Below are 57,671 nucleotides of genomic sequence, written 5' to 3'. Positions count from 1 at the left end.
GACGGGTGTTCGGTCGGTCCAGCAGGGCCACCGGCGCGGGCGACCAGCTTCTCGAAGAACTGGCCGATCAGCAGGCGCGACGCGCTGTCGAGCATACGGCCGCCGACCGCGGCGACCTTGCCGCCAACCGACGCGCTGTAGCGGTAGGTGACGCGCGTGCCCTCGGCGGTGCGCTCCAACGTGACATGCCCGGTGCCGCTGCCCGATCCCAGCGCGCTGGTGCCGCTGCCGGTCAGGGTCAGCGTGTTGGGCGGGTCGAGGTCGGACAACGCCACCTCCGCCGTGTAGCGGCCACGCACCGGGCCGATGCCGACCACCACCTCAGCCCGGTAGGCGTTGGGACCGACGAGGTCCAGCGCCTCGCAGCCGGGCAGCAGCGCCGCCAGCTCCTTCGGATCGAGCAGAATGGCCCAGACCCGTTCCGGCGTCGCCGGCACCTCGCGGCTGCCCTCCCCGGTCAAACCGCGCCCGCCCGGTGCGGCAGTCGGCGGCGGACTTTCCCTGGAACCGGGTGCAGATGCCGGGCGCGGCGGTTCGGGCGGATGGATCAGCGCCGCCAGCTTGGCCGGGGTGATCGGCAGGGACGGCGGCTCGTCCACGGAAACGGCCGACAGCGCATCGGCCACCGCGTTGGCGAGGCAGACCGGCGTGCTCATGCAATTCCCCTCCCCCACCCCCTTAGCGCCGAGCGGCGTTACCGGCGACGGGCTTTCGCGGTGGAGGATGACGGGGACCGGCACCTCGCAGGCGGTCGGCACCAGATAGTCGGCGAAGGTCCCCGACAGGAACCGGCCGTCGTCGCCATAGGCATATTCCTCGTACAGCGCGGTGCCGACGGCGTGGGCGAAGCCACCGAGAATCTGGCCTTCCACCAGCAGCGGGTTCAGCAGCCGGCCGGCATCGTGCATGGTGACGTAGCGGTCGATCCGCACCGCACCCGTCGGCCGGTCGATTTCCACGCCGCAGAAATCGAAGATAAAGCCGTAGCAGGCCGAACTGTTGATGTGGTCGGCGTCGGTCGGCGCCTTCAGCGGCTCCGGCGTCCAGAAGGCGGTCTCGCGCAGAGCCGCTTCCTGCCCGTCGGGCAGCGTGCCGGGTGCCCAATGGCCGGCGGCGGCGACGCGGGAGAAGGACAGGCTGTTGTCCGGGTTGGCGTCGGAGAAGACCTTGCCGCCGGCGAAGCGCACATCGTCGGCCCGGCAATTCAGCTGGCCGGCGACCAGCGCCGCCATACGGCCGCGCAGCCGGGTCGCCGCCACCTGCGCCGCCCCCGCCACCGCCCCGGCGAAGCGGCTGGAATAGTTGCCCGACGCGATCGACCAGGCGTCCTTGCCGGTGTCGAGGTCGGTGTTGACGCGGATCTCCTCGAAGCGCAGGCCGAAGACGTCGGCCACTACCTGGGCCAGCACGGTGCGGTGCCCCTGCCCCTGGGGGGCGGACGCCACCGTCACCGACACCCCGCCGGTTGGATCGACCGCAATGCTGGCAGTCGCCTGCGCGCCGTTCTTCGGCCCGGCCTTGCGCCGTTCATCGGCGGTCAGGACGGTGGTGATGTAGCCCATGTTGGAGATCGACGGCTCCACCACGGCGGCATAGCCGATGCCGTAGATCCGACCCTCCGCCCGCAGCGCGTCGCGCCGCGCCTTAAGCGCGTCGAGCGCCCCCTCGCGCACCGCCTGTTCCAGCGTCGCGCGGTAATCGCCGCTGTCGAGCGTCCCGCCCGATGCGGTGCGGTAGGGCATGGCGTCGGCCGCCACCAGATTGCGGCGGATGACGTCGAGCGGGTCCAGCCCAAGTTCCGCCGCCACCCGGTTCATCAGCCGCTCCAGCCCATAATAGAGCTGCCCACCGCCGAAACCGCGGTTGAGGCCGGTCGGCGTCTTGTTGGTGACAACGATGCGGTTGGTCACCGACAGATGGGGGATGTCGTAGGCACCGGTCAGGTTGCCGTGGTTGCGGTAGAGCGAGGCCGGTTCCGGCGCCCGCAGATAGGCGCCGCAATCCTCGGTCTGCTCCATGCGCAGCGCCAGCACCCGGCCGTCCGGCTCCACCGCCGCGTCGATGCGCATGCGGCGCGCGGTGGCCGAGGTGGCGGCCATCAGATGCTCCAGTCGGTCCTCCACCCACTTCACCGGCCGGCCGGCGACGCGGGCGCACAGCCCCATCAACACGACATAAGGGAACACCGCCTGCTTGTTGCCGAAGCTGCCGCCGGAATGCGGCGGCGTCTTCAGCCGCAACCGCGATCCCGGCACGTTCAGGGCGCGCGCCATCACCGGATGGACGGCGAAGGGGCCGGAGAAGTTCGACAGCACCTCGTAGGCATCCTCGGCCGCGTCGTAATCGGCGAGGACGACGAAGCACTCCATCGGGGTGCAGGAGTTGCGGGGATACTCGACCTCGACCGACACGGTGCGGATGGCACGAGCGAAGGCGGCCTCCGGATCGCCGTAACGAAAGCTGCGGCTGTTGACGAGGTTGGAACCCACCGCCGGATGCAGCGGCTCCGACCCTTCCTCCAACGCCTGGGCGATGGAGGTCACCGGCGGCAGCGGGCGATAGCGCACCTCGATGCGGTCGAGCGCGTCCTCCGCAACATAGCGGCTGTCGGCCAGCACCACCGCCACCGGTTCGCCGACATGGCGCACGCGGTCGATGGCGAGGCACCAATGTTCCATCGGCGCGCGGATGCCGACCAGGAACGCGCTGGCATGGCGTTTGGCGTCGGCCCCGGTCACCACCGCGGCGACGCCGGAAACCGCCAGCGCGGCGGCGGTGTCGATGTTCAGCAGGTCCGCATGGGCGTGCGGCGAACGCAGGATCGCAGCGTGCAGGGTGCCGGGCTTCACCGGCAGATCGTCGCCATAGCGGGCGACGCCGGTCAGCAGCGCCGCATCCTCGACCCGCGGCATCGCGCGGCCGACGAATGGCGCCGCACTTCCTTTAATTTCAATGGTCTGCGTGGCGGTCGCAGGGGCCGTCTGGGTGGCCGTCATCGTCGTCCTCCGATTACCGGAGAAGACTAGACCGTTCGCCCCGCAAAGCTTTTACCGTGGAGTGTCGCGATTTACCCTAGCGTCTCATTTTCATGCATGTCCGGCCTCAGGCGGCCCCCCGCCTACGCGGTCCACCAGATTGACGACGCGGCGGTATTCGGTGGGCGTCACACCCTGGTGGTTGCGGAAGAAGCGGCTGAAATGGCTGGGCGCCGAAAAGCCGAGCCGCCCGGACACCTCGGTGGCGCTCTCCAGCCCGGCGGCCATGGCGTCGATGGCCGCTTCCATCCGAAGCACGTTGAAATAGAGCGCCGGGGTGATCGCCATCGTCTGCTGGAACAGCCGGAACATGTGGGCGCGCGACAGACCGGCTGCGGCGGCGACGCGGCCGGCGTCAAATTCCTCGCCCAGGGTTCCCCGCATGAAACGAATGGCCTGACGGATGCGGAAGTCGCCGGCCGCCGGGGCGGCATAGCGCGTGCCGCCCAGTGTCCGCCATTCGGAGAAACGGTCGATGATGGCGATCATCAGGTCGAACAGCGCCTCCTCCATCCGCTCGCCCGACGGGTCGTCATACAGCAGCTCCGCCGCCATGCGGTCGGCCAGCCGGCGGATGTACGGCGTCAGCTCGCCGCAGGACTGCGCGAAGAAACCGGGATTGCCGCTGGCGTTGAGTTCCCGCTGCATGGCGCCGAGCCAGCGCGGCTCGATGTACAGCGCCAGGATCACGGTGCGCGGAGCGCCCGGTTGATGGGCGTAGGAATGGGCCTCCCAGCTGTTGACCAGCACCGCGGTGTCGTCGCGCAGCGGATAGAGCTGCTCCCCCACCGCGAAGCGGGTGTCGGCGCCGGACGCCTTGATCAGCACATGGCAATGGGGATGCGCGTGATGGATCAGCGCATTGTCCATGTCCAGCAGGGCGACGCGGCCAAAGCTTCCCTGATGGATGCGCATCGCTTTCGACATAGCGTCCGATCCCTTTCTACCCGCCCGCAACCAGCGGTCGCCGGGCTAATCTTCGATAGTTTGCTTTACAAGCTAATCGTCAGCGGCCGCCTTTACCAGATCCATCGACGGGATTCCTTGGACGCATGGCTGTCGGTAAGAGGAGAAGGAGCGGCAAAAAGAAGGGCCGGCCTGCTGCCAGGAGACAGCGGATCAACCCTAGGTCCTGTCTGACGGCCTGCTGACTCGCAGGCATCGCTGGATCATGGCGAGCTTGATGAAGGTCATGTAGTTGACAGCGAGCTTGTCATGTCGTGTGGCAACGGATCGGCATCCTTTGAGCCATCCGATGCCACGCTCGACGGCATTTCGTCTCCGGTATGCCTCGCGATCGAACCGAGGCGGCCTGCCTTGGTGGGTTCGCCTGCGTTCGTCTTTGCGCATGGCAATGACTGGTTCAATGTGGCGCCGTCGCAGGTACTGACGAAAGCGATTGGCGCTGTACCCCTTATCGCCGGCCAACTTTCGAGGCTTGGTGCGTCGGCGCCCTCGCCGAGTGGGCAAGCTGACCGCCTCCAAGGCGGCGACGGCGAAGGAGATTTCCTGAAGCTGGCCTGCGCTCAGCACGGCCGCCAGCGGCAGGCCGTTGCCATCGGTCACCAAGTGGATTTTGGTCCCGAAGCCCCCGCGTGAGCGGCCAAGGGCGTGGTCGGCCGGCTCGTCCGCGCCCCCCTTTTTCCGCCGCCAACCGCCGAGCGACTGGCCCGGATACTGGTGCCGTCGATGCACCAGAGGTCCACATCGATCCGACCATCCGCATCAAGCTGCAAGCGCAGACGGTCGAGGATCCGCTCGAACACTCCGTCGTAACGCCATCGCACAAACCGTTCGTAGATCGTCTGCCATGGGCCGTAGCGTTCGGGAATGTCCCGCCATTGGGCCCCAGTGTTCAGCTTCCACATCAGCCCATCAACCACCTGACGGTGGTCCCGCCACACCCCGCCACCTCGGGGATTGGAGCGCGGCATCAAATCCGCGATCCGATCCCACTGCGCATCGCTCAGTTCGTAGCGTCGCAGCCCTGTCGCCTCGTAAGCCATCAAACTGACCTTGGACTCTAAACCACAACGTCAATAGGCTCGTCAGACAGGACCTAATGCGGGAAATGCAAGGACTGGCGGCGCTCCGGAGCCGTGCGGATCGGCCGCCCGCCCCCTATTCGATCGGCGTGCGCCAGACAGCAGATTGATCGTCACCACCTCGTCCATCGACGGCGCCTATGAGCTGGTTTCCTCGACGGCATCAGCTTGCCAACCGAGGTAACGCGTCCATGGGCGTGGTGGAAAAAGCGCCCATGAAGGATCGGGCTGGGGCCGGGCGAAGCTCGCACACAGCGTAGCCCGGCCCCAGCCCGATCCTCCGCCTCGCAGGCGGTGTGTCCGGCGGCAGGAGATGGTCATCGCGCATCTTCGGTAAGGTCAAGTTGCAACACGCGACCACGACCAAGGACACGACGATGACCGACGACAGAATGGCACTGATCGAGCAAATCCAGAAGAGCACGGACGGCGACTTCCTGCGCTCTGTCGCCGAGCACACGTTGCATCGGCTGATGGACTTCGAGGTTGAGGGGCTGATCGGCGCCGCTCGCCATGAACGCACCGACACGCGCACCACCTACCGCAACGGCTCGCGCCCGCGCCAGCTCGACACCCGGCTCGGCACGCTGGACCTGAAGATTCCCAAGCTGCGCCAGGGCTCCTACTTCCCGGCTTTCCTGGAGCCGCGCAAGACCGCCGAGAAGGCGCTCACCGCCGTTGAACCGCTCCGGGTTTGTCGGAGGCCATTCGGCTTGAGTCACGCCGCCATGTCGACGTCCTCAGCTTGGGCATAGTAGCGTGCTTCGGCCTCGGCGGGAGGAATATTGCCGATAGGTTCGAGCAGGCGCCGGTGATTGAACCAGTCCACCCATTCCAGGGTGGCGAATTCGACGGCTTTGAGGGTGCGCCATGGTCCACGGCGGCGGATCACCTCGGTTTTGTAGAGGCCGTTGATCGTCTCTGCCAAGGCGTTGTCGTATGAATCGCCAACGCTGCCCACGGAGGGCTCGACACCGGCGTCGGTCAGGTGCTCGGTATACTTGATGGCAACGTATTGCGAGCCGCGGTCGGAGTGATGAATGAGGCCGCTGCCCTTTGCCGGTCGGCGATCGTGGAGCGCCTGCTCCAAGGCGTCCAGAACGAAGCTGGCGTGGGCGGTGCGCGACACCCGCCAACCGACGATGCGGCGGGCGAAGGCGTCGATGACGAAGGCCACGTAAACGAAGCCCTGCCATGTGGCCACATACGTGAAATCTGCCAGCCACAAGGCATTCGGGCGGGACGCCTGGAACTGCCGGTTCACCCTGTCCAGCGGACAGGGGGCCGCCTGGTCGCTGATCGTGGTGCGCACTGCCTTGCCCCGCGTGACACCCCGCAGCCTCATACGCCGCATCAGGCGAGCCACCGTGCAGCGCGCCACGTCGAGGCCTTCCCGCCGCAACTGCCGCCAGACCTTCCGTACCCCATAGACCTGGAAGTTTTCATCCCAGACCCGCCGGATAGCCAAATTCAGCTCCGCGTCACTTCGCGAGCGGGCCGGCGCCTTGGACGGATCGGCCGTCCGGGCGGCATGGGCATGGTAGGTGGACCGGGCGATCGGCAGCACTCGGCAGATCGGCTCGACCCCGTAGACGGCGCGGTGCGCGTCGATGAAGGCGATCATTTCCGAAACGGGCGGTCGAGCTCCGCCTGGGCGAAATACGCCGACGCCTTGCGGAGGATCTCGTTGGCTTGGCGCAGTTCCCGGACCTCGCGTTCCAGCGCCTTGATCCGCTCCTGCTCGTCTGTCGTTTGCCCCGGCCGCTTGCCCTGGTCACGTTCGGCCTGCCGGACCCAACCCCGCAACGTCTCCGCCGTGCAGCCGATCTTCGCCGCGATCGAGCTGATCGCCGCCCACTGCGACGCGTGCTCGCCGGCGTGATCGAACACCATCCGCACAGCGCGCTCGCGGACTTCAGGGGCGTATTTGGGTGATGCCTGTTTCGTCATGATGACCCCATCCTCTCAAGAAACGGGGCCTCCGACAAACCCGGAGCGGTTCACAATCCCACCGCCCGCATCGTTGAAGCGGTGGCGACCGGCGAGTTGGACGTCGCCGTGGTTTGGGGTCCGCAAGCCGGCTATTTCGCCGCGCACCAGCCGGTACCGCTGACCATCGCACCGGTCACCCCCGGTGTCGACGGCCCGACCCTGCCGATGATGTTCGACATCTCCATGGGTCTGCGCAAGGAGGACACCGCCCTGCGTGGCCAACTGGGGGACGCTATGGAGCGCAACCGCTCCGCCATCGACCGCATTCTTGCCGACTACGGTGTCCCCCGCACAGATCCGCCATGAGGCAAAGCATAGGTTATAGCGCCGGTCGGGACGAAAAGCCGCAGGTAGGGCAGCTCTTCCGGCAGTTCTGATAAATGCTCTGGCTGAACAGGTGGTGCAAGAAGAACCGAACACTGCCATAGCCGATATACAGGCCGACCACGCGCTTGTGCCGGCACCTCCTATAACAACATTGCTTGGGAAAGCCGGCGAGCCGCTGGTCGACTTCCTCCAGCTTTGCTTGGAGGCGCTGGGCTACAGGCCGACCAAGAACGCCTTGCGCAACCGGGACGACTACCAGCTGCCGTTGCACCTCCTTCAGCCATCCTTTGCCACCGATCTGGAGGCATGGATGCGGCGGCTGTCCGGCGCCGATCCGCTGGACGAGCGGGGTCCGGCCTGCCCGTTGCGCCCCAGTTCGCTGAAGACCGCCCGCGGTCCTGTGCTGCGTTTCGCCGCCGTCGTCGTCCGTGCCGGCGAGGAGCCCCAAGGCGATCGAGGACGGGCTGCATCACGAGTCGATGAAGGAGCGCCTGACCAGCCTGGAAGCGGGCAAAGCCCAGTTGCTCGCCGCAGGGGAGGAGTCCGACGCCAATCTGCCGGCGGTCCTGCTGCCCCCCTACCGCGGCAAGGTCGAAGCGCTGAAGGCGGCCGTCGCTGGCTGCGAGAACAGCGCCGTGGCGATGGAGATGGTGCGAATCATGATCGAGCGCGTTGTCCTGACGCCCTCCCCTGCCGGGGCGGGGTTGGACGCCGACCTGCATAGCGAACTGGCCGGCATCCTGGAGGTCTGCTAGGACGCTGCTCAGTTGCGCAAGGCTCAGACGCGCGAACGCCCCGGCTCTTTCGAACCGGGCCATCAAGTGTCGGTGGTTGCGGGAGCCTGCACCCACCAAGAATTCAGTTTTCCAATTCTCAGAATCCGATATTCTGGAAATATGATTCCAAGGAATATTGCAACGTAGTCGCTTTTCGTGCGTCGGATTTACTCCTGGTCTTCCCCCAGGTCTTGAATATCTATTTTCTATGAACTAAAAAACCTATTCAGGTTATGGATTTATCGCGGAAGTGCTGAAGGACCCACGCAAATGTTTAACGGCGTTCAGATTTTCTTCAGCAAATCACGGCCTTATTGCTAGTTGCTACTAGCAACCTCCGCGCCGGCGAAAGGGCCGTGATGACAGACCCTCAGAAGGCCGACGCAACGTCCGCCCCGCTCATGACTATCCCTGAGGCGCTCGCTTCAGAAGCGGCAGAGGTGCTTCTGAGCGGAAATCGGCAAGCGCTGTTGACGGTGCAGGAGAAGATGGCGGAAGCCTTGAGCGGCCAAGGCTTGCCTGGAAACGCCGCAGGCACGCTCGCGGATGGCTGGATGCATGACTTCGCCGATGGACTCGGCGCCCATGCCACGCCGGATGCCGCCATCCTCCAGGCGAACCGAATCGCCGCAGGTGCCGCCGAGCGCATGGCTCAGGCGATGCAGGACGCCGCATCTCTGACCGGCGAGCAGAGGATGGCAATGGCATTGGCCCAAGGACAGGGAGTAGACGCGCAATCACTGTCCGTCCCGGGCTCGGCAGCCGACCTGTCCACCGCCCTGTTCAATGGCGTGATGGACCCGCTCGCCCGGCAGGCGGGGGCGGCGGACCCAGTTGCCGCGCTGGCACAGTCCCTGAGCGCGCCGACGGCCCAAACACCTCCTTCAGCGCCTCCGCTTTCTCCGGTGGACCAACTGACCGCCGCGTTGGCCTCGGGCGCGGGCGTGCAGGAGGCCGTCAAGGCATTGGGAAGCAATCAGAACAGCCACTACGCCGATACGCTCGAACGGGCGCTGTCCAGCGGTGCCGAGTCCGACGCAGCGGTCACCACAGCCCAGGAAGTGAGCGCCAGCAGCGAGGTTTTGGCCCACTCCGCCTCGGTTGCCCAGTCCGACGGAAGCCATTTGCTCGCCACGCTGGCGTCCGGAGGCGCGGAGGCGCGCAATGCCTTGGGCGGCTCGGCCTTTGCCAGCGTCCTGAATGATGCACTGGCCCGAGGTGGGGCGCCTGATGCGGCGCTCGGTGCATCGGTCAGAGCGCAATCGGACATAGCGGCCAGCCAAAATGCCGCCGTCGTACCGCCGAAGCCGACCGACGCGCTGGTGGCGTCGCTTTCGTCCGGCCGCGATGTGGCCGAGACCGTAAAAACCTTCGCCATGGCCGCCGGTATCGATGCGAAGGCATCCGGCGGGTTCGGTCAGGCTCTGGAAGGCGCACTATCTACGGGCCATGAACCGGCCGGGGCACTGGGCGCGGCACGGCAGGACGTCGTCGCCCTGTCCGCCCTGTCCGCCGAGACGATGAAAGGCGTCAAGGCCGACCCGCTCGTCACGGCGCTCGCCAGCGGGAACAATGTCCAGCAAGCAGTCCAGGCCCTAGGCGGAAGCGGAGCCGCATTCAGCGCGGCACTGGGACAGGCCTTGGCGGAAGGGCGGACCGCCGGGCAGGCCCTGGCGGCGGCCCGTCTGGCTGCCGAAACCGTCCAGCAGAACGCCCACGCCAGCGAAGTCCCGGTGTCGCAGCAGGACAAGGCCATGTCCGACCTCGCCAACCCGGACAAGGCCGCCGCTGCCAAAGAGTCCGACCATGGCAAGAAGACAGCCGAGGACACCGCACAGCACAGCAAAAGCGCAGACGGCAAGGCCGCCGAGCAGGTGGCGGACGCCTCGGCGAAAGACGGCAAGCAGGACGGGGAAGTGGAAAAGGAAGGCAAGGCTGACGCCAAGGATGACGGCAAGGGCGAAGCCAAGGAGAACGCAGGCGACAAACACGCGGCCGATGCCTCCAACGATGGAACGCCCGCCGCGCCGGACACCTCCTCTGCTCCGGCGGCAAAGCAGGCGGCGATGAGCGAGGCCGCGCTCAAGACAATCAGCTTCGATCAGGCCGGCCTAACGGACAAGGCAACCGCAAGCGACGCGTCCACCCACGCCACCACATCCGCGGATGCGCGGCCGGCGGCCTCATCTCCGTCGGTGACCAAGGCGCTGACCACCACCGACGCCTTCGCCATCGCCGCGCAAAGCCAGCAGCGGGCGGTCCAGGCGGCGGTCCAGACCCTCGAGAACGCGTCATCCGACACAACCGGCACCAGTTCGCCCAGAAATACGCCGACGCTTCCCTCCACTCCCAGCCTTCCGGCCGAACAGCGTATCGCCGCGCCTACCCTGTCATCGTCCTTCGACGCAACGGCCTTGGCGAAGGCGCTGGCGGTGGCCGAGGGAACGACCGCTCCCGCCGGGTTCACCGTCTTCCACCTGATCGAATCGATGTTCCGTCCTGGCGAAACGGGCGGCAGCGTGGTCGGCGTCGCCATCGTGGGCAACAGCGGTTCGGCGCTCGGCATTTGGCAGTACAGCGTCGACGGTGGCAATTGGCTGACAGTGGGCTCGGTTGCCGAAACGGCGGCCCTCGTGCTGCCGGGCAATGCCCTTCTCCGCTTCCTGCCCGCGGCAGGCGCCTCCGGACAAGCTCCCGCCCTGGAGCTTCGGGCGGTGGGAGATGAATGGACCAGCGGCTTCAGCGGCGCCGAACACCGCTTGTTTGCGATTGCCGGTACCGGTGGAACGACGCCGCTGTCGTCGGAGGTCGCGCAGCTTTCCCTTGAGATCACCCCCGTCAATGGCGCCCCGGTGGCGACCGGTGTTCAAGCGGTCCTGGATGCCGTGGCGGAGGACGGCACCAACCCGGCCGGCGCCAGCGTCTCCTCGCTGTTCGGCAAGCTGTTTTCCGATCCGAGCGATGCTGTCTTCGGAGCGGCCGGCGACGGCTTCGCCGGTGTGGCCGTGGTCGCCAATCCGGGCAACGCCGCCCAGGGCGAGTGGCAGTATTGGAACGGTGGCAGCTGGGTCGCGGTCGGTGCGGCGTCGGACGGCAATGCACTGCTTCTGTCCGCCGACACGATGCTGCGCTTCCTCCCCGTCGCCAACTGGAACGGCCAGCCACCCAGCCTGATGGTGCGTTTGGTCGATGATTCCCAGGGTGCCATCGTCAGCGGCGGCCGTGTCGACCTGAAAAGCCTCGGCGTCGGCGGAACGACGCCCTACAGCGTGTCCGCCATCCTGCTCGACAGCCATGTGACCGCCGTCAACGACGCCCCGATCGCCACCGGCACGACAGCGACGTTGGCGCATATTGCGGAAGATACAGCCAACCCCGCCGGCACGACCGTCTCCGCCCTGTTCGCCAGCCTGTTCTCCGACCCGACGGACGCGGTGGCCGGCGGATCGACGGCGAACGCCTTCGCCGGGGTGCTGGTGATCGGCAACGCCGCCACAGCTGCCCAGGGCACTTGGCAGTACTGGACCGGAACCGCCTGGACCGATATCGGCGCGGCGAGCGACAGCAACGGGCTGCTGCTGGCCGCCGGCACCACTCTGCGCTTCCTGCCCGCCGCCGACTGGAACGGCACGACGCCGGCTCTGACCGTAATGATGGTGGATGATTCTCAGGGCGCCTTCGCCAGCGGCGAGCGTGTCACCGAGACCACCGGCGGTGGGACCAGCCGCTTCAGTGCCGGCACCATCGCGCTGGCCGGCACCGTCGATGCCGCCAACGACGCCCCGGTCGCCACCGACACCGCCGCGACCCTGCCGGACATCGCGGAGGACACCGCCGATCCAGCCGGGGCTACCGTCACCAGCCTGTTCGGCGGCCTCTTCTCCGACGCGGCCGACGCCGTGACCGGGGGATCGTCAGCCAACGGCTTTGCCGGGATCGCCATCGTCGGCAATGCGGCGACCGCTACGCAAGGCGTCTGGCAATATTGGACCGGCACCGCCTGGGCGGCCGTGGGGGGGGTGACGGAAAGATCGGCACTGGTGATTGCCGCCAGCGATCGCCTGCGTTTCGTGCCGGCTGCCGACTGGAACGGCACCACCCCGGCGCTGACGGTCCGGCTGATCGAGGAGGGCGGCGGCGCCTCCCTGACCGGAAGCCATGCCGACCTGACGCAGGGCGTCGGCGGCAGCACGGTCTACAGTACCGAAACCATCGCGCTGACCGGAAGCGTCACGCCGGTCAACGACGCGCCGCAGGTCACCGCCGGCACGACCTCGCTGTCGACGGTGAAGGGCGTGGCCGTCGCGGTCACCGGGCTGTCGGTGTCGGACATCGACGCCGGTTCGACGCCGATGCTGGTCACCCTGTCCGCCGGACACGGAACCCTGACCCTGGCGAATGATGGGCTGGATGCCGTCATCACCGGCAACGGGACGGACACCGTCACCGTCCGGGCGACGGTTGCCACCATCAACAGTCTGCTGGGCGCCACCAATGGGCTTCTCTATACCGCAAGCTCCTACACCGGCGCCGACAGCATCCATATACAGGTGGATGACCAGGGCGGCGGTGGGGCGGGCGGGCCTCTGACCGCCGACGCATCCGTTGCCGTCACGGTGGTGCCGCCCAATGCCTCCCCGGTTCTGATCGACACCAATCTCTCCCTTTCCGTCGCGGCGGAGGCGCTGGCGCCGCCCACCTCCGGCACCGCGGTGATCGCCGTATCGACGCTGGTCGGCCTGAACGGCGCCGGACCGGCCAACGTCACCGACGGCGATGCGGGTTCCGTGACCGGCATCGCCCTGGTCGGCACCAACGAGAGCTATGGGCACTGGTGGTTCTCGACCGACGGCGGCACGACCTGGACCCTGGTCGGCACGGTCAACGACAGCGACTCCGCTTTGCTCCTGCGTTCGACCGACCGGCTCTATTTCCAGCCCAACGCGTCGGTGCCCGCCACCGTCAGCGGAGCCCTGACCATCCATGCCTGGGACCAGACCAGCGGAACCGCAGGCACCAAGGTGGCGATGGACACCAGCGCCGGCAGCGCCTTCTCCACCGCCACCGACAGCGTGACACTGCACCCCGGCGTGCTGATCCCGAACGGCTCCTTCGACAATGGGCTGAGCGGCTGGACCTACACCGGCGGCACCAGCGTCGGAGCGACCGGGGACGGTCATGAGGGCACCATCACCTCGGCGAGCGGCCAGACGCCGACCCAGTTGGAGGACTTCCTCGGCCTGACCCACGGCTCCATCGCCACCGCGACCGGGACTGTGCCGTCCGCCGGACATGCGATGAAGCTCGGCACGACCGTGACGGTGACGCAGGACACGACGCTGACCTTCGACTGGTCCTTCACCTTCACCGACAACGCGTCCTATCACGACTTCGCCTTCGTCAGCGTCAACGGCGTGGTGACGCTGCTGGCGAAAGAGGCGAGTGCCAGCGGCACTTTCAGCGTGGTGGTGTCGGCAAACAGCACCCTGTCATTGGGCTTCGGCACCTCCGACACCGGCGACAACAGCGTCAATCCGATCCTGCGCGTCGACAACATCAAGCTCACCACCGTCGCCAGCGATCCCATCGTGCTGGACATGACCGGTCAGGGGCTGGCTCTGCGTCCGCTGTCCGACGGCATCCATTTCGACGTGACCGGCGACGGCGTCGCCGACAGCACCGGCTGGATCGGGTCCGGCAACGCCCTGCTGGTGCAGGACAGCAACGGCGACGGCCGCATCAACGACGCGCACGAACTGGTATCGGAGCAATTCGGCACCGGCTTCAACAGCAGCCTGGAGGCGATGGCATCCCTCGACCGCAACCATGACGGACGCCTGGATTCGACAGACGACGCCTTCCCCACACTGAAGGTCTGGCAGGATGTCAACGGCGACGGAATAAGCCAGCCCAGTGAACTGCGGAGCCTCTCCGAAGCAGGCATCCGCTCCATCGCCACCACATCGACACCAAGCGACGCGAGCCTCGCCGGTAGCCGGATCCTGGGCACCACCAGCATGACGATGGCCGACGGCAGCACCCAAATGGTGGCCGGCGTCGCGTTCGACGTAAAGGCCGCCTCCGCGACACAGGTCCAGATCCAGCCGCCGGCTTTCGCCCCGGCCAGTGCCGCTCACAATGCGGTGCCAGGGACCAACTTCACCAGTCTTCTGGCGTCCGGCCTTGGCCTGCCCACCGACGCGGGAGTTGTGCCGCAGCCGGATTCCTCTCATTTGCTCTCATGGAGCCCGGAGTCGCACGCTCCCGATCAACATCATTCGCAAAACAGCGATATCTCAAACGTGCATCACATAAACGGTTCCTAATAGAAATGTCAGATTTAGAGGATTTATTAAGCAATTGAACACTGTTTTGTCTTAATTTCCGACGAGATCAGTCGGCTATATTCGCCAGCGCAACAAACCGCAAAGCTTCAGCCGACAGCGTTTCCCAGGACCTTCATGCGCAAATTTTTCTTTTATGCCACGGTCTGGCTTACGCTTCTTGGCGGAGAGACGCAACCTGTAATTGCGTCTCCGCGCGAAGACGTGATCTCGCTGATTGCCAAGGCGACGGAAACGCATGACCGACTGAGAGGGGCGGAGGCGGCAGCCGACTCCGCCCGCAATGGCCTGCGGATCAGCCATGGCGGCTGGTATCCGACCCTCAGCCTGTCGGCCAACGGCGGACGCGAAACCACCGAAAAGCCGGCCGGCCTTCCCAACACCGACCTGAACGCCGGCCAGCTTTCGATACGCGCGACCCAGCTGATCTGGGATTTCGACGCGACCAATGCCGACATCCGACGGGCGCAAGTCTCGGTCGTCCGCGCCGACATCGCGGTGGAGCGCACCCGCCAGGAGTTGCTGGTGGAAGGCCTCTCCGCCTACGCCAATCTCGTCCGCGCCCACCGTCTGCTCACCTTCGCCCGCCAGTCGGAAGACAACATCCGCCGCCAGACCGGCCTTGAGGAGGTCCGCCTCCAAGAGGGCTACGGCTTCTCCACCGACGTCCTGCAGGCCAAGAGCCAGCTTGCCGGCGCCCAGGCCCGCCGCGTCGCCGCCGAAGAGGCGATGCAGACCGCGCTGAGCCGCTTCCAGGCCTATTTCGGCCATGTGTCCTTCCGGCTGGACGGCGCCGAGGTTCTGGCGATGACCAAAGCCACCCTGCCCCCGTCGATGGACGCGGCCGTGGAGGAGGCGCGCCGCCACAATCCGCGTCTACAGGAGCTGGCCCTGACCACCGCCGCGGCAGAGGAGGCCGTGACCTCGGTGCGCGGCCGCAGCCTCTATCCCCGGGTCGAAGGCTATGTCGAGCGCAACATCAAGCGCGACGTCGCCGGCCAGCCCGGACGGCAGAACGAGCTGCTGTTCAAGCTGCAGGTCACCTTTTCGCTGAACACCGGCCTGACCGCGATCAACAGCGTCCGCCTCGCCGAGGCCGACCTGCGCGCCGCCGACGCCACCTGGGCCGATCAGGAACGCACGGTGCTGGAAACCGTCCGCAACAGCTGGAACCGGCTGGCAAGCGCCCGCTCGCAGGTGAAACTGCTGAACGATCAGGCGAGCCTCGCTGCCGGTTTCCTCGACGTGGCGCGGGCGGAGCGTGAACTGGGGTCCCGTTCGCTCATCGACATCCTGTCGGGCGAGACGACGCTGATCAACGCCCGCAGCGACGCCGCCGCCGCTGAGACGGAACTGGTTCTCGCCGGCTACCGCCTGCTGGCCGCCATGGGCCGGCTCAGCGCCGCCGACATCCAGACCAAGCCGATGCCGAAATCGGCAGCGATGGGACGCGGCCTGTTCGACGACCCCGGCAGGCAGGAACCGGCGCCTCCCGCCAACCGGGATTCGAAGCGCAAGCGTGGGAAGGGAGACCAGCAATGACCGGCGGCGCCATCGGCTTGCTGCTTCTGCGGCTTCGCGCAAATCTGCGGCTGACGACCCGCGTCTTCGCGGCCTCGTTCGCCGCGAACCTGCTCGGCCTCGCCTCCTCCTTCTACACCATGCTGGTGCTGAACCGGTATGTGACGCACGGCGTCGATTCCACGCTCGTGGCGCTGACCGTCGGCGTCGTGCTGTCCATCGCTTTCGAACATTTGTTCCGCCATGTCCGGCTGGGCATCGCTGGACGCATCGGCCGTGCCGAGCACGAGCGGCTGGCGACCGGCGCCTTCGGCATCCTGCTGACCGCACGCAGCGGCGCCGGTTCGGCGGAAGGCGACGCCGCCCGCCGCGAGGCGATGCGGGCGCCCGAACAGATCGACGCGGCACTGGGGTCCGCCAATCTGGCGACCCTGTTCGACTTGCCCTTCGCATTGGGCTTCATCATCGTGGTCGCGCTGGTCTCCTGGCCGCTGGCGGCGATCTGCGTCCTCTTCACTCTGTTGTCGATCGGTGCCGGCCTGCTGGCCCAGGCGGACATGCGGGCGGTCGGACGCGATCTGGCCCAGGCGGGCGCCGAAGCGCAGGGTCTCGTCACCTCCGCCATCGTCGGCCGCGACGCGGTCGCCCTGTTCGGCGGCGCGAAGCCGCTGCTGAGCGAGTGGCAGCGGGCGGCGAAGGCACTGCGGACGATGCGCGAGCGGATGTCAATGCGCCAGGGCCGCGCCCAGTCGATGGCACAGAGCCTCCAGGCACTGCAGGGCGTGGCGGTCATCGCCACCGGTGCCGTGCTGGTGGTGCGCGGCGAACTGGATGTCGGCTCATTGATCGGCGTCAACCTGCTGGTCGGCCGGGCGCTGGCTCCCTTCACCCGGCTGGCGCAGATCGGCGAATCGCTGGCGATGGCGCGGCAGGCGCAACTCCGCCTGGAGCAGTTCGCGCGCACGGCGGTGGAGCCGCCGACCGGCACCAGCCTGCCCCGCTATGACGGGACACTGGAACTGCGCGACCTGACCTACACCCCGGCCGGCGCCGTCACCCCGTTGCTGCGCCGCCTGTCGCTGTCGATCCCCGCCGGCAACATCCTGGTGCTGAAGGGCCGGAACGGATCGGGCAAATCGACGCTGATCCGCCTGGTCGGCGGACTGGCCGATCCGCAGGAAGGCGCGGTGCTGGCCGACGGCGTCGACATCCGCAAATTTGCCCCGCTCTGGTGGCGTCAGCAGATCGGTTATCTGCCGCAGGAGCCGGTCTTTCTCAACCGGACCATTCGAGAGAACCTGCTGCTGGCCAACCCGCGTTTGTCCGAAACGGAATTGCAGGCCGTTCTTCACCGTGCCGGCGCCGACCGCGCGGTCGCCGACTGCGCCCAGGGGTTGGACACGCCGCTGCGCAATTTCGGCCAGGAACTGCCGGTCGGCCATCGGCGCCGGCTGGCGCTCGCCCGCGCACTGGCGGTCGGCGGACGGCTGATCCTGCTGGACGAGCCGACCGACGGGCTGGATGCCGAAGGTACCGCCGTCGTCTACCGCACGCTGATCGAGCTGGCGCGCGCCGGGCACACCGTGGTCATCGCCTCGCACGATCCGCGCATCCTCCAGGGCGCCTCACTGGTGCTCGACCTCGACCGCCCGCAGGACATGGCGATGCCCCCCGACACGGCCGCAATGGTGGCGTCATGAAGCCGCTTCCCCTGCTGACCCGCAAGCCGGTCGCCGGCCCTACCCTTCCTCTGGGGGGCGCGACGGCACCGGCACTGCCCTTCACCACTGCCACGACGCCGGAGACCGAAGGCCGCTTCGGCGACGGGTTGTTCGCCGTCAGCATCGCCGCCTTCCTGGCCGCAGTGGGCTGGGCGTCGGTCGCCGAGCTGAACGTCTCAAGCAGCGCGCCCGGCGACGTGGTGCCGCTGGCCTACAACCAGTCGGTCCAACATTTCGAAGGCGGCATCGTCCGCGACATCCTGGTGCAGGAAGGGGATTCGGTGAAGGCCGGGCAGATTTTGGTCGAGCTGGATCAGACCAAGACGCGCGCAGACCTTGAGGAATTGCGCCTGCGCCTCGGCTCGCTCTCCGCCGACATCGCCCGGCTGGAGGCCGAGGTCGCGCGCCGCGACAGCATCGACTTTCCCGACAAGCTGAGCCGCGAGCGGCCGGATCTGGTGGCGCAGACCCGCGACCTGTTCCGCGCCCGGCGCGACCGGCTGGCCTCCGACCTCGACATCCAGCGCCAGGACATCGTCCAGCGCGAACAGCAGATGGCCGCCGTCCGCGCCCGCATCGCCGGCTCCCAGGTGGCGCAGGGGCTGATCCGCGAACAGCTTTCCATCAGCGAAAGCCTGCTGAAACGCGAGATCACCAACCGGATGAAGCATCTGGAGTTGCTGCGCGACGACGCCCGCATCGCCGGCTCCATCGCCGAGGACCGCGCCACGCTGGCCCAGGCCGAAGCGGCTCTGGCCGAGGCCCGCAGCAAGCTGGTGTGGATCGGCCGCAAGTACGAGGAAGAGGGCCGCAACGCGCTCGACGAGGCGCGGCGCAACCACAGCGAACTGTCGCAGCGGCTGACCCGTTACCAGGACAGCCTGGATCGCTCCAGCATGCGCGCGCCGATGGACGGCATCGTCAAGACACTGGCGGTCTCCACCAAGGGCGCCGTCGTCAAGGCCGGCGAAACCGTGGTGGAGCTGGTGCCGCGCGACGGCAATCTGGTGGTGGATGCCCGCCTGCCGGTGCAGGACATCGGCTATGTCCGCGCCGACCAGCCGGTGGTGGTGACGCTCGCCGGCAGCGACGCCTCACGCTTCGGCCATATCGAGGGTCGGGTGCGGACGATCAGCCCCGATACGCTGCTCGATGCCAACAAGCAGTCCTACTACAAGGTGCGCGTCGAGCTGCCGGTGACCCGCTTCGACTATGGCGGCAAGACCTACGAGCTGTTCCCCGGCGTGCGGGTGACCTGCAGCATCCTGACCGGGCGCCGCACCATCCTCGACTATGTCTTCTCGCCGGTCCTAAACGGCCTCCAGCACGCGATGCAGGAGCGCTGAGGGTGTTCCGCGCGGCACGATTTTCCCCTCCCCCGAGGTTCACCCGATGCTGAGTTCGCTCCAGCCCCGTTCCCGGCCGCCGCTGCGCTGGTCGCACATGACCAAGAAGGCGCGCTTCGCCCTGATCCTGGCGGCGGCGATGCTGGTCACCGTGCTGGTGTCCCTGGTGGTGCGCGCCGGCTTCCTCGGCGAACGCGGCGGCAAGCCACTGACGCTTGCCGTGGTCGGACCGCTGAGCGGACCGGACGCCGCACTGGGGCTTGCGCTACGCAAGGGTGCGGCGTTGCGTGCCGACACCATCAACGCGGCGGGCGGCATCGGCGGCCGGCCGGTGGAGATCAGGCCCTTCGACGACGAGGGCGACAAGGGAAAGTCGCTGGAGATCGCCCGGCGCATCGCCAACGATCCCGCCATCGTCGCGGTAATCGGCCACACGCCGGAGGCAACGGACAGCGCCACCGCCATCTATGCCCAGAAGAAGATCCCGCTGATCGCCCCGCGCCCGCTGGTCCGCCCGGTGGATGCAGCACCCAGCCCATGGCTGTTCAGCATCGCCTTCGACCGCACACATGAGACCCGCTTCCTCGCCAACTATCTCCGTAATGTGGTGGGCGAGCCGATGGTCGCCGTCATCCGCGAGGACAGCGAGCAGGCGGCCACCCTGGCCGGCCAGTTCGACACCATCCTCCAGCGTTTCGGTACCAAGCTGGTCAACCAGTGGACCTACGCCCCCGGACGCGGCGGAGCCGGCGCCCTGCCGGCGCTCGCCCAGGCGGTGAAGGAGAAGATGCCGACCGGCGCCGTCGTCGTCATCGGGTCGGCGATGGACAGCGCCCGCGTGGTGGTCGCGCTGCGCGATGCCGGCGTGCGCAACCTGATCGCCGGCGGCTCCGAAATGGCGACGGCAGCCTTCCGCACCGAGATCGTCGCCCAGGCGCAGGCCAATCCAAAGGCGCTGACGCCGGAGGCCTACGGCCACGGCCTGCTGGTCGCCTCGCCCTTGCTGTTCGACACGGCGAACGAGCGGGCGCAGCGCTTCTACGGCCAGTATGTCAAGCGCTTCAACGCGGTGCCCGATTGGGCGGCGGCGCTGGGGGCCGACGGCGTCGACCTGATCGCCGGCGCCATCGCCGCCTCCCCCGCCGGCGCCGGCAAGCCGGACGGCGACGCGCTGCGGCTTGCCATCGCCGGCCATGACAGGACCGAAAACGCCTTCCAGGCCAATGCCGGCGCCTGGACCTTCGACGCCCGCGGGCAGGCGACGCTGCCGGTGATGATGGCGACCTACAACGGCCTGAACCCGGTGGCGGCGCTGACCCAGCTGCAGCCGATCCGCGAGGCCGGCGTCTCCAACTTCCTGGAGGAGGTGCAGCGGGGACGGGCGCTCTACGTCAACGACCGCTTCATGTACAAGACGGACGTCATCTACACCGGCGTCCAGCTGCACGAGATCCGCGACCTCAATCCCGATGCCAACGAAGCGACGCTGAACCTGACCATCTGGTTCCGCTACCGCGGCGCCTTCAATCCGGCCGACGTCGTCTTCACCAACGCGGTCAAGCCGGTGGAACTCGGCAAGCCCTACCGCGAGGAACGCGGCGAGGTGACCACCTACGTCGCCTACCGGATCGAGGGGCGCTTCGCACTCGACTTCTCCGACCAGCGTCCGCCCTACGGCAGCCATTCGGTCGGCGTCAGCTTCCGCCACCGGACACAGAACCGCAATACCGTGATGTTCGTCACCGACGTGCTCGGCATGTCGCTGGTGAACACCAACGATTTCGTGGAGAAGCTGAAGGCGATGGCGGCGGCGGAAACCGCCTCGGCCGCCGACCTCAGCCTCGCCGACCGCTTCCGCCGGGCGATGGAGGGCGAAAGCGAAGGCTCCACCCTGCTCGACCAGTTGCGCGCCCGACGGGTGCTGGCCCCGTCGCCCGGCTGGCGGCTGGCGCGTGCCTGGATTTCCCAGGACGTCACCAGCGTGAGCAGCGAGGGCGACCCCAACTATGTCGGCTTCGGCCGGCCGCAGCCGGACTTCTCCCGCGTCGATTTCGGCGTGGTGGCGACACCGGACGCACCGGCGGCGCGCGACTTCATCCATCGCGACTTCTTCGTCTACATCGCCATCTTCAGCGCGGTAGTGGCGGTGTTCGCCGCCTTCATGGACCGGCGCGACCGCGGCCAGTTCTGGAAGATCCAGACGCTGTTCATGCGCATCCTGTCCTGGCCGCTTCTGCTGATGTCGGCCGGCAACATCGCGCTGGATCAGGCGGTGGCGACGCTGCCGGCCAGCGGCATCGCCATGGTGGTGAACGGCATCAACGTGCTGTGGTGGATCGTGCCGGCCATCCTGGTCGACCGCACACTGGAACGCTTCGTCTGGACCCCGCTGGAGATCCGCACCCAGCGCCGCATCCCGGCAATCGTCCGCCGCTTCTCCACTCTGATCGTCTTCGGCTTCGCCGGCTGCGGCATCATCGCCTTCGTTCTGAAGCAGCCGATCACCAGCCTGCTGGCCGCCTCCGGCCTCGTTGGCATGGTCGTCGGCCTCGCCATCCAGGCGAACATCGCCAACGTCTTCTCCGGCATCGTCCTCAACATCGAACGGCCCTTCCAGATCGGCGACGCCATCCAGATCACCGACATCGTCCGCGGCGTCGTGGTGGACATGACATGGCGGACGGTGCGGGTGCGCAACGTCGCCGGCTTCATCGTCGCCATGCCCAACGCCAAGGTGTCGGAGGCCACCGTCGTCAATTTCAGCGCGGTCGAGCGCGTCTCGATGAAGCTGGAATATTTCGCCGATGCGCGCCACGACCCCGGACGGATGGGCGGCCTGCTGACCGGTGCGCTGCGCGCCACCGATCGGGTGATGCCCAGCGCGACCGGCGGTCTGCCTTTCGTCCGGTATGACGGCTTCCGCGCCGTCAACGGCCAGTGGCTGTGCAAGTACAACCTGTTCTTCTGGGTCAAGGACCACGACGCCAGCTTCGCCGTGCCGGAACTGGTCTGGCGGTCCGTCTACCGCACGCTGGCCGATGCCGGCATCGACCCGACACCACCCGACCTGATGGAAGCCGGTGCCGCGATCGGCGCCGCCACCGGCACCGTCACGGCCATTCCGGCATGAGCAGGACCATTCTGATGACACGCCCCTTCTCCTGCCGCCGGCTCGCCGCGGCGATGCTGCTGCCGGTCCTGCTCGCCGGGGCGGGCTGTGCCCCGCTCGGCGGCGAAAAATCCGCCGCGATCCTGGAGCGGGTGGCCGACGGCGACTATGACGTCGGTATCCATTATCCGTCCAAGCGCACCCGCTATGTGATGATCGTCGAGGACGACGAGGAGTCCTTCGCCATCACCAACCGCCCGACGACCGGCAAGGATACAGCCGGCCCGGTGACGATTCCGGCAGAGGAACCGGCCGTACCGCAACGAAACGACCGGGTGCTTGCCCCCTGCGCCGGGTCGGCCGGCAACTGGTATCGTCACACGCCGGCCGGCTATGTCTGCGCCGGCCAACCGGGAGCCGTGTCCGCGGCGGCAGGTGGCTGACGATGAAGCGTCTGGCTCTGACGTTCGCCCTGCTGCTTGCAGGCTGCGCCGCGGACAGGTCCGCTCGTCCGGACGCGAATGGCGGCGCGAGCGGAAACTCCGCCCCCATTCTTCGCATCAAGGCCGATGCCGACGCCAACGACCGCCATCCGGTGGCCGTCGACGTGGTCCGGGTGGTTGACGGCGAATTGGCGCGCCGGCTCGGTTCGCTCGACGCCACAAGCTGGTTTCGTGATCGGGCCGCCCTGAACGGTGAGGCCGCCGGGCGGATCGCCATCGCGTCGTGGGAGATGGTGCCCGGCCAGAGCGTGATCCTGCACAGCCTGCCGCCTTTCGCCGCCAATTCAGCCGCAACCATCGTCTTCGCCCGCTACGGCACGCCGGGCGTCCACCGCCAGTCGCTGGATGGCGCGGGCGCCCTGGATATCCGGCTCGGTCGCAACGGCTTCACCGTGGCTCCGCTGCCGAAGGACACAGCACCGTGACCGTTGGGCCTTCCCCCTCGCCTGCCCGCTTGTCCGGCCAAGCTCCGGCCGCGCCGGCTCTCACCCAGGGAGCGATGCGCGGAACCGGACCGGGTGTTTTGCCCCTGTTCCGCGCCTTCCACACCGATCTGCTGGCCGGCTGCGCTCAGGAGCAGGCCCCCGCTGGATCGGTGGCCGAACGGCTGGTCGCGACGCTCCATGGCATGAGCACCGCGGCGACCGCCCAGGGACCTGCGGCCCATGGAATGGTGGTGAAGGCGGTTTTTGCGATGGCGATGCTGGCCGACCGGGCGTTGTCCCAGGTGAAGCCGGCCGATGCCGTCGTCGCCGGCCGCCTGTTCGGCGCGAACGCCACGTTGCAAACCCTGTTCGTCCAGGCCGACGACCTGATCCGCCAGGGCGCCAGGGCCGACCGCGGGCTCGCCACTGTCTATCTCGCGACGCTGGCTCTGGGTTTCCCTGACGACGCCCAGGCGGCGGCACGGCGCTCCCCGCTGCACCGGATCGTTACCGGCAGGGAGGGCGGAACCGAGCCGATTCAGGCCGGCCTTGCCAGCCCGCGCGCCTATGATCCGCCAGCGGGTGCCGTGCTCGGCACCTTCCGTCCGTCGGCGCGGCGCTGGTGGATGGCCGCCGGCGGCGTGGCGGCACTGTTCCTGATGGTTTCGCATCTGCTGTGGTCCACCGCAGTGAACGAGCTTCAGCGTGACCTGCGCGGCGCCCGGTCCGCGGTCGAGGATATGGGGCTGTCATGGTCCTATTGATCCTGACGCTGGAATTCCTGCTCTCCACCATCGGCTCGGCCATCGGCTGGGTTCTGTCCTTCGTCTTCGCCATTCTGCCCTACGCGCTGGCGGCACTTCCAGCCTACATTCTCTACCGGGCGGCCCGGACGGTCTGGCCCAAGCTGCGCGCCCGGTTGCGCCGTCGCCGCAAGCCCGCCGCCAAGGCGCCGGCCTGCAACAGGGCGACGGCGCGCAAGGCCATGGCTTCCTCGCCCCTGCATGTGAGGGCGGAGGCGCCGCCGCCGTCGAAAGGCGCCGCCGGCAAGCCTCCGCTGGCCCGCATCTACGGCGAAGGCCTGGACATCCTGACCCGGCAGATGCGCGGTCCCCTGCGGCGCGGCGACATTCCCTGGTTCCTTGCCTTCGGCGTCGGCGGTCCGGCGCTGCTCGCCACCGACCCGACTCATGTCACCTGGCCGGAGGATGGCAGCACCGGCGACGGCTGCTGGTGGTTCTGCGAAGGGGCGGCGATCCTGCACGCAGGCGCCGATTCCGCCGACGGCTCAAAGCTCGACGCCTCCTGGCCGTGGCTGGTCGCGGCGATGGCCAAGCGGCCGATGCGCCGGCCGCTGGACGGCATCCTGCTGATGGTCGGCGCCGACGAACTGTGCGCCGCCACCGAACGCGAGGCGCCGCGCAAGGCTTTGGCCAAGCGGGCGGAGTCCCTGCGCGCCCGGCTGCGGGCGATCCGCGATGACCTCGGCATGGTCTGCCCGGTTCATGTGGTCGTGGTGCGGGCGGAGGCCCTAGACGGCTTCGCCGACCTCTGCGCCGCGGTTCCCTCGGCCCTGCTGGACAGCACGCTGGGGTGGACCAGCCAGCAGGACTGGCTGCTGCCTTTCGAGCCCGCCCGGGTGGGCGAGGCGTTCGACGCCGTCCGGTCGGAACTGGCACTGCTGGAGGCGGACGCTCTTGCCGCCGGAACCGCGGGGGTGCGCCTGCCACTGCTCGCTTCGTCCCTGGAAGCGCTGCGGCACCCGCTGGCGCTGTTCCTCGATGGTGCGTTGGGAGGGGATGAGGCCACAGACCCCTTTCCGTTGCGCGGCATCGCCCTGACGGGTGCCTGTGCGACCGCGACGGGCGGACGGCGTCCGGCCTTTGCCCGTGACCTGCTGCCCGGCCGCGCCTTCGCCGAACCCGGCTATGGCCGTCCGTCCGAGGCCGCGTTCCTGAAAGGCCGCCGCCGTCGCCGGATCGCGCAGGCCACGCTGGCCGCATCCGCCACGGTCCTGTCGCTCGCGGCGTGGCAGGGCTTCGCCACCGTCTCGGCCGGCAGCCCCGCCGTCGCGGACTCGGTCGCCGACCTGCGGCGGTCGCTGCTGTCGCATGACGCCGTTTCCGACGCTGCCTTGGCGACCCGCGTGATCGCCGCCACCGCTGCGATGGAACGCGACCGGCTCGCCACGCCGCTGCTGCCGACCTCGCTGTTCAGCAGCTTCGACGAGGACAAGCGGCGGCTCGCGTCGGTCACCCTGCGCCGCGCGGTGCTGCGGCCGATCCGCGACGCGCTGCTGCCCAGTTCCACCCTGACCGACCTACCTCCCGTCACCAATCCCCGCAGCGTCGAGGAATTGCCAGCCTTCCGCCGGCTGGCTGCACAGTTGGACCGCATCGGCGGCCGGCGCGACGCACTGGAGCGTTACGACCGCTTCCGCCGCAACAGCGGGTTCGACGAACTGATCGCGCTGGCGGAAAGCGTCTATGGTGCCGTCCCCCGCCCGCCGGTGACGGCGACCGACGGCTTCATCACGCGCATCGCCGCCGGTGCCGACCTTCCCAACCTGGATGCCAGGACCATCGCGGTCGCCTTGCGAGCGGAGTCGGTGCAACTCGCCACTCCGCTCGCCGAGGAACTCTATACCCGCAACCCCTTGCGCCTTCGCGCGCAGGCGCTGGCCAACCGTCTGCAGGAACTTCCCGAGGCACCGACCGAAGAGGATGTCGCAGAGGTCCGCCGGCTGGCCGATGCCGTCACCGAGGCCGCCGGCTGGCCGATCGCCGCCGCGTTGCAGGACCCCGCGCGCGGCCTGCCCGATGCCGTCAAGCTGGCGCTCCAGAAGGCGGCGATCGCCGACCTGCCCGGCCGCGACACCACCGACCGCATCACGGAAGCGCTGTCGACCGCCGCCACGTCGGCCCGTGCCGCCGTCCTGGCGCTTGAGGCTGTCCCGGTCGGCCGCCTGCTCGCAAGCGGCGAGGGAGGAGCGCTGGCCTTGAACCCGGCTGTCGCCGCACTGCCAGACCAAATGGCCGCCACCTTGGCCAGCAAAGCTCCGGACGAACCGGCGCCGGCCAAACCCGCTGCCCCTGAAAGCAAATCCGTGGAGTCCGTTTCGGCCGCACCGCCTGTCGAGCCGCGTCCGGCGCCGCCGGTCCAGGCAGCGGTTGCTCCCATGTCCGAACGATCGGTTGCCGCCAGTCCGGCGCCTGCGCCGTACACGCCGCCGCCGCCCCTGCCGGTACCGCCCGCCGGGATTTCGGCCCCCGATACCGGCGCGGCGGTGGCGACGCTCGACGCGACCTTCTCCCAGTCGCTGGCAGGCCGCTTCCCCTTCGTCCGTCCGGACCTCGCCCGCGGCGCGCCCGATGCCGATCCCAAGGAGGTTCGCCGCTTCTTCGAGCAGCTTGACGAGAACCGGCCCGCGATCACGAGGGCGGCGACGCCCGAACTCGCCGCTTTCCTGGAGAAGATGGAAGCGGCACGGCCGTTGCTCGACACGGTCGCACGCAATGCGCCCGTAAGGGTCCGTTTTACCTACGGCACTAACCGGACGCAGGAGCTTGGGGCGGAACATATCATCGATTGGTCGGTGCGTTCCGGAAGCGGTGCGGTCGGCGCCTCCACCGGGTCCGAGCCGATGGTCTGGAAGATCGGTCAGCCGCTGCAGATCAGCTTCCGCTGGGCCTCCGGTTCGCCCTACCGGCCGAAGAGCGCCAGGGCGAGCGAGGCCGAGGCCGCTGCGGGCGACACGCTGACCATGGTGGAACGTGGCCCCTGGGCTCTGCTCCGCCTGTTGAGAAGCCGCTCGGCTCCTGCTGCGGCCACCGGTGACGGCGTCTTGCTGCGCATCGCCTTGCCGACCCAGACCATCGGCGGCGAACCGGCGCGCGACACGATCCTGTTCATGACGGCGTCGATTGCTGCCGGATCGCGCGCGTCCCTGTCGCCCAGGGCGCTCGATCTGCCGTTCCGATTCCCTTCCAGGTAGCAAAATACAGTGACCACAAGAAAAGAAGATGATGAATTTCGTTACAAGCCGCAACAAGGCGATACAATATCCTTTTAAAACCCCAGTAACCCTGATTGCGGCTTAATACGATTTTAATCAATAAAAACGTATCAGTAGGTTAGCTCACGCCAAGCTGGCAGACTTATGGGTTCTGCCGGAAAACCGATCTAATCATGATTTGCTAATTTCTTCGCTGCCCCTAAGCAGCAAACGCCATTTGTTTGTCAATCGCTGCGTCCGCAATTGACGAAAGGCTGCTGCTTTCCCCCAGGAAGCTCGGCTCGGCGATGCGAGATGCATGGAAACGTGTGTTTCGCATCGGAATATCCACCACCGATCAACACTCCCCGACCCGAGAAAGGCTTCGGATCATGGTAGACCGTAAGAAGCGTGCCCAGGACCTGATCAAGTATCACAGCTACGCCTCGGGCGCCTTCGGGCTGATCCCGGTTCCGGGCGCCGACGTCGCCGCCGTCAGCGCGGCACAGCTGAACCTCGTCCACAAGCTCGCCAAGCTGTACGAAGTCGAGTTCGCGCAGGAGCGGACCCGCGCCATCGTCGGCGCCCTGCTGGGCGGCGTCATGCCGGGGGCTCTCAGCTCCAGCGTCCTCGGCTCCGCCGTCAAGGCCGTGCCCTTCATCGGCACCGCTCTCGGCGTGGCGGTGATGCCGGCGCTGTCTCTGGCGGCGACCCGGGCTCTGGGCCAGGTGTTCGCCCAGCATTTCGAGACCGGCGGCACGCTGCTGGACTTCGATATCGATGCGATGCGCGAGTATTTCCGCAAGGAGTTCGAGGCAGCCAAGGGTGAGGCCGCCGACGCCCCGGCCGCCGCACCGCAGATGGACGAACAGCCGATCCAGAAGGCCGGTTAAGGCCTGAACGACGGAACGCCGGGTAAAGAGGGAAGCATCGCCGTGCTCGAGCTGATCTATATCGGTCTCTGCCTGCTGGTCGGGTTCCTGGGGATCGGCCGCCGCGGCGGCTTCCTGCTTTACGCCTTTCTGGCGGTGGTTTTGACGCCGCCCGGCGCTCTCCTCGTCATGATCCTGCTGACCACCCGCCGCAAGAAGCCGGCGAAGGCGTGACCGCAGCCATGACCTCCACCCATTTCACGGCACCGCCACGCCGTCCGCTGGTTGCGACTCTGCTGCTGGGCCTGCTGGCTCTGCTTGCCATGTCCTTCCCGGCGAACGCGGAATATTGGACCGTGGCGGCGGAAGACCATTTCCCGCCCTATAATTACTCCTTCAACGGAAATCGCACTGGCATCGACACCGAGATTGTCAACGCGCTGCTGAAGGAGTTGGGCGTCACCCCGGTCCACCGCCCGCTGTCCTGGTCAGAGGTGGTGCAGGCGATGGACGAGAACACCGCTGACATCGGCTTCCAGTTCATCGCGTCACCCGCCCGCTTCGCGCAATACAACATGATTGGGCCGTTCCGCACCGGCACGACGGTGTTCATGGTGCGCAAGGATTCGACAATCACCTTCGACCGGCTTGAGGATCTCACCCCCTACCGGATCGGCGTGGTCGACGGCTTCTCCTACGCGCCCGATTTCGACGCGGCGACCTATCTGGACAAGCTCGCCTCCAGCAGCAACGTGGTCAATTTCCGCCGCCTCATCCTGGGTCGGGTCGATGTCATCATCGGCGACCTGCATGTGCTGAACTACATGGCGAAGCAGGACGGCCGGCTGAAGGACGTGCGCGTGCTGCCCAAGCCCGCTGGCCTGATCCCCCGCTACATCGCCCTGCCGAAGGCGCGCAAGGAAAAGGCGGAGCGCCTGCAGGCCGCCTTCGTCAAGCTGCGCGACAACGGCACCATTGCCCGCATCCTCGACAACTGGTTGGCGGAGTGACCGGGCGATGGGCAAGCGCACTCCTCCCCCCAGCCGGCCGCCGTCCTATCTGCTGCCGCTGATCGGCCTCGCCGACCGTAGCATCCTGACCCGGCTGGTCGTGACCGGCTGCGTCGCCGCCACCGCCAACCTCATCAGCCTGATGAGCCTCAGCGCGGAACTGAGCGGCTGGATGCGCGGCGAGGTGCTCGACACTCCCTTCCTGGTCTTCTGCCTGTCGCTGCTGGTCGCTTATGCCTTCAGCAAGCGCTTCGTCGCCCTGACGCTGACCACAGCCTTCAGCGCGCTGGCTGGGGTTCGGCGCCGCTTCCTGCTTCATGTCACGCTGGGGGGTCATGCCGACATCCTTGATCTGCAGGCCAAGCGGTCCTTCGATCTGGGCAACCACCATCTGGAGCGCATCGCGGCCCTGCTGCCCAATCTGTCGATCGCCGCCAACATGATGCTGGTGGCGGCGGTTGCCTACCTCTACCTGTGGACGCTGTCGACCGTGGGCGCCACGCTGCTGCTGGTCGCGGCGCTGATGGTGGGCGGCTGGTACGTACGCGAGGCGCAGCGGACCCGCGCCCTGCTGACAGATGCCAAGGAGTCCGAGTTGCGGATGCTCCAGGGCTTTTCCGAGCTGGTCGGCGGCAATGCCGAGATCAAGCTGGGCAAGGCGCGGCGCGATGAGCTGTCCCAGGCGGTGGAGGCCGACGTCGCCCGCTGGGAAGAGCTGAAACGCCGCCACGGCCGCAATCTGGGCGAGCTGTTCTCCTGGATCGCGACCATCATCATCGGCTTCTCGGCGGTCTTCGTCTTCATCTTCCCGCGCATGGGCGCGATGTCGGTGTCCGAACTGCCGCTGGTCACCTCGGTTATCCTGTTCCTGGCCCGCCCGCTGTCGAAATTCCTCAACGCCGTGCCCGACTATGTGGCGGCGGAGGATGCGGCGGCGCAGCTGACGGCCCTGCTCGGTACCATGCCGGCACTGGAATACGAGCCGTCGCGCACCGCCCGTGCACCGCGCCGCTTCTCCAGCATCGAGCTGCGCGGTGTCGGCTTCGCCTATCGCGCAGGGCTGCGGCCGGAGCCCTTCGTGATCGGCCCGGTGGACCTGACCATCCCGGCTGGCAGCGTGGTCGGCATCGTCGGCTCCAACGGGTCGGGCAAGTCCACCCTGCTGCGCGTCATCCCTCTGCTGTTCCGTCCGGACGAAGGGCAGGTTCTGCTCGACGGCCAACCGGTGGAGACCGACCGGCTGGAAGCCTACCGCGACCTTTTCTGCGCCGTGTTCCAGGACCACCACCTGTTCACCCGGCTGCCGCAGGGCCCCGGCTTCGATGCCGAGCTGTTCCGCGAGATGCTGGCCTATCTGAAGATCGACCATCTGGTGCCCGACACCGGCGACGGGCTGCTGAACCGCGACCTGTCCAAAGGACAGCGCCGGCGCGTCGCCCTGGCGGTCGCGGTGGCCGAAGGTCGGCCGGTCGTCATCCTCGACGAATGGACCTCCGACCAGGACGCCGAGTTCCGCACCCGCTTCACCAACGAGATCATCGGCAAGCTGCGGTCGCTCGGCCGCACCGTGATCTTCGTCTCGCATGACGGCGACGTGTCGTCGGTCTGCGACGTCACCATTCGAATGATTAACGGGCGAATGGACATGCCGGCCGACAAGGTTGCGTCCGCCGCCGCTATGGCTTGCTTGCAGGAGACCGCGTGACATGGCTGACCAGGCCTTCACCATCGACGACGCCGATGCGCTGCCGAAGCCGAAGTCGCGCCTGCGCGCGCTGCTGGCACACTGGTATGACGAACACCGCCGGTCCCTGCTGTGCACGCTGCTGGTCGGGATCCTGATCTTCCTTTATTTCGCACCGTCCATCGTCGTCTTCATCCCGGCGGGCCATGGTGGCGTGCTGTGGAAGCGCTTCCATCAGGGCACCCAGATGGCGCCAGCGCTGCCCGAGGGCGTGCACGTCATTTTCCCCTGGGACAAGATCGAGATCTACGACCTGCGCCTGCAGGAGGACACGCGCTCCTATTCGGCCATCGCCAACGACGGCCTGAACGTCAGCATCGAGATCACTGTGCGCTACCGCCCCTATGCGGAGATGCTGGCCGCCCTGCATAAGAATGTCGGCCCGCGTTACCTGGAAGTGCTGCTGGTGCCGGAAGTCGGCTCCGTCTCGCGCGAGATCGTGTCGCGCTTCAAGGCGGACGAGCTGTATGCCCATCGCCGCCTGCGGGTGCAGACCGAAACCTACGAGCAGGTCGCCGACCGCGTGATGTATGCCCAGCTGATCGGTGCGGAGAACGTGCCGAAGCCGGACGGTCGGACCAAGACCGGCTACCTGCTGATCCAGGACATCCTGATCCGCAACGTCACCCTGCCGGACGCGATCATGGCGTCGATCGAACGCAAGATCCAGCAGGACCAGGCGGCGCAGGAATACCAGTTCCGTCTGCAGCGCGAGCTGTTCGAAAGCCAGCGCAAGCAGCTGGAAGGCCAGGGCATCCGCGCCTTCCAGGAGACCGTGCAGGCCAACCTGACCGAGAATTACCTGCGCTGGCGCGGCATCGAGGCGACGCTGGAACTGGCCCATTCGCCCAACGCCAAGATCGTCGTGATCGGCAATGCCGCCAGCGGCGGGCTTCCCCTGATCCTCGACGCCGCCTCCGGCCAGACCGGCCTGCCGGCCCCTGGCACCCCCGCCGCGACGCCGGGCGCGCCGCCCGCCGGCCCGAACGCCAAGCTGACCTCGGTGCCCACCAGCACCGCCGTGCCGCCGGTCTCGCAGTTGCCGTCGCTGAGCGGAGAGGGAACGCCGGGCCAGACTCCCGTCGGCCAGATGCCGAGCCTGAACACCGGCGGTGAATCGGCGCCCGCCGCCACGCATCCGGCGGCGCCCACCCCCGCCACCAAGCCCGAACCGGCGAAGGAGGGGGCCAAGGACGGCTCGAAGACTGCGGCCTCGGCTCCGATCCTGTCGAAGGTGTCGCCGTCCAAGCTCCTCGAAATGATCCAGTCGAAGTGAGGCGGCGATGGACCTCTGGCGCATCCTGAGACGCGAGGCGTTGCGCAACCTCCAGCCGCTGATGCTGCTGGCGGTGCTGGCCGCCGCGCTCAACCTCGCCCTGCTGACCTCGCTGAACGATGCGCTGCTGGCGCTGGACGATCCGGAAGGCTTGCAGCGGCTGCTGATCGTCTTCCTCCTGTCGGCCTTCCTCTGGCGCATCGCCCAGGGCTGGATGATGAACGCGGCGTCAAAGCGGATGCAGGCCGCCCTTGCCATCCTGCGCGTCGACCTGCTGCGCCGGGCAGTGGCCGCCGACCTGCCGGACGCCATGGCGGTCGGCTCCTCCCGTCTCGCCCAGGTGGCGGGACCTGAGCTGCAACTGCTGGCACAGGCCGTGCCGACCCTGGTCATCAGCTTTCAGTCGGTCGCCGCGATCCTGCTGTGCCTGCTTTACCTCGCCACCCTGTCGGGTGCGGCGGTCCTGATCGTACTTGGCTTCCTGGTCGTCGGCGGCATCCTGATCGGTCGCTCCGTCATCCGGCTGGAACTGATGTCGGAAACGATCCACGAGGCCGAAGGCGCCCTGTCGGAACGGTCGGAGCACATCCTGCAGACGCTGCGCGAGTGCAAGCTGAACCGCCGCCGCGCCGCCAACGCGCTGGCCGACGCGACATCCTGCGCCGAAACCCTGCGCAAGGAACGCCACCGTTTCGGTGCGGAGTACAGCCATTACTTCACCATCAGCGAGCTGACCTATTACGCCGCGCTGGCCGGCATCATCTTCCTGCTGCCGGCGGTGACCAACACCGACATCGCCACCGTCATCCTCGCCGGCCATGCCGCCGCCTTCATCGCCTATCCGGTCATCACCATCGTCGCCTCCTATCCGTCCTATATCGCCGCCGAGACCGCCGCCCGCTCTTACCTCGCGGTTGAGGCGGAGTTGAAGGCGGCACCGCAGGCGGTGGCTCCAGGCCGCGGCAGCGGATCGGATGACGACTTCTCCACCATCGCGCTGGAGGGCGCCACCTTCCGCCATGCCGGCCGCGACGGTGTGGGGTCCTTCACCGTTGGTCCGGTGGACATGACGGTCGAACGCGGCAGCGTCGTTTTCGTTACCGGCCACAATGGTGCGGGGAAGAGCACGCTGATCCACATGTTGCTGGGCCTTTATCCGATCCAGCGCGGCATCCTGTCGGTCGACGGCGTGCCGGTGGGGCCGGACGGCCTAGCCGCTCACCGCGACCGCTTCGCCGTGGTGTTCTCCGACAGCCATGTGACCCGCCAGCTTTATGGCGCCGCGAGGATGGAAGACGGCTTCGCCGAGGAACTGCTCGATCTGCTGGAGATGTCGGACAAGGTCGCGGTCGACGGCCGCGCCTTCACCACCGTCGATCTGTCGCAGGGCCAGAAGAAGCGCCTCGCCCTGATCGCCGCGCTGCTGGAACGCAAGCCGGTGCTGGTGCTGGACGAATGGGCGGCCGACCAGTCCCCCTATTTCCGGCGCAAGTTCTACCGCGAGATCATTCCCTGGCTGAAGGCGCGCGGCGTCACCGTGATCGCGGTGACCCACGATGACGCCTATTTCGACGCGGCCGACGTCCAGCTTCAGGTCGACCGCGGCGGCATCCGCCGCCTCGTCACCACGGTTCCCCCTGGCGGCATTCCTGCCCCCGACCTTCTTCCCGCCTCTTCCTGAGACGGATTTCCGTCCTCCCCTGCCCCCATCCCTTCAGACGCGAGACAGAGGCACACCATGATCCTTCTCACCGGCGGTACCGGCTTCCTAGGCGGCTCCTTCTACCTCGACGCCGTGCGGAACGGGTCCGCGGCGGACTGCCTTCTGCTGATCCGCGGCGCCGACGAGGCCGCCTGCCGCGCCCGCCTCGCCGCCAACCTCGCGCGCTGCGTCGACCGCGCCACCGCCGAGGCTTATGCCGGCCTGTGCCAGATTCTCCCGGGCGACCTGCAATCGCTGGCGACCAGCGCCGACCCGCGGCTGGACGCGGTGACCCACATCGTCCACGTAGCGGCCGACACCTCCTTCGACAGCCGCCACTCGGTCTGGCAGATCAATGTCGACGGCACGCTGGCTCTGGCCGCCCGCGCCCGCCGGATGAAGCATCTCCAGCGCTTCCTGCACATCGGCACCGCCTTCTGCTGCGGCGAGACGCCGTGGCTGGAAATGGTGAGCGAGGCTCCGGCCCCCGGCCATGACACGCCGCACATCGTCGAATACACCCGCAGCAAGGCGGCGGCTGAACGGGCTCTCGCCGCCGGCTTCCCCGACCTGCCGATCGTCGTCTGCCGCCCGTCGATCGTCGTCGGCCACACTCAACTCGGCGTGCGCCCCAGCGCCAGCATCTTCTGGTTCTTCCGTCTGGTCGACCGCACCGGCGTGCTGCCCTGCTCGCCTGACGGCTTCATCGACATCGTGCCGGTGGACTGGGCCTCGGCCCGGCTGCACGACCTGCTGCGCAAGCCGGACCTGAAGCACAGCATCTACCACATCTCCGCCGGCATCGGCAGCCGGACCACCTGGGCTGATTTCGAAGAGGCCTTTACCAGCCACGGCCATGAGGGCAGCCGCCCCTACAGCTTCTTCGACCCGAAGGGTCCGGAAGGCTGGAAGCCGTTCGACCGCGCCTATCGCCTTGCCTTCCCGCAGCGCGACATCCTGCACCGGACAATGGCCGCCGGCGGACGCAAGTACCACCGCTTCACCGCACAGGACATCGCCTTCGACAACAGCCGCCTGCTGTCGGAAGGCTTCGCGCCGCCGCCGCGCTTCGCCGATTACATCGGCGTCTGCCTGCAGCAGCCGCGCACGACCATCGAGGAGCAGTTCGTCGACGACGCCGCCAGCTTCGAGTTCGACGAATCGCTGGCTCCCGCCGCCACCGCTGCCGCCTGACGCATCACCCAGCCTGTCGGAATAAGGACGCCATGCCGCTCCTCATCCCCACCCGCCTCGCTCCCAGCCCGATCCATGGTCTGGGTCTCTTCGCCGAGGAACCCGTCGCGGCCGGCACGCCGGTGTGGCGGTTCGATGCCCGTGTCGACCGCCTCTTCGCTGCCGACGACGCCCTGCTGGACGAGTTTCCGCAGGTCGCCCGGTTGGCCGACTTCCACGGCTGCGTGATAGATGGGGTTGGCGTCCTCCTGCCGGGGGACGACGCCCGCTTCCTCAACCACGACGACGAGCCGTCCATCGGCCGGGCCGAACCCGGCGACTGGCGAATGTTCGTCGCCCGCCGCGCCATCGCCGCGGGTGAGGAGATCACCTGCAACTACGAGGACATCTGCGCCGATGTCCGTGACGCCGGTGCCGCCGGCTACCTGTCCGCCAGCGCCCTGTCTGGAGGGGCGGCATGACGCCGCGCGCGTCCCATCACCCCCTGCGGACCAGCATCGTCGAACCCGCCGCACTGACGGCGGAACGGCGGGCGGTGATGTTCGCCCTGCTCAGCGTCTGGTTCGAGGGCTACGGCGAGGATTATTTCAACGAGGAACTGGGCGACCTCGACCACTGCGTCCTGCAGGAGGATCCGGAGACCGGCGAGCTGGTCGGCTTCGCCACAGTCTACCGCCAGGAGGTCGACATCGCCGGCACCGCCGTTGGCGCCTTCCACACCGCCCACTGCATCCTGGAACGCCGCTTCTGGGGATCGAACGGGCTGGTGCGCGCGATGGTTGCCGAGATGGTGGACCGGGCGCGCGCCGACCGGTCGGGACGGCTTTGGTACTGGAGCTACAGCGCCGTCGGCTACCGCTCCTACCGCTACATGCCGATGCTGTTCGTCCGCCACACACCCAATGCGGACCAGAGGCTTGACGGGTTGGACCGGGCATTGCGCGACCATATCGGCCGCGAATGCTTCGCCCAGTATTACGATGCCGGGACCGGCACCGTCGACTGGAAGTGGCAGGGCTATGGCCTAACGGAGGAGGCCCGCGCAATCAGCGACGCTAAGCTCGACAGCCCGGCGGTCGCCCAGTTCCGCCGCCTCAACCCGCGCTGGGCCGACAGCGTGGAGGTCCTCTGCCTCGCCCGGCTGACCGACGACAACCTCACCCCCTTCGGCCGCCGCTGGTTTCCGGCAGCCCAGCCCACCGTTTGACGCCCGCCGTCTGACGACACCCGTCCAACGCCGCCCATTCCCGGAATGACCATCCCCATGCGCCCGATGTCCACCGTCTCCATTCTTCGCACCGCAGCCCTGGCCGGCACCGCCGCCGTCGCGCTTCAGGCGGCACCGGCCCTTGCCGATGCCGAATTCAGCCTCACCATCGGCGGCGATGCCTATTTCCAGGGCGCCTATGTCAGCCAGAAGCGGGACGACGGGCTGCGCTCGACCGAGTTCGCCAACCGCCTGCGCCTGATCGTCACCCCGTCCGCCACCGCGGACAACGGGCTGACCTACGGCGCCCGGCTGCGACTGGTCTCGGGCAACGGCGACCCGTCGGTGTCGAGCCGGACGGTGGAGAATGACCGCGCTTATCTCTACGCCAATGGCGCCTTCGGCACGGTGCAGGCCGGCGTGATCAATGGGCTGTCGGACGAATACGGCATCATCGGCCCCAACACCGAAGGCATCGCCGGAAGCCCGGACAGCAACGGCCTGCTGTTCCTCTACGGCTCATCCACCTATGCCGCCCTGCCGCTGGCCGCGACCAGCCTGCGCACGCTGGCGTCCTACGACACCGGGACCAAGTTCATTTACATCAGCCCCAGCTTTGGCGGCTTGCAGGCCGCGGTGTCCTACACCCCGCGCACCGGCGATTCTAACACGTCGGTCAACCGCCGCAAGGTCGATACCCTGGGCGATGCGCTCGCATTCCGTGACGTGGTCGAAGCCGGGGCCGCCTTCCAGAGCGCTTTCGGCGACGTGACGGTGGAGGCCAGCGCCTTCTACCAGACTGGCAAGGCGGTGCGGCAGAGCGACGGCATCGCCAGCCAGTCCTTCCAGGATCTGAATTCCATCCATGTCGGCGCCAATGTCGGCTATGGCCCGGCAAAGGTCGGCGTCAGCTATGCCTACAGCGGCGACAGCGGCTATGCCAAGGGCATCGCGCAGTCGCGCGACCAGCAAAACCTGATCGTCGGCGCCCAATATATCAACGGTCCGCTGCTGTTCGCTGCCAACTACATGCGCGCACTGGGCAACGATGTGGCGACTATGACGACGCCCGCCAAGGCGGACATCTGGCAGGGCGGCGTCACCTGGACCGTGGCCCCTGGCCTGACCACTGGGCTGGAGTATGACTATGTCCGCTCGACACTGTCGGGCGGTGCGGCAAACGGCGGTGATCTGACCGACCGGGCACACATCCTGATGCTGGACACCCGTCTGGCATTCTAATGCACTGACTCCTTCAGAAAGTGCAAGCAACCGGTCGAGTTTGGCGAAGATGGTTTCGGCGGACATGGTCCAGACGAAGGGCTTGGCGACTTTGTTATGCGCGCGGATGTAGCGGGCGATGGCATTGTGCAGGTCAGCCACAGACTTGAAGACGCTCCGCCGGATACTCCGGCGGGTAATAATCGAGAAAATCTCTCAACGGCGTCGAACCCTTTGTCTACCTGCGTGACGTCCTGGAGCGGATGGTGAACGGTTATCCCGCTAGCCGCTTCGCCGATCTCCTCCCCTGGAACTGGAGTGTGCGTCAGCGCACTAGCGGCGAGAACAACGCCAAGGCGATGGAGATGGTGCGGATCATGATCGACCGTGTCGTCCTGACGCCCTCCCCTGCCGGAGCGGCGTTGGATGCCGACCTTCACGGCGAGCTGGCCGGCGTCCTGGCCGTCTGCGTGGGCGCCGTTCAGACGCGCAGGGCCCAGACGCACGAACGCCCCGGGTCTTTCGAACCGGGGCGTCAACTGTCGGTGGTTGCGGGGACGGGATTTGGCCTTTGCCGAACTCACATTGTGCGCTGAGAGATCGCCCCGTCTCTTCAATCAAGTCAGCCTCCGGCGAATCCGGTGCAGTTCACCACGCCCAGCATCAATGCCTTGAGGACCGCCAGGTCGGAGTAGGTCCGTTGCCCGCCGGGCATACTCGGGTTACGGCACGCCAGCGCTCCACAGCTTCGTCGCTGATACCAGCCAGTCAGACTGTCAGGTGCCCACAATGCCGCATCATACACCCGACAACTGTGAATCCAGCGCCGCCGCTTGGTATGTAATGGTGACAAGTGGTAATGGCCTTGAACGGAATCGATCAGATCGGAAGCTGGAGTGAGCTCTCCTACGTTGGCGCCCTAAAATCCGCAATCACCACCTCATTTGGAAAGGGTACATGTCAATACCGGACGACTATCGCCTGGGATGTACTTATAGGCAATTCTGTTTTGTAAGTTATCTGTTTTAGGACCAAATTAGATCTGATGGTGGAGACAAACTCTATTTTTGACAGTTTTCTTGCTATCAGCTGCTCCAGTTCCTCGACGTCTCGGACGACCACGCGCAGAAGAAAATCGCAGTCGCCTGTCATCCAATTGCATTCCATTACCTCGGGGATCCGCTCGACGGCATCCCGGAAATTCTCCAGTGCCGATTGCGGCTGCTTGTCGAGCTTGACCTGGATATAGGCATTGATTTCCAGCCCCATCACCTTTGGATTCAGAAGGGTGACCCGTCGGTCGATGATGCCGGTCTGCTCCAGCTTCTTCACCCGCGTGAGGCAGGGCGAGGGGGACAGATTGATTCTGCCGGCGAGCTCGACGTTCGTGAGATTTGCGTCCTTCTGCAACTCGTTGAGGATCTTGATGTCCGTTCGGTCGAGCGTCAGCGTGTTCATGATGATGACTCCCTGTAGTACTCTTGACGGCTTGGCTTGGAACCAAAGCGAAGAACGGCAGGAAATTCCGCGGAACAAACCCATCTGAGTGCAGTGCGCATTCCCTTCTGCCATTCGAATGTACACACGGCAGAGTGTATCCGAGGCCAACCAATGGCAGAATCTATGGGATTGCCATTTTATGTCGTGAAACTGTCAAATTCGGACTTAGGTCCGTATCGAGAAGCACGGAGGCCGCAACATTGCCGAAGAGTGCACGGTTTGGGGCGAAATGGCCGGAAGCCCCTGTGGCCGGCGAGGCTCTCCCGATGGCGTGGGATCCCACTGGCCTGCGCGTCAGCTTCTCAACGCTGGATCCGGACGAGCTGGCCCGCCCGCTGGTCTCTTTCCTGGTGCGGCGCAATGTGGATGACGACGAGCTGCCGATCCACCGGCACCGGAAAGGCCAACTGGTGGTGGCGGCGGAAGGCTCGGTCATGTGCCGGACGCTCGACGGGCTTCGGATCGTCCCATCCAATGGAGCGGTGTGGATTCCGGGAGAGATTCCCCACAGCATTTCCATGTCGGACAGGGGCCGCTCATACTGCGTTTTCATCAATTCGGGGATTTCGCCTCTGCCGAATTCCTGTGCGACCTTTTCGATCAGCCCGATGCTGCGCGAGATGATCTTTCACCTCGCTAACCTGCCACCGCTTTATCCCCTGGAGGGTCCGACGAGCCGTCTGGTCCAGGTCATCCTGGACGAACTTGCACAGATGAAGTCGGAGCCGCTCCACTTCCCGGTTTCCAACCATCCCAGGATACAGCGCATCGCCGCCCAATTGCTGGAGGCGCCGGACGACCGCAGGACCATCCGGGACTGGGCGGCGGCAGTAGCCATGAGTGAGCGTACGCTGGCCCGGCTCATCCTAAAACAGACGGGGATGTCGTTCGGCCGGTGGCGCCAGCAACTCCATATCGTGATCGCCGTTCAACGGCTGTCGATGGGCGCTACCGTTCAGGCGATCTCCCAGGAATTGGGATACGACTCTCCGAGCGCCTTCACCGCCATGTTCAGGAAACACATGGGACAGCCTCCGCGCCGGTATCTGCAGGATCGGGCCAGAGGGACGACGAACTGACGCCGCATCGCCCTTGTCATGCCAAAGGCCCTCGATCCTGCCTGCCGGGATCAAGGGCCGTCGGTGTATACGGGGACCGGCTTTGCGGTCCCCCAGATGCTTGCCGCCGCTTACCCTGTCAGCTGACGATGTCCTGCCTGATGCTCTTCCGCGCCACCATGAAGGCGACCGCCGCCAGGACGTAGACGACCGACGTGCTGATCAGCGCCCAGCGGATGGCGTCACCGGAGCCCATCGACGGCGCGAGAAGATCGCTGATCAGGCCGACCGACAGCGGTCCAAGGCCAAGCCCGATCAGATTTGCGAAGAACAGGAAGATTGCGGTGGCCGTCGCCCTGGTGCGCGGACGCACCAGGCTTTGTACCGCCGCGAAGATGGGGCCGTAATAAATGGACTGCAGCATCATCGGCAAACCCATCAGGCAAAGCGCAGCCACTGTGTTCGAGGTGAGATAAGTCGCGAAAAGCGCAAAGGGCAGGCACAGGGCCGCGGCCGCCGGAATGGTCGCGTAGGCCTTCAGGCTGCCGCGCGCCACCGCGCGATCTGTCGCCCAGCCGCCCAACCAGGTGCCGGCGGCTCCGCAGATGCCGACGATCAGGCCCAGCACCGTACCGAGAAAGCCGGTGGCGCCCAGGTGGATTCCTGTGAGATCGTTCAGCCTGACCGTCAGCGCGCCCAACCCTTCCGCGTGATTGCGCAGGAAGTGGGAGCTTTGAAAGGCAAGATTGCTGTAAATCCCGAAACTCATGGCCGCCATCGCGACCGTGAGCCAGATATAGGTTCGCTTGCTGCCGAGTTCGCCCAGTGCCTCCCTCAGGGTGGGCGAGCTTTGCGCCTCGCTGGCCGCGAAGGAGGATTTTCGCGGCTCGGGTAGAGTGAAATTGGCCAGCAGCCCAAGGATGATGCCGGGCACCCCGACCAGCGCGAAAGATGCGCGCCAGCCGAGACTGTCCGCGATCAGGCCGCCGACCACCATCCCGACCAGGGAGCCGGCCGGAATGCCTATGGAAAAGAATGCCAGCGCCGACGCCCGCTTCTCTCTTGTCGTGTAATCGCTGATCAGGGACTGGGATGCCGGCGTGCAGCCGGCTTCGCCGACACCGACACCAACCCTGGCGAGGAACAGCTGGGCAAAGCTCTGGGCTACGCCGCAGACCGCCGTGAACAGGCTCCAGGTGATCGCCGACAGCGCGATGATCCTGACCCGGTTCGCACGCTCTGCCCACCGCGCGATCGGAAGGGCCAGCGTCGCGTAGAAGATGGCGAAGGAAAGGCCGGTCAACGACCCCAGTTGCCAATCGGCGAGACCGAGTTCGCGCTTGATCGGCTCCGCCAGGATATTGACGATCTGACGGTCGACGAAGTTCAGCATGTAAACGAGGAACAACATGATCAAGGCGTAGCGTCGATAGTGGATCGACATGCCCATCGGTTTCGGCTGCGGCACCGACACCGTGGTCGTTGCGTCTTCGATCATACGGCAGTCTCCAAAAAGACCGGGCACAGGGGGCCGGGTCGGTTTCGGTTGGAACGCGGTGTCGGGAGGCGTGGGGAATGCTGGCGGCCGGCCTACGGCTCGGCATACGGTCAGAGTTTGACGCCCGTGCTGATGAGAAACACGTCACGGTCGGCGCGCGGGTCGTAGGGGCCGGCCAAGGTCGTCAGGTAGGTGAGGTTAAAGAGATAGCTGTCCCTGACCGCGCCATCGAGCGCGAGCCGGAGGATCTGGCGCCCCTGATTGAGCGCGCCGTCATAGGACGTCCCGTTGACGTCATGGGAGAAGGCGACGGACGGCTTGAGGTTCACCCCCGGCAGAACGTCCTGATAGCTCAGGCTCGCCTGAAGGCGATACCCCCACGAGAATGGCGTCACGAAGCCCCTGGTGGTGCAGGCCTTGGGATCGGCCCCGGCCGCGCAGACGCCGTTGTTGGGTCCGGTTCCGAAAATGTCGGAGCGGCCATAACGGCGAAAATTGGGGTCCGGCAGATCGTGGACATATTTGGCGCCGACCTCGCCGCCGAGGGTCAAGGTGCCGCCGATCACACCGCCGATGTCGCCCGATGCGGCGAGCTGCCCCTGGGTGACGTGAAAGCGCTCATAACCGATGAACGGCCCGCCCAGGGGAACCGACGCGAAATCCCGCGCCAGCACACCGGTTCCGCTCACGGCCGCCTGCAACAGATCGGGGGCGTTGAAGCCGAGCGGCTGGTTGAATTTATGATCGAGTTCGCCCGCGACCCGCAGCTTCATAGAGGGAACACTGGTGGCGAAGCTGCCGGACAGCATTTTGATATTTTTGGGGTACTGGAACCGATAGGCCGGATTCAAGCCATCCGGATCTCCCGGCAGGAAGATGGCGCCGGTCCGGCCAGTCCGGTCGGCCTCGACATAGCCGGTCCGCGCGTGAATGTTGGTGAAGTGGAGCGAAAACCGGGTGCCGATGTCCGGCACCAGATACGAGCCGCCGACACCGAACTGGCCAGCATCCCCCGCCGTTCCGTCGTTGCGACGCTTCAGGAAACGCCCGGTCGCCAGCCCGTCCACCGAGGACAAGGCATTGGACACCATGACCATGTCGCAACCCGGTGAGGCGTAATCGGCTGTGGCGGCGAATGTTCCGCAACCCGGCTGCGTCGATGTCGCCGACAGCAGTTGATAGAAGACGTCGAGGCTTGCGGTCGGCGAGAGGTCGACCTTGCCCGACAGCGCCAGGAACGGCTTCGCTCCCTCCTGCGGCTGCAGGCCCGGCCGGGACAAGGCGGCGAAGTCGCGCGGGTTGATGTCACGAAGGCCGCCGGGAATTGAGAATGCCGGCCCCCATTCGATGGTCTGCTGGCCGGCCTTGAACGAGATGGGGAGCCCACCGGCGGAGAACCGACCCTTGACGTAAGCGTCGGCGAGGGAGATGCCGCGGAATTTGGCGCCTTGCGAAAAGCCACGGTCGGACAATGGGCCGCCGGCATAGTTGTTTGGCAGGTTGCCCAGCGCGACATGCCCCTCGGCAAGTGTGTGGTCGTACCAGCCCTTCACGCGGGTGAAGACGCCCCAGCCGTCGGCGTTGTTGGCCTCGAAATCGATCAGCCCCTTGGCGACGGTGGAAACCGGATCGCCTTCCCGATAGTTCAGGTTCCCGTCGTCGGAATTGACGCCCCCCGGTGCCGCACTTATGATCCGGAACCGTGCACCGTCGCCGGCCGGAACCAGGGACGGGTCGATGGGGCTGGCGCGAATGGCCGTCCCGACGGTGACCACGGCCCGGATGCCACCCGACCAGTCTCCTTCCTTGAATTCCCAGGCATGGGCCGGCCATGCGATCGACAGGGCGGCAAGGATCGCCACTTTCCGGCTTATGCCAAGGCTTGTCCACCATGCGGCACGGGGTGCCGACAGACTCAGGTCCGCCATCTTTCCTCCCTTTGACGATTTATTGGAGTTGAGACAAGGAAGCCCTTCCCCGATCTTTCCGGACGGGCCAGGGTTCGGTCTTCCGTTTTTCCTTGAGAGCACTCGGCATAGCCTCAGATGCAGGGCAATCGCATCTGAGGGTGGATCGACAACAATCCACTTCGAATGCCCTTCTCCCTGCAAGGAGAGACGGGCTTCTTCATCAAACAAAATCAAAATACGATGATAAGAACGCAGATAATCCGCACTATCCAACGGATGCAAAATATTCCATACGACCGAATTTTCCTGACGAATAAATCAGAGGAACTTTATGCTGATTGTGGATCTGCGCGACAACGGCACCGATCATGATCGTATGGGTGGCGACTTCCAAGGTGTCCTGTACTCTGCAATCGAAGCTGCAAACGGATTGGAGAAGGACTGGAACCCCGGTGACCATCTCGCCCCATTCAGCGGGGGAGAAACGGGATGCACCCTTGCTGCCGTCCATCGCCGCAAAGCGTTCCGCCAGTTGGACCTGATCGGCGGAAAGGACATTCCAGGAAAAGGCGCCGGTCCGGAGAATGACGTCATGAGCCTCGGCACTGCGGTTGATGCAGGCAAGCACCATCGGCGGATCGACGCACAAGGAAACCGCGGCGGTGACGGTCAGGCCACGCCTGTCGGCACCTTGGCCCGATGCCACAATGGAGACCGCCCCCACAACGGAGCGCAATGCACTCTTGAAGGCTGCCGTCTCCACATAGTTTGGAACCGGAAAATCTTGTCCTGACATGGTGAACCTCACGCAAGGCAGTGGAATGGCATGCCGCCAATCCTGGTTGGCGCCGCGGGACTGGTCGTTCGGCACCTGTGTTGGACGCTGCGCTACGGGGTGGCGGTGGCAACCGGCAGCGTCCGGTGCTCCACGATGTTGAGTCCATAGCCCCTGAGCGCGACCGGGACATGCTGCGAGTTGGACAGGAGGATCATGTCGTGAATGCCGAGATCCGCCAGAACCTGGGCGCCGACGCCATAGTTGCGCAGTTCGGCCTTGTCGACGAGCGGCTCCCCAGACTTCACCCGAAGAAGCTGTGAGATCGCCATATCGCGGCTGAACAGCACGATCACGCCTCTCCCTTCGGCGGCAATCTCCTGCATGGATTGGGCGACGATATCGCCGCGATCACCAGTCTGGCCGAGCACGTCCGACAGGATGTCCAGCGCGTGCATGCGCACCAGGGTCGGCCTCTCGTCGATCACACCCTTCACCAGTGCGATCGCTTCCGTCTCGATCGCCTTGATGCGGAAGGTGATGGCGCTCCATTCGCCGCCCCATCGGCTATCGAACTTCGCGGTGACGACACGCTCGACGTCATGATCGTGGCGGCGGCGGAAGGCGATCAGATCGCGGATCGTGCCGATCTTGAGCGCGTGACGACGGGCAAAGGCGACGAGATCGTCGAGACGCGCCATCGTTCCGTCCTCCTTCATGATCTCGCAGATCACGCCCGAAGGATTGAGGCCGGCAAGACGCGCGACGTCTACCGCCGCCTCGGTATGTCCCGCGCGGACCAGCACGCCGCCGGGTCGGGAGACCAGGGGGAATATGTGGCCCGGAGAGACGATGTGGTCCGGCCCCCTGGCCGCGTCGATCGCCACTGCCACCGTCCGCGCACGGTCCGCCGCGGAGATGCCGGTGGAAACCCCCTCGCGCGCCTCGATCGAAACGGTGAAGGCCGTCCCATGACGGGTGCCGTTTTCCGTGCTCATCAATTTGAGGCCGAGCTGATCGACCCGCTCCTTGCCGAGCGCGAGACAGATGAGGCCCCTGCCATGCGACGCCATGAAGTTGATCGCCTCGGGCGTCGCCATCTGCGCCGGGATCACGAGATCGCCCTCGTTCTCCCGGTCCTCGTCGTCGACGAGGATGAACATTCGGCCATTGCGGGCCTCTTCGATGATGTCCATCGTAGAGGACAGAAATGGATGGCGTGGATTGCAAGACGGCATCGTCATGACACTCCTTCGATCACCGTATCACATGTTCGACAGCGCCTTGCGGATCAGAGAATCCTCGGAGTCGTCGTAGAGTGAGTTTATCAGCGCCGCGTAACGTTCGTTCAGCACCTTGCGCCGCTTTTTTCTGGTCGCCGTCATAACGCCATTTTCGGCCGACAGCTCTTCAGGAAGGATCCGGAACGACTTTATCTGTTCGACGGGTGCCAACCTCTGGTTCGCCTTGGCGACCTCCCCCTCGATCAGGCGGATGACGGCTTCCGACGAACAGAAATCCGAGTAGCCGTTTATTGTTTCCTTCCGCCCCTTCACCCAGTCCGTCATCGCGATGCGGTCGACCTCGATCAACGCCACCAAGTATTTCCGTCCGTCACCGCAAACCGCGGCTTCCGATATGTAGGGGCTTTGACGCAGTTCGTTTTCGATCTGCGCCGGACTGATCGACTTGCCGCCGGAGGTGTTGATGATTTCCTTTTTCCGGTCGATGATTGCCAGCTGGCCATCGGGCCGAACCTCGACGATGTCGCCGGTGTGGAGCCATCCGTCCCGTAGAGCCTCCAGCGTGTCGTCAGGCTTGTTCAGGTAACCCGTGAACAGGCCCGGTCCCGTCACCAGCATTTCACCGTCGCCAGCGATCCTGGTCTTCCAGCGCGGATCGGCAATCGGAACGCCGATCGTGCCGGGCTTCGACCAGTCCCGCATTTGGCCGGTGTTCGCTCCGACCAGTTCGGTCTGTCCATAAACCTCCTTGAGGTTCACCCCCCAGGTCTGCCACAGCTTCACCACGTCCGGCGGCATCGGCGCGGAGGCGGTGTAGGGGTATTTGAGTTGGTCCAGACCGATCTCCCCCAGGAGCGGCAGGAAGACGTGATCGCGGCAGGTCGCGAAAAGCGCCTGGATAAATGGATCGTTCGGACCGTCCGCCTGTCGGTCCACCAGCGCCTTCTGGGCGATGGACATCGCGAAGCGGTAGGATTTCTTGCCAATCGAAGCCGACGCATTGATCCTGCTGACCAGTTCGGCGGCGTAGCGTTGATAAAAGCGCGGCGGCGCCATCCAATAGGTCGGCCTCACATCCCGGATGGTCGTCGCGAAGTCCGCTCCGGTTTCGCCGAAATAGGGTGTGACCTCGCTGATGAGAGGAAGAATGATCCCCTGCCCGAGCCCGACGACATGGGAGAGGGGGAGATGGACGACCACCCGCTGGGGTTCGCGGAAAAGCGCCGGGCAAAAGCTTCGGATGGTTACCAGACCCTCGATCAGCGACCGGTGGGTGAGGATCGCGCCTTTGGGATTGCCGGTCGTCCCGGAGGTGTAGACGATGCTGGCGTTGTCTTCCGCACGCGCCATTCCGGCCCGCTCGTCGAGCAACGACGCACAGTCGGACGACGAGGCGGAAAAGCGTGGCAGCGAGACGATGTTCTTCGTTGACGGAACCGCCGGATCGAAGACCACGATCTTCTTCAGCGTCTCCGCTTGCCGGCTGCGGAGAAGGATGGCGAGTTCCTTCTCTCCGGCGACGAAGGCGAATTTGCTTCCGGAGTCCTCCAGGAAATACTCGACCTCCTCGGTCGAAGAGGTGAAATAGATCCCGACCGCCACGCCGCCGGAACAGACCGTCGCCAAGTAGGCGACCACCCATTCCTGCGAGATGTCCCCCATGATGGCGACGTGGTCCCCCTTCTCCAGGCCGTCGTCGAGGAGGGCACGCGACAGCGCCGTGACGTCCCTGGCGAATTCACTCCAGGTCGTAGCGTGCCACGTGCCGGCGCGCTTCTGGAAGAACGCCACGACCTCGCCCCTGCTGTCCCGGCGGTCTCGCAGCAGCGACGGCAGCGTCCCGTCTTCATGGGCGGTCGGTGGAGGGTCGATGGCGGATGAGGCAATCGTGGACGGGGCAATTGGGGGCAGGACGGGGGGGGAAAAGGAATGCGGCCCGCCCATCTCAATTGCCGCCTTCTGCAAAGCGTTTGCGCTTCTCGCGGAAGGCGGCGACGGCTTCCTTACGCTCCGGGCTGTGGAAGGTGAGCATCTCGAGCGCGCCGGCGGTGTCGAGATTCAGGTGCACCTGATCCTTGATCAGCTTGTTGACGGCGTATTTGGTCCAGACGATGGCGTCGCGGGGGCCGGATGCGAGCATCTCGGCGTAGCGGACCGCATGCTCGACGACGGTTCCTTCCGGCACGACCTTGTTGATCATTCCGGCCGCCGCCGCGTCCCCCGCCGAAATGAAGTCCCCGGTCATCAGGTAATGCTTCGCCCGCACCGGCCCCAGAAGTAGCGGCCAGATCACCGCACCGCCGTCGCCGGCGACGACGCCGGCCGTCACATGCGTGTCGGCGAAGCGGACGCCGGGCTGCGCAAAGACGACGTCGCAAAACAGCGCGAGCGTGGCACCCAGCCCGACGGCGACGCCGTTGACCGCGGCGATCAGCGGGCATTCCAGTTCGAGCATGTTGCGGATGAGATGGCGCCCGGAGCGGGTGGGCGAAATCGGACCCAGATCGTCATCAAGCGCATTCTGATCGCCGCCGGAGCAGAAGCCGCGACCCGCACCGGTCAGGACGACGGCCTTGACCGCCCGGTCGTTATCGAGGTCCAAGAACAGCTCTTCCAACGCGGCGTGCATCGGCCAGTCGATGGCGTTGAGGATTTCAGGCCGGTTCAGGGTGACGATCGCCACCCCGCTCGCGCGTTTCTCGACGAGCAGGCCCCTGTACGTCTTGTCGGTCATGTGAGGCTCTCCAGATCATCCGGCCGGATCGCTTGGCCAGATCGGTCGACACGGGATCAGGCCGAAGCGTTCGCCTTTCGCATCATGCGGATCTGTTCGAGTATCTCGTCGGTCGGACGCACCACATTGTTGCGGTCGTTGAAGTGAGGGATGACATAGCGGCCGACCAACTCAATCGCCTTCATGATCTCGGCGTGTGAAACCGAATCGATGTGGAATAGGATTTCTTCGGCGCCGGTTTCGATGAAGCGTTCCAGCTGGCGGATGACCGTATCCGGGCTGCCGCAAACCAGGCTGGCGGAGTCGTTGAGGAGATAATCCCAGTCGGTAGCCGCGCGCTGGAGCGCTTCCAGCCCCTCCCCCATGTAGGCGTAGTCGTCCGCGATCTTCGCCAGCCGCGGATAGGCATCGGTCGAGATGCGGGCGTACTGCATCAGCGGCTCGGCATAGATGTCCTTCGCCGCCTGATCCGTTTCGGCGATCCCGAGGAACACCGGCATGCCGAGACGCGGACGGTCGAGAGGGCCGTTCGGATCCCGGTGCCAGTTCGACCGATAGGCTTCGACCATCTTCGCCTGGGCGTCCCAGCCCTGGTAGAGCGTGTGGCTGAGGACGGCGAGCCCCTGGCGGGCCGCCCAGACATGGCTGCGCTCACTGGTCGCGGCGATGCCCATCAGCGGATAGGGCTTCTGCAGCGGTTTTGGCACCAGCATGCGCGGCGGAACCTGATAATGCTTGCCCTCGAAGGTGAAAATGTCCTTGCTGAAGGCTTCGCGCATGAGCGCGATCCCCTCCTCCATCTGCTCAAGGGTTTCTGCAGGCTCCACGTTGAAGGCGCGCATCGCGATGGTGGTGTTCGCGCGGCCGCAATAAAGCTCCATGCGGCCGTTGGACAGGATGTCGGTGACGGCGGCACGTTCCGCCGTGCGGAGGGCGTGGTTGATCTTCTTGGGCATCAGCGAAACCGCCGGCCTCAGCCGGATGCGGGACGTGACCGCCGCGAGGTAGCCATACACGACTTCGGGAGCCGAACTGGAGATCCCGCCCAAGGCGACATGCTGCTCGGACAGGCTGACGATGTCGAAACCCATCTTCTCGGCAAACACCGCCTCTTCGACAAGCTCGTGAAGCCGGCGTGAATAGCTTTGTCCAACCAGGGTTTCCTGCTCGGACCAGAAGCCGAACTTGACTGACATTTGGATTCCCTCTCGGGTTTGTTTGGGATGCCTCTTCGGTGATTGGAAGCTTGTCACGAAGCAGGCGGCAGAACCTGCCAAAGATCCGTTGCACCGACTGTGCGTTCAGAACATTATTTTGTGTAGGAATGATCGACTGGGGTGGCCGGGCGGCAACGGCAGTCCGGTGTCAGGCCGGATCGTCCTGGGAAAAGCGTTCGACGAGAAGCGAGGCGATGCGCTGGATGCAGTGCCTGCCGATGGCTGCCGAGGAGCCGTTGGGGTCACCAAGAATGCCGTTGGCGCTGACGGCCGAAAGCCCGTCGCGCCACATCAACTCCAGGTCGCCTTGTGAAAGAAGCCCCAGTCTTCCGGCCACATAGCGTTCCGTGCGCACCCGCCCGGGGTGGATGTCAAGCATCAGCGAGGTTTCGGCGATATCGGCATGGCCGCCGACCTTAATCGGTTCGCCACCCGCCTCATTGACGGCATCGCGCCAGCACTCCAGCCACGCCTTCGCATCGGTGAAGGCGGAGACGCGGCAGGAGGGGGGCACGGCCGACCGCAATCGCGGCAGCATCCTGGCCAATGGCGGAGAATTGCCGACATGGGCGGAGAAGATGAGAATCCGCTCGAACCCGTGTCCCGCCAGACTGGCGCAGTAATCCCGGCAGATCATTTCGAATGTGCTGTCCTGCAGAGAGATCGTGCCGGGAAATGCGAGATGGTGGGACGAACAGCCGACCCTGATGGTTGGCGCCACCAGGGCATCTCCCAAGCCCTTCGCCACTAGGATGCCGAGATGGTCCGCATGGTCGGCATCGACGCTGAGGGTCAGGTGCGGTCCGTGCTGCTCCACTGCCCCGCAGGGAATGACGATGGTCCGGGCGCCGCCGGCAATGGCGAGAGCGACCTCGGACGAGGTCATAAACTCAAGCCGGAGATGATCGCCGTCAGCCATGCTGCTGCCTCGCCTTGCGTTGAAGGAACTGTTCACGCGCCGCGGCCGTCTCTTCGCGGTTCAGGTAATCCTGCATGTCACTGAGCGTGCGCGCTTCAAGCTCCTCATCGGTCATCCGCGGCGCCTCGTTGAAGGTGCGTTTGATTGCCGAGAACAGATGCATATCCTTGAGGCGAAGCGTCTCGGCAACGGCACGGGTCCGGTCCTGCAAGTCGTAGAAACCGACGATTTCGTTGACGAGGCCCATCGCCTGCGCCTCCTGCGCCGAAACAAGCTCGCCGGAATAGAGGAGACGCTCGGCAGCCCGACGCCCGAGGCGGTTCATCGCCTGCCGCATGCCCTTCGCGGCGGGGAGCAGTCCATGATTGATTTCGGGAAAGCCGAACCGGGCGCTGTCGCTCGCCACGACGTAGTCGGCGAACAGAGCCAGCTCCAGCGCCCCGCCCACCGCATAGCCGTTGACTGCGCACAGCAGAGGGCACCGGTAGCCTTCGAGCGCGATCAGCAGACGGTGGAAGGCCCGCATTCGCGGGATCGCGGCTTCCGCCTTGATGGTGATTTCGCGAATGTCGCCGCCGGCACTGAAGAAGCGCTCGCCGGCGCCGGTCAGGATCACGGCCGGCGCGTCGGCCTCTTCGCCGAACCGGGCGAGATCGTCCGCCAGTGCCTGGATCAGATCGAGGGAAAGCGCGTTGGCGGGCGGCCTGTCCATGGTCAACCGGACCAGCGTCGTGGATAAACGATCCATCCTCAGCATGTTGCCTCCTTTCAGGTCGCACAGGGCTCCGTGGCTGCCGATCCGTCGGCTTGGACGGAGGCGAACCGGGCGCGCAGGGTCTTCTTGTCGATCTTCCCGACGCTCGTCCTGGGCAGCTCGCTGACGGCTATGAAGTGGTCGAGTTTCGCGTATCGCGTGATCGCACCGTCATTGATCGCCGCCTCGATCGGCCGGTTCAGCGTTCCCAGCGTCACGGTCGCACCGGGGGCGGCGACGATTACGGCCAGCGGCCGCTCGCCCCAATGGTCATCAGGCACGGCGACGACGGCCGCTTCGGCGACACCGTCGGCATTCGCGACGATGCCCTCCAACTGGAGCGAATCGATCCATTCCCCACCGCTCTTGATGACGTCCTTGAGGCGGTCGCAGATCGTCACGTTGCCGTTCGCATCGATGGTCGCGATGTCCTGCGTGTGGAGCCATCCGCCCCGCCAAAGGGCCTTCGACCCCTCCCCGTCGCCCACATAGCAGGGCGTGAGCCAAGGGGCCCGCACCACCAGTTCCCCGCGCGACCGTCCATCCCTGGGAAGCGGGGTCATGGCCTCGTCGACGATCCGCGTCTCGACCAGCGGGATCGGCACCCCTGCCCTGGTCAGCAGATGGCCCTCGTCCGCGGCTCCCGTCTCCGATCCAGGGGCGCGGCGCGTTACGGTAAGAATCGGCGCCGTTTCGGACATCCCGTAGGCACCGACGATCTCCATGCCGCGGCGCCGCCCTTCCTCGAACAGGGCCGGGGTGAGGCTCGAACCGCCTACCACCATCATCCAGCCGGAGAGGTCCGTTCCAGTACGATCTGCCGCGGAAATCACCATCTGCAGAATGGTTGGCACGCCATGCGAATAGGTGACGCCATGCTCAGTCCGCAATCGGCAGATCATGTCGGCATCATAGCGCCCCGGATAGACCTGCTTCAGGCCCAGCATCGTCGCGATATAGGGCATGCCCCAGGCATGGACGTGAAACATCGGCGTGAGCGGCATGTACACGTCGTCGACACCGAACCCCCGATGGCGCGTGTCGCCGGAATGACCGCAGAGGGCCAGTGTGTGCAGAACCAGTTGTCGATGGCTGAAGCAGACCCCTTTCGGATTCCCCGTCGTCCCGGTGGTGAAGAAGGTTGTCGCGATTGCGTTCTCGTCGAAATCCCTGAAATCGAAATCGGGATCGGCGGCTGCGATCATCTCCTCATACTCCCCCGCCGCCCAGGCGGGTGCCGGCTCGCCGGTCCCGTCCATGATGGCGATGACCGCCTTCACGCCTGGAACGGCTTGCCGGATTTCGTCCAGCAGGGGGAAGAAGTCGCGGTGGATGATGATCAAGCCGGGATCGGTCCTGACCAGCGTGTAGAGGAGCTGGTCGATGGGCAGGCGGACGTTCACCGTCTGCAACACGGCGCCCATCATGGGAATGGCGAAATACGCTTCCAGATATCGATGACTGTCCCAGTCCATCACCGAGATCGTCATCCCCTCCTCGGCGCCCAGCGAGGACAGCAGCGACGCCAGTCTTCCGATGCGTTGCGCGAACTCCCGGTAGGTGAGGTGATACTGGTTGCGGTACACGATCTCCTGATCGGCCGACGTGATGAGAGCGCGGTCAAGCAGGTGGCGGATGGTCAAGGGGTATCGATAAGCTTCGTCGGTTGCGTCAGCGAAACGCAAGGGCATGTCTGCTCTCCATCATGATCCTATCGATTTTGCAGACCGGCCCGGCCTCCGGTGCGGGGCGGATCAACCCGCCACCGGCCGGTGTCGCCGCCGTCGGTACGCGCCGATCCACCTTCGGCATGCAAGGATCGCCTGCTGCCCGAGGTTAGCGCCTGCCCCTCAAGGGTTTCTTCCGAAGACTCCCCGTGAGCGCGCCCGTGAAAGGATATTCTGGCGCGACCCACCTGTTTGACGGCGATAGATGCCGCACACTTCCGCGGCCGATTACAGCGCGTCGCCGGCGGTTGCGGACTCGATGACGACGGTCGCCGTCATGCCCGCCGTCAGTTCGACGCCGGGCGGGACACGGTCGATGCGGATGCGCACCGGTATGCGCTGGGCAAGGCGGACCCAGCTGAAGGTTGGCTCGACGTTCGGCAAGCCGCTGTGACCGGGCGTTCCGTTGCTGTCCTCAATGCCCCGGCCGATGCTTTCGACATGGCCGGAGAGCGCGTCATCGAAGCCCATCAGCATGATCTGCGCCGGGCTGCCGACACGGATCCGCCGCAGCTTCGTTTCCTCGAAATAGCTGGTGATCCAGAAGCTGGTCGCATCGAGGATGGCGATCTTCGTCACGCCGGCCGTGGCATAATCGCCGGGCCGCAGCCGCAGATTGGTGACGTACCCGTCGATCGGCGCCCGGATCGTCGCCCGTGCGAGATTGAGTTTGGCAAGATCGAGCGCAGCCACCGCACCGTCATAGGTTGCGGACGCCTGTGCGGCGGCACCGGCCGTCTGCTGCACATCCTCCTGGGAAATGACTTCGCGGAGTTGGCTTCGCCGCCGCGCCGCCGCCTGTCGGACAAGCATGTCCTGGCGCTTGGCTTCGGCATCGGCCTGTGCGGACGCCACCGCGAGCGAAAACCGCTCGCGGTCGATCACATAGAGGACGTCGCCACGATGCACATACTGATTGTCGATAACTGACACGGCACCGACAGTCCCGGAGACTTCCGGCGCGATCTGCACGACTGCCGCGCTCACCCGGGCATCACGCGTCCACGGCGTCTGCTCGTGACGCGTCCACACCTGCAACGCCACGAAAGCGGCAACCGTGCCGAAGCAGAGGGTCAGGGCATAGCGTCCGAGCAGGGACAGCACAGGTTTCATTGGAATGTTCCGCTGGATGGCAGAGTCTGCAGGAGCAGACCGTAGAGGAGGGCGAAAGTGGCGAGTTCGACGAGCGGCCGGCTGGCGGTCAGGCGGAAGAGTCCCGCGGCGGCGAATAGACGGACCGCCGCGACGGTGCCGACAAGTGCGACCAAGGCGAGCACCAGCAGACCGGGGAGGAAGATGCCTCCGATGTCGAGATCAAGGATCATCGGCCGTTCTCCCAATTCGATGCGCCGCTCGGACCCAGGGCGAACTGGAGGTCGATGAGCAGGTCGAGCAGGAGACCGCGGCCTTTGATCGAGCTGTCGGCGACCCGCGCCATCAGCAATCCGATGCGCCGCTGCAAAGCGATGGCATCGGAAGGTCCCGCCCGGTATCCGAGACCGAAGCGTAGGGCAATCGCGGTGAGAAGCTCGAACCCGTCATAGCCGATCTGGCCGTCATTGTTGCCGCTGTCATTGGCGTCGACCTGCCGGATTGCCTGATAAAACCGACCGGCGGCGTGACCGACGCGAAGATGGTGCAAGGTGTCGTCAAGCACATCCGGGTGGGATTTTCCAGACAGCCGGAGCCGCGGGAGCAGCAGCGCCGTCCGGTCAATCATGAGACTTGTCCAGCGCGCTTCGTCTGGTCCGCCGCCCAGGGCCCGCTGCCTGACGTCCTGCCGATTCAGTCGAAGCAGCCGGCCGATCGCCGCATCGACCGGGATGGTCTGGAACAGGCTCATGCTCACGACCGCAAATCCTATCGCCGCGAACAGCGCGATGACGCTGTTGAGAGCCCCGGCAAAGTCGCCGGCATAGGTGGTACCCAGCCCCGAGAGGATCGGGATCGTCAGGGTGATGCCGAGCGCCATGAATGTCGTCGGGGGCCGCGCCTGCAGGGAGCCGGCGAACAGGAAGGCTGGTGCGAGCACCGCGACGAGGCCGACGAAATCCGTCACGCGGGGAAGGATGACGAAGCTGTAGACCAGACTGAACGCCACCCCGGCGACCGAACCGGTCATGTATTTGACGACATTCGGCGCCGGCACGTCGACATTGCCGAACAGGGCGCAGCATACACCCAGGATCGACACTGCCAGTCCGCCCTCCGGCCAGGCCGACCAGATCCAGAACGCGCAGCCGATGACGATGCCGGCGACCGCGCCCAGCGCGCTCCGGGCCGCCATCCAGGGGTCGCGGTGATAGACATAGCCCGTCGCGCGTCTGGACCGGAGGTGCGATACGGTGTCCGACGACTGGGAGGTTATGATCGTCCGCTCCAGCCGGTCGCAGTCATGAAGTAGGCAGATCATCTCGGCGAGGTGGCCAACGAGGTTGGCCGCGAGCCTGTCGCCGGCCGTCACGGCATCCGCGGCGATGCGTGTCCGCACCGTCTGGGCGCGGTCGATCAGCCGGTTCGCAACGATGTCCCGCCCGGCCGAGTCGGAGGCAGCGAACCAATGCTCCACTTCACCCAGCAGCGCGGTCAGTTCGTCAGGCGGGGTGTGGTTTCCGGAGCGAAGGGCATGAACGCGGTCATCGACCTCCGTCGCGAGCGGAAGCAGTCGTGCAAGCCGGTCATGGATCAGTTGCAACGTCTCGCGGCTCGGCGTCACCGGTACCGGGTCGTATGGCAGGTGACCGGCCAGCCCTTGCAGGGCGAGGAGGTCCCCTGCCAGCCGGTCGCGGTCGCGACGGGTCACCTCCCCGGAAGTTCCGCGGAGCGCGTCGCCCGCCAGCCGGCGGGCATCCCGCAGCGTTGCCGATAGCTTGGCGGTGAACTGGCCGGTCATGCGCTTCGGCAGGATAAAGCGATGAACTAGGATGGCGCAGAGGATCCCGATGGAGATCTCCTGGACCCGCACCGATGCTGTATCGAAGACGGCAGCAGGATTGAACACGCTGGGGAAGCCGATCAGGCTGGCGGTGTAGCCGGACAGAACGAAGGCATAGGCACGCGCGGTGCGGTCGAGCAAAGAGAGGTAGAGGCACAGGCCGATCCAGCAGGCGAGAACCACGCTGCACACGATCGGATCGTTGACGAAGAAGGGGATGATCGCCACGGTCGCGACGGCGCCGACGACCGTCCCCGCGAAGCGATAGACGCCGCGGCTGAGCGACGCGCCGGCCGAGTTCTGCGAAACGATGTAGACGGTCAGAATGGCCCAGGAAGGTTTCGGCAATCCCAGGCGCAGCGCGAAGTAGTAAGCCAACATCGCCGCGGCGAAGCACTTCACCGAGAAGAGCAGCGCATCCGCATCTGCCCGCAGTGCAGGGATCCAGATGGCGATCCCGGTGGCCGTGACGAGACGGTTCGAAGGAGGTTCGGTTCTCATGCCTGAGAGTATCGGCGCCTTGCGCAACCAGATAAATTAGGTATCCTGTCAAAAAACCCCTTAATCATGCCAAAACCTATGGCCGCGTCACGATCAGCCGTTTCCGTCTTCGACCCCGATCTGGCGGACCAGCCTGCCGTCGCTCGCCTGCTCGACTTCGCGGACTACGAGGCGGAAGTGCCGGTGCACGTGCATCGGAAGGGACAGCTGATTCTCGCGCTGCACGGGGCCGTCACGTGCACCGCGGACAATGAGATCTGGATCGTGCCACCCAACTGCGGAGTTTGGATTCCGGGTGGTACGCCACACAGCGTCAGGGCGACCGTGAATGCTCAGCTCAGCTACCTGTTTGCAGAGCCGGGAGCCGCAAATCTGCCCAAGGTCTGTTGTACCCTGTCGATTTCTCCGCTGGTGCGGGAACTGGTCAACCGGCTGACCGGCGAAGTTTCGGACTATCTTCCGGATAGCCATGCCGCTCGGCTCGCACAGGTAACGTTGGACGAACTGGCCGGGATGCCGCGTGAACACTTCAATCTGCCCATCTCCGGCGATCCGAAGATCCGGGCGATCGCCGATGCCCTGACGATCGAACCGTCCGACCGGAGCACATTGGGAGAATGGGCGAAGCGCGTCGCGATGAGCGAAAGATCACTGGCTCGTTTGATGATCCGGGAGACGGGCCTTACGTTCGGACGCTGGCGACAGCAGTTGCACCTTGTCGTCGCACTTCGTGAATTGGCCAGCGGGACGGCGGTGCAAACCGTGGCGGACAAGCTGGGCTATGAGTCGGTCAATGCCTTCATCACGATGTTCAGGAAAGCGCTGGGAAGTACGCCGGCACAGTATTTTGCGCAACGCAGGGTGAAGCTGTCACAGCCCAGAACAAAGACAGGGGCGATAGGAGTTGGGGCCAGAACTCATAATCGATGACTGACGAGAGCAGTGATCTGGACGGTAGCGAAGAAGTTGACTGCGGCATGATTGATGCCCTTCGGCAAGTCGATGTCCGCGGCGTCGAGATCGAGTTAGTATCCCGTCTCAGAAGTTCTTATTCACTGCTGGATAGCGCGTTCTGTGTCCGGCGGCAGAATCGTTCGACAGCAGCGCGGATAGCGTCGGCGGATTTGGTCCAGCGGAACGGCTTTGGGTCGGCATTACGAGCGTTGATATAGGCATGGATGGCCGCCTCGAGTTCCTCCGTCGAGCGGTGGGTGGCGCGCCGGATCTGCTGGTCGGTGAGCAGCGCGAAGAAGCGCTCGACCTGATTGACCCAGGAGGCCGAGGTCGGGGTGAAGTGTGCGTGCCAACTTGGCCGCTTGGCGAACCAGTCACGGATCAGCTTGGTCTTGTGGGAGGAGGCGTTGTCCATCACCACGTGGACGTCCAGGTCGGCAGGGAAGTTGCGTTCGATCTCGTCCAGGAACTGGCGGAACTCTGCCGCCCGGTGGCGTGGCAGGCACCGGCCGATCACGCTCCGGGCCTTCATGTCCAGCGCGGCGAACAAAGAGCTGGTGCCGTGGCGCTCATAATCGTGG

At 66.0% G+C, this 57,671-nt stretch carries 42 protein-coding genes, 3 pseudogenes and 1 other annotated feature (2 of these 46 cut by a window edge); of the genes and pseudogenes, 25 read left to right on the top strand and 20 right to left on the bottom strand.

All coding sequences use genetic code 11. The features are described from left to right. The 3 genes from M5E06_RS16145 to M5E06_RS16135 form a co-directional block, all read right to left on the bottom strand. Window positions 1-2,996, bottom strand: partial view of a xanthine dehydrogenase family protein molybdopterin-binding subunit gene (locus tag M5E06_RS16145; protein WP_252139031.1) — the 5' portion only. It extends 43 nt beyond the left edge of the window; 2,996 of the gene's 3,039 nt are visible here — the first part of the coding sequence; its start codon is at window positions 2,994-2,996; its stop codon lies beyond the left edge, outside the window. 90 nt (window positions 2,997-3,086) lie between these two features. Next, complete coding sequence (locus M5E06_RS16140) at window positions 3,087-3,962, bottom strand: AraC family transcriptional regulator (RefSeq protein ID WP_252139030.1); 876 nt, start codon at window positions 3,960-3,962, stop codon at window positions 3,087-3,089. A gap of 198 nt (window positions 3,963-4,160) precedes the next feature. Beyond that, a protein-coding gene (locus M5E06_RS16135) for an IS5 family transposase (protein WP_502801985.1) occupies window positions 4,161-5,041 on the bottom strand; the annotation gives its coding sequence in 2 pieces (ribosomal slippage) (window positions 4,161-4,670 and window positions 4,673-5,041; 879 coding nt in all). A 416-nt stretch (window positions 5,042-5,457) separates the two neighbouring features. Between M5E06_RS16135 and M5E06_RS16130 the strand changes: the two are divergent. Beyond that, a pseudogene (locus tag M5E06_RS16130) lies at window positions 5,458-5,760 on the top strand (transposase); the annotation flags it as partial. A 38-nt stretch (window positions 5,761-5,798) separates the two neighbouring features. Here M5E06_RS16130 and M5E06_RS16125 read toward each other — a convergent pair. Beyond that, window positions 5,799-7,030 (bottom strand): IS3 family transposase gene (locus M5E06_RS16125; protein WP_252139029.1). Its coding sequence is split into 2 segments (ribosomal slippage): window positions 5,799-6,736 and window positions 6,736-7,030, totalling 1,233 coding nucleotides; the frame shifts between segments, so codons are not numbered across the junction. Then, window positions 6,630-6,746: a sequence feature (AL1L pseudoknot), on the bottom strand. (Overlaps the previous gene by 117 nt.) Window positions 7,031-7,138: 108 nt before the next feature. Between M5E06_RS16125 and M5E06_RS16120 the strand changes: the two genes are divergently transcribed. The 21 genes from M5E06_RS16120 (at window position 7,139) to M5E06_RS16020 (ending at window position 37,385) form a co-directional block, all read left to right on the top strand. Then, complete coding sequence (locus M5E06_RS16120) at window positions 7,139-7,378, top strand: hypothetical protein (protein WP_252139028.1); 240 nt, start codon at window positions 7,139-7,141, stop codon at window positions 7,376-7,378. Between the two features lie 449 nt (window positions 7,379-7,827). Next, window positions 7,828-8,154, top strand: a complete 327-nt coding sequence (locus tag M5E06_RS16115) for a hypothetical protein (protein WP_252139027.1) — start codon at window positions 7,828-7,830, stop codon at window positions 8,152-8,154. Window positions 8,155-8,729: 575 nt separating this feature from the next. Beyond that, window positions 8,730-14,501 (top strand): beta strand repeat-containing protein, encoded by a 5,772-nt coding sequence (locus M5E06_RS16110; RefSeq protein WP_252139026.1) that lies wholly within the window; start codon window positions 8,730-8,732, stop codon window positions 14,499-14,501. 222 nt (window positions 14,502-14,723) lie between these two features. Then, on the top strand, window positions 14,724-16,061 hold the full coding sequence (locus tag M5E06_RS16105; protein ID WP_252139025.1) for a TolC family protein: 1,338 nt from the start codon (window positions 14,724-14,726) through the stop codon (window positions 16,059-16,061). Then, the gene (locus M5E06_RS16100; RefSeq protein WP_252139024.1) at window positions 16,058-17,740 is read left to right on the top strand and encodes an ATP-binding cassette domain-containing protein; all 1,683 of its coding nucleotides are present in this window, start codon (window positions 16,058-16,060) and stop codon (window positions 17,738-17,740) included. Before M5E06_RS16105 ends, M5E06_RS16100 begins: the two co-directional genes overlap by 4 nt. Further along, on the top strand, window positions 17,737-19,107 hold the full coding sequence (locus M5E06_RS16095; protein WP_252139023.1) for an HlyD family type I secretion periplasmic adaptor subunit: 1,371 nt from the start codon (window positions 17,737-17,739) through the stop codon (window positions 19,105-19,107). The genes M5E06_RS16100 and M5E06_RS16095 overlap by 4 nt, the downstream gene beginning before the upstream one ends. Window positions 19,108-19,153: 46 nt before the next feature. Next, window positions 19,154-22,237, top strand: a complete 3,084-nt coding sequence (locus M5E06_RS16090; protein ID WP_252139022.1) for an ABC transporter substrate-binding protein — start codon at window positions 19,154-19,156, stop codon at window positions 22,235-22,237. A gap of 14 nt (window positions 22,238-22,251) precedes the next feature. Next, entirely contained in the window at window positions 22,252-22,659 is a 408-nt protein-coding gene (locus tag M5E06_RS16085; protein WP_252139021.1) for a hypothetical protein, read from the top strand. 2 nt (window positions 22,660-22,661) lie between these two features. Then, complete coding sequence (locus tag M5E06_RS16080; protein ID WP_252139020.1) at window positions 22,662-23,144, top strand: hypothetical protein; 483 nt, start codon at window positions 22,662-22,664, stop codon at window positions 23,142-23,144. 74 nt (window positions 23,145-23,218) lie between these two features. Next, window positions 23,219-23,908 carry a hypothetical protein gene (locus M5E06_RS16075; protein ID WP_252139019.1) on the top strand — a complete coding sequence of 230 codons (690 nt, stop codon included), beginning with the start codon at window positions 23,219-23,221 and terminating at the stop codon, window positions 23,906-23,908. After that, window positions 23,896-27,138, top strand: a complete 3,243-nt coding sequence (locus tag M5E06_RS16070; protein ID WP_252139018.1) for a type VI secretion protein IcmF/TssM N-terminal domain-containing protein — start codon at window positions 23,896-23,898, stop codon at window positions 27,136-27,138. The genes M5E06_RS16075 and M5E06_RS16070 overlap by 13 nt, the downstream gene beginning before the upstream one ends. Window positions 27,139-27,530: 392 nt before the next feature. Next, a complete protein-coding gene (locus M5E06_RS16065; protein ID WP_109154938.1) occupies window positions 27,531-28,031 on the top strand; it encodes a YcjF family protein in 501 nt (166 codons plus the stop codon). Between the two features lie 42 nt (window positions 28,032-28,073). Next, window positions 28,074-28,244 carry a hypothetical protein gene (locus M5E06_RS16060; protein ID WP_199231059.1) on the top strand — a complete coding sequence of 57 codons (171 nt, stop codon included), beginning with the start codon at window positions 28,074-28,076 and terminating at the stop codon, window positions 28,242-28,244. Further along, on the top strand, window positions 28,241-29,020 hold the full coding sequence (locus M5E06_RS16055; protein ID WP_252139017.1) for a substrate-binding periplasmic protein: 780 nt from the start codon (window positions 28,241-28,243) through the stop codon (window positions 29,018-29,020). The genes M5E06_RS16060 and M5E06_RS16055 overlap by 4 nt, the downstream gene beginning before the upstream one ends. Before the next feature lie 7 nt (window positions 29,021-29,027). Further along, complete coding sequence (locus M5E06_RS16050; RefSeq protein ID WP_252139016.1) at window positions 29,028-30,725, top strand: ATP-binding cassette domain-containing protein; 1,698 nt, start codon at window positions 29,028-29,030, stop codon at window positions 30,723-30,725. Between the two features lies 1 nt (window position 30,726). After that, complete coding sequence (locus tag M5E06_RS16045; RefSeq protein WP_252139015.1) at window positions 30,727-32,040, top strand: prohibitin family protein; 1,314 nt, start codon at window positions 30,727-30,729, stop codon at window positions 32,038-32,040. 7 nt (window positions 32,041-32,047) lie between these two features. Further along, window positions 32,048-33,721, top strand: a complete 1,674-nt coding sequence (locus M5E06_RS16040) for an ATP-binding cassette domain-containing protein (RefSeq protein ID WP_252139014.1) — start codon at window positions 32,048-32,050, stop codon at window positions 33,719-33,721. Window positions 33,722-33,778: 57 nt separating this feature from the next. After that, window positions 33,779-34,936: an SDR family oxidoreductase gene (locus M5E06_RS16035; RefSeq protein ID WP_252139013.1), complete on the top strand. Its 1,158-nt coding sequence runs from the start codon at window positions 33,779-33,781 to the stop codon at window positions 34,934-34,936. A 32-nt stretch (window positions 34,937-34,968) separates the two neighbouring features. Further along, a complete protein-coding gene (locus tag M5E06_RS16030; RefSeq protein ID WP_252139012.1) occupies window positions 34,969-35,397 on the top strand; it encodes an SET domain-containing protein in 429 nt (142 codons plus the stop codon). Then, entirely contained in the window at window positions 35,394-36,143 is a 750-nt protein-coding gene (locus tag M5E06_RS16025) for a hypothetical protein (protein ID WP_252139011.1), read from the top strand. The genes M5E06_RS16030 and M5E06_RS16025 overlap by 4 nt, the downstream gene beginning before the upstream one ends. 57 nt (window positions 36,144-36,200) lie before the next feature. Further along, entirely contained in the window at window positions 36,201-37,385 is a 1,185-nt protein-coding gene (locus tag M5E06_RS16020) for a porin (RefSeq protein ID WP_252139010.1), read from the top strand. Window positions 37,386-37,397: 12 nt separating this feature from the next. Here the strand turns inward: M5E06_RS16020 and M5E06_RS16015 are convergent. Beyond that, window positions 37,398-37,574 (bottom strand): annotated as a pseudogene (locus M5E06_RS16015) (IS630 family transposase); the annotation flags it as partial. A 5-nt stretch (window positions 37,575-37,579) separates the two neighbouring features. Here M5E06_RS16015 and M5E06_RS16010 point away from each other — a divergent pair. Beyond that, window positions 37,580-37,672, top strand: a pseudogene (locus M5E06_RS16010) (transposase domain-containing protein); the annotation flags it as partial. A 652-nt stretch (window positions 37,673-38,324) separates the two neighbouring features. On the opposite strand, the gene M5E06_RS16005 reads toward M5E06_RS16010, so the two are convergent. Beyond that, window positions 38,325-38,822, bottom strand: a complete 498-nt coding sequence (locus M5E06_RS16005; protein WP_252139009.1) for an Lrp/AsnC family transcriptional regulator — start codon at window positions 38,820-38,822, stop codon at window positions 38,325-38,327. Between the two features lie 308 nt (window positions 38,823-39,130). Between M5E06_RS16005 and M5E06_RS16000 the strand changes: the two genes are divergently transcribed. Continuing rightward, window positions 39,131-39,943 (top strand): AraC family transcriptional regulator, encoded by an 813-nt coding sequence (locus tag M5E06_RS16000; protein ID WP_252139008.1) that lies wholly within the window; start codon window positions 39,131-39,133, stop codon window positions 39,941-39,943. Window positions 39,944-40,061: 118 nt separating this feature from the next. Here the strand turns inward: M5E06_RS16000 and M5E06_RS15995 are convergent, their stop codons facing one another. The 13 genes from M5E06_RS15995 to M5E06_RS15935 form a co-directional block, all read right to left on the bottom strand. After that, window positions 40,062-41,420, bottom strand: coding sequence for a spinster family MFS transporter (locus tag M5E06_RS15995; RefSeq protein WP_252139007.1), 1,359 nt, complete (start codon window positions 41,418-41,420; stop codon window positions 40,062-40,064). Window positions 41,421-41,530: 110 nt separating this feature from the next. Further along, window positions 41,531-43,348: a DUF1302 domain-containing protein gene (locus tag M5E06_RS15990; protein ID WP_252139006.1), complete on the bottom strand. Its 1,818-nt coding sequence runs from the start codon at window positions 43,346-43,348 to the stop codon at window positions 41,531-41,533. A 247-nt stretch (window positions 43,349-43,595) separates the two neighbouring features. After that, window positions 43,596-44,126 (bottom strand): flavin reductase family protein, encoded by a 531-nt coding sequence (locus tag M5E06_RS15985; RefSeq protein ID WP_252139005.1) that lies wholly within the window; start codon window positions 44,124-44,126, stop codon window positions 43,596-43,598. A gap of 92 nt (window positions 44,127-44,218) precedes the next feature. Continuing rightward, the gene (ribB, locus tag M5E06_RS15980) at window positions 44,219-45,301 is read right to left on the bottom strand and encodes a 3,4-dihydroxy-2-butanone-4-phosphate synthase (protein WP_252139004.1); all 1,083 of its coding nucleotides are present in this window, start codon (window positions 45,299-45,301) and stop codon (window positions 44,219-44,221) included. Between the two features lie 69 nt (window positions 45,302-45,370). Then, a complete protein-coding gene (locus M5E06_RS15975) occupies window positions 45,371-47,314 on the bottom strand; it encodes an AMP-dependent synthetase/ligase (RefSeq protein WP_252139003.1) in 1,944 nt (647 codons plus the stop codon). Continuing rightward, window positions 47,295-48,083 carry an enoyl-CoA hydratase/isomerase family protein gene (locus M5E06_RS15970; RefSeq protein WP_252139002.1) on the bottom strand — a complete coding sequence of 263 codons (789 nt, stop codon included), beginning with the start codon at window positions 48,081-48,083 and terminating at the stop codon, window positions 47,295-47,297. The genes M5E06_RS15975 and M5E06_RS15970 overlap by 20 nt, the downstream gene beginning before the upstream one ends. Window positions 48,084-48,139: 56 nt before the next feature. Then, the gene (locus M5E06_RS15965; RefSeq protein ID WP_252139001.1) at window positions 48,140-49,360 is read right to left on the bottom strand and encodes an LLM class flavin-dependent oxidoreductase; all 1,221 of its coding nucleotides are present in this window, start codon (window positions 49,358-49,360) and stop codon (window positions 48,140-48,142) included. Window positions 49,361-49,448: 88 nt separating this feature from the next. Further along, window positions 49,449-50,219: a creatininase family protein gene (locus tag M5E06_RS15960; RefSeq protein WP_252139000.1), complete on the bottom strand. Its 771-nt coding sequence runs from the start codon at window positions 50,217-50,219 to the stop codon at window positions 49,449-49,451. Further along, window positions 50,212-50,976 (bottom strand): enoyl-CoA hydratase/isomerase family protein, encoded by a 765-nt coding sequence (locus M5E06_RS15955; protein WP_252138999.1) that lies wholly within the window; start codon window positions 50,974-50,976, stop codon window positions 50,212-50,214. Before M5E06_RS15955 ends, M5E06_RS15960 begins: the two co-directional genes overlap by 8 nt. Window positions 50,977-50,987: 11 nt before the next feature. Continuing rightward, window positions 50,988-52,664 (bottom strand): long-chain-fatty-acid--CoA ligase, encoded by a 1,677-nt coding sequence (locus M5E06_RS15950; protein WP_252138998.1) that lies wholly within the window; start codon window positions 52,662-52,664, stop codon window positions 50,988-50,990. Between the two features lie 264 nt (window positions 52,665-52,928). Further along, a complete protein-coding gene (locus M5E06_RS15945; RefSeq protein ID WP_252138997.1) occupies window positions 52,929-53,813 on the bottom strand; it encodes an efflux RND transporter periplasmic adaptor subunit in 885 nt (294 codons plus the stop codon). After that, a complete protein-coding gene (locus tag M5E06_RS15940) occupies window positions 53,810-54,025 on the bottom strand; it encodes a DUF1656 domain-containing protein (protein WP_252138996.1) in 216 nt (71 codons plus the stop codon). Before M5E06_RS15940 ends, M5E06_RS15945 begins: the two co-directional genes overlap by 4 nt. Next, window positions 54,022-56,136 (bottom strand): FUSC family protein, encoded by a 2,115-nt coding sequence (locus M5E06_RS15935; protein WP_252138995.1) that lies wholly within the window; start codon window positions 56,134-56,136, stop codon window positions 54,022-54,024. Before M5E06_RS15935 ends, M5E06_RS15940 begins: the two co-directional genes overlap by 4 nt. 78 nt (window positions 56,137-56,214) lie before the next feature. Between M5E06_RS15935 and M5E06_RS15930 the strand changes: the two genes are divergently transcribed. Further along, window positions 56,215-57,066: an AraC family transcriptional regulator gene (locus tag M5E06_RS15930; RefSeq protein ID WP_252138994.1), complete on the top strand. Its 852-nt coding sequence runs from the start codon at window positions 56,215-56,217 to the stop codon at window positions 57,064-57,066. A gap of 118 nt (window positions 57,067-57,184) precedes the next feature. Here M5E06_RS15930 and M5E06_RS15925 read toward each other — a convergent pair whose 3' ends face one another. After that, a protein-coding gene (locus M5E06_RS15925) for an IS630 family transposase (RefSeq protein WP_252138993.1) crosses the window boundary here: on the bottom strand, window positions 57,185-57,671 show its final stretch. It continues 608 nt past the right edge of the window; 487 of the gene's 1,095 nt are visible here — the last part of the coding sequence; the start codon falls outside the window, past its right edge — the gene reads right to left on this strand; the stop codon is at window positions 57,185-57,187.

The sequence above is a fragment of the Azospirillum sp. A1-3 genome, from assembly GCF_023806445.1.
Lineage (GTDB): Bacteria > Pseudomonadota > Alphaproteobacteria > Azospirillales > Azospirillaceae > Azospirillum.
Note: the sequence above shows the minus strand (reverse complement) of the source record. Positions and strands in the feature narration are given on the sequence as shown.

Bases quoted from the DNA above. Each gene is read 5' to 3' on its own strand.
- M5E06_RS16140 (WP_252139030.1), bottom strand. From the start codon at position 3,962: ATGTCGAAAGCGATGCGCATCCATCAGGGAAGCTTTGGCCGCGTCGCC.
- M5E06_RS16110 (WP_252139026.1), top strand. From the start codon at position 8,730: ATGCATGACTTCGCCGATGGACTCGGCGCCCATGCCACGCCGGATGCC.
- M5E06_RS16100 (WP_252139024.1), top strand. From the start codon at position 16,058: ATGACCGGCGGCGCCATCGGCTTGCTGCTTCTGCGGCTTCGCGCAAAT.
- M5E06_RS16095 (WP_252139023.1), top strand. From the start codon at position 17,737: ATGAAGCCGCTTCCCCTGCTGACCCGCAAGCCGGTCGCCGGCCCTACC.
- M5E06_RS16090 (WP_252139022.1), top strand. From the start codon at position 19,154: ATGCTGAGTTCGCTCCAGCCCCGTTCCCGGCCGCCGCTGCGCTGGTCG.
- M5E06_RS16085 (WP_252139021.1), top strand. From the start codon at position 22,252: ATGACACGCCCCTTCTCCTGCCGCCGGCTCGCCGCGGCGATGCTGCTG.
- M5E06_RS16080 (WP_252139020.1), top strand. From the start codon at position 22,662: ATGAAGCGTCTGGCTCTGACGTTCGCCCTGCTGCTTGCAGGCTGCGCC.
- M5E06_RS16075 (WP_252139019.1), top strand. From the start codon at position 23,219: ATGCGCGGAACCGGACCGGGTGTTTTGCCCCTGTTCCGCGCCTTCCAC.
- M5E06_RS16070 (WP_252139018.1), top strand. From the start codon at position 23,896: ATGGTCCTATTGATCCTGACGCTGGAATTCCTGCTCTCCACCATCGGC.
- M5E06_RS16065 (WP_109154938.1), top strand. From the start codon at position 27,531: ATGGTAGACCGTAAGAAGCGTGCCCAGGACCTGATCAAGTATCACAGC.
- M5E06_RS16050 (WP_252139016.1), top strand. From the start codon at position 29,028: ATGGGCAAGCGCACTCCTCCCCCCAGCCGGCCGCCGTCCTATCTGCTG.
- M5E06_RS16045 (WP_252139015.1), top strand. From the start codon at position 30,727: ATGGCTGACCAGGCCTTCACCATCGACGACGCCGATGCGCTGCCGAAG.
- M5E06_RS16040 (WP_252139014.1), top strand. From the start codon at position 32,048: ATGGACCTCTGGCGCATCCTGAGACGCGAGGCGTTGCGCAACCTCCAG.
- M5E06_RS16035 (WP_252139013.1), top strand. From the start codon at position 33,779: ATGATCCTTCTCACCGGCGGTACCGGCTTCCTAGGCGGCTCCTTCTAC.
- M5E06_RS16030 (WP_252139012.1), top strand. From the start codon at position 34,969: ATGCCGCTCCTCATCCCCACCCGCCTCGCTCCCAGCCCGATCCATGGT.
- M5E06_RS16025 (WP_252139011.1), top strand. From the start codon at position 35,394: ATGACGCCGCGCGCGTCCCATCACCCCCTGCGGACCAGCATCGTCGAA.
- M5E06_RS16020 (WP_252139010.1), top strand. From the start codon at position 36,201: ATGCGCCCGATGTCCACCGTCTCCATTCTTCGCACCGCAGCCCTGGCC.
- M5E06_RS16005 (WP_252139009.1), bottom strand. From the start codon at position 38,822: ATGAACACGCTGACGCTCGACCGAACGGACATCAAGATCCTCAACGAG.
- M5E06_RS16000 (WP_252139008.1), top strand. From the start codon at position 39,131: ATGGCGTGGGATCCCACTGGCCTGCGCGTCAGCTTCTCAACGCTGGAT.
- M5E06_RS15995 (WP_252139007.1), bottom strand. From the start codon at position 41,420: ATGATCGAAGACGCAACGACCACGGTGTCGGTGCCGCAGCCGAAACCG.
- M5E06_RS15990 (WP_252139006.1), bottom strand. From the start codon at position 43,348: ATGGCGGACCTGAGTCTGTCGGCACCCCGTGCCGCATGGTGGACAAGC.
- M5E06_RS15985 (WP_252139005.1), bottom strand. From the start codon at position 44,126: ATGTCAGGACAAGATTTTCCGGTTCCAAACTATGTGGAGACGGCAGCC.
- ribB (WP_252139004.1), bottom strand. From the start codon at position 45,301: ATGGACATCATCGAAGAGGCCCGCAATGGCCGAATGTTCATCCTCGTC.
- M5E06_RS15970 (WP_252139002.1), bottom strand. From the start codon at position 48,083: ATGACCGACAAGACGTACAGGGGCCTGCTCGTCGAGAAACGCGCGAGC.
- M5E06_RS15960 (WP_252139000.1), bottom strand. From the start codon at position 50,219: ATGGCTGACGGCGATCATCTCCGGCTTGAGTTTATGACCTCGTCCGAG.
- M5E06_RS15955 (WP_252138999.1), bottom strand. From the start codon at position 50,976: ATGCTGAGGATGGATCGTTTATCCACGACGCTGGTCCGGTTGACCATG.
- M5E06_RS15950 (WP_252138998.1), bottom strand. From the start codon at position 52,664: ATGCCCTTGCGTTTCGCTGACGCAACCGACGAAGCTTATCGATACCCC.
- M5E06_RS15945 (WP_252138997.1), bottom strand. From the start codon at position 53,813: ATGAAACCTGTGCTGTCCCTGCTCGGACGCTATGCCCTGACCCTCTGC.
- M5E06_RS15940 (WP_252138996.1), bottom strand. From the start codon at position 54,025: ATGATCCTTGATCTCGACATCGGAGGCATCTTCCTCCCCGGTCTGCTG.
- M5E06_RS15935 (WP_252138995.1), bottom strand. From the start codon at position 56,136: ATGAGAACCGAACCTCCTTCGAACCGTCTCGTCACGGCCACCGGGATC.
- M5E06_RS15930 (WP_252138994.1), top strand. From the start codon at position 56,215: ATGGCCGCGTCACGATCAGCCGTTTCCGTCTTCGACCCCGATCTGGCG.